At 34.3% G+C, this 57,671-nt stretch carries 51 protein-coding genes, 2 tRNA genes and 1 rRNA gene (1 of these 54 running past the window's edge); 16 read left to right on the forward strand and 38 right to left on the reverse strand.

All coding sequences use genetic code 11. From position 1 onward, the window contains the following. Positions 1-73 (forward strand): 5S ribosomal RNA (gene rrf / locus C1634_RS26600); the annotation flags it as partial. Between the two features lie 592 nt (positions 74-665). Here the strand turns inward: rrf and C1634_RS26145 are convergent. Continuing rightward, complete coding sequence (locus C1634_RS26145) at positions 666-827, reverse strand: bacteriocin-like protein (protein WP_165835376.1); 162 nt, start codon at positions 825-827, stop codon at positions 666-668. A gap of 228 nt (positions 828-1,055) precedes the next feature. On the opposite strand from C1634_RS26145, the gene C1634_RS21145 reads away from it, so the two are divergent. After that, positions 1,056-1,328 carry a bacteriocin-like protein gene (locus tag C1634_RS21145; protein WP_103235610.1) on the forward strand — a complete coding sequence of 91 codons (273 nt, stop codon included), beginning with the start codon at positions 1,056-1,058 and terminating at the stop codon, positions 1,326-1,328. 84 nt (positions 1,329-1,412) lie between these two features. Here C1634_RS21145 and C1634_RS21150 read toward each other — a convergent pair whose 3' ends face one another. After that, positions 1,413-2,363 (reverse strand): isopenicillin N synthase family dioxygenase, encoded by a 951-nt coding sequence (locus C1634_RS21150; protein WP_109739091.1) that lies wholly within the window; start codon positions 2,361-2,363, stop codon positions 1,413-1,415. An 84-nt stretch (positions 2,364-2,447) separates the two neighbouring features. Between C1634_RS21150 and menD the strand changes: the two genes are divergently transcribed. Beyond that, on the forward strand, positions 2,448-4,118 hold the full coding sequence (menD, locus tag C1634_RS21155; protein WP_109739092.1) for a 2-succinyl-5-enolpyruvyl-6-hydroxy-3-cyclohexene-1-carboxylic-acid synthase: 1,671 nt from the start codon (positions 2,448-2,450) through the stop codon (positions 4,116-4,118). Between the two features lie 2 nt (positions 4,119-4,120). On the opposite strand, the gene C1634_RS21160 is transcribed toward menD, so the two are convergent. Next, on the reverse strand, positions 4,121-4,747 hold the full coding sequence (locus C1634_RS21160) for an aminotransferase class IV (RefSeq protein ID WP_103235311.1): 627 nt from the start codon (positions 4,745-4,747) through the stop codon (positions 4,121-4,123). Then, positions 4,731-5,708: an aminodeoxychorismate synthase component I gene (locus C1634_RS21165; protein ID WP_103235310.1), complete on the reverse strand. Its 978-nt coding sequence runs from the start codon at positions 5,706-5,708 to the stop codon at positions 4,731-4,733. Before C1634_RS21165 ends, C1634_RS21160 begins: the two co-directional genes overlap by 17 nt. Before the next feature lie 47 nt (positions 5,709-5,755). Between C1634_RS21165 and C1634_RS21170 the strand changes: the two genes are divergently transcribed. From C1634_RS21170 to C1634_RS21185, 4 genes are all read left to right on the forward strand, one after another. Further along, entirely contained in the window at positions 5,756-6,478 is a 723-nt protein-coding gene (locus tag C1634_RS21170; protein ID WP_228410128.1) for a hypothetical protein, read from the forward strand. Between the two features lie 72 nt (positions 6,479-6,550). Continuing rightward, positions 6,551-7,279, forward strand: a complete 729-nt coding sequence (locus tag C1634_RS21175) for a beta-carotene 15,15'-monooxygenase (protein WP_103231326.1) — start codon at positions 6,551-6,553, stop codon at positions 7,277-7,279. 14 nt (positions 7,280-7,293) lie between these two features. Continuing rightward, positions 7,294-8,373 (forward strand): AI-2E family transporter, encoded by a 1,080-nt coding sequence (locus tag C1634_RS21180; RefSeq protein WP_103231327.1) that lies wholly within the window; start codon positions 7,294-7,296, stop codon positions 8,371-8,373. 21 nt (positions 8,374-8,394) lie between these two features. Continuing rightward, positions 8,395-8,622: a DUF3820 family protein gene (locus C1634_RS21185; RefSeq protein ID WP_103231362.1), complete on the forward strand. Its 228-nt coding sequence runs from the start codon at positions 8,395-8,397 to the stop codon at positions 8,620-8,622. Between the two features lie 321 nt (positions 8,623-8,943). Here C1634_RS21185 and C1634_RS21190 read toward each other — a convergent pair whose 3' ends face one another. The 6 genes from C1634_RS21190 to C1634_RS21220 all read right to left on the reverse strand — a co-directional run bounded on the left by C1634_RS21190 (position 8,944) and on the right by C1634_RS21220 (position 17,064). Continuing rightward, complete coding sequence (locus tag C1634_RS21190; protein WP_103231328.1) at positions 8,944-9,384, reverse strand: hypothetical protein; 441 nt, start codon at positions 9,382-9,384, stop codon at positions 8,944-8,946. Between the two features lie 187 nt (positions 9,385-9,571). Next, a complete protein-coding gene (locus C1634_RS21195) occupies positions 9,572-9,988 on the reverse strand; it encodes a hypothetical protein (RefSeq protein ID WP_123921542.1) in 417 nt (138 codons plus the stop codon). A 462-nt stretch (positions 9,989-10,450) separates the two neighbouring features. Next, positions 10,451-12,364 carry a hypothetical protein gene (locus C1634_RS21205; protein WP_103231331.1) on the reverse strand — a complete coding sequence of 638 codons (1,914 nt, stop codon included), beginning with the start codon at positions 12,362-12,364 and terminating at the stop codon, positions 10,451-10,453. Positions 12,365-12,783: 419 nt separating this feature from the next. After that, positions 12,784-14,775, reverse strand: coding sequence for an excinuclease ABC subunit UvrB (uvrB, locus tag C1634_RS21210; RefSeq protein WP_109739096.1), 1,992 nt, complete (start codon positions 14,773-14,775; stop codon positions 12,784-12,786). Between the two features lie 148 nt (positions 14,776-14,923). Further along, positions 14,924-16,690 carry a M56 family metallopeptidase gene (locus C1634_RS21215; RefSeq protein ID WP_109739097.1) on the reverse strand — a complete coding sequence of 589 codons (1,767 nt, stop codon included), beginning with the start codon at positions 16,688-16,690 and terminating at the stop codon, positions 14,924-14,926. Between the two features lie 2 nt (positions 16,691-16,692). Next, complete coding sequence (locus C1634_RS21220) at positions 16,693-17,064, reverse strand: BlaI/MecI/CopY family transcriptional regulator (protein WP_103231334.1); 372 nt, start codon at positions 17,062-17,064, stop codon at positions 16,693-16,695. Between the two features lie 106 nt (positions 17,065-17,170). Here C1634_RS21220 and C1634_RS21225 point away from each other — a divergent pair, with 106 nt between their 5' ends. Then, complete coding sequence (locus C1634_RS21225; protein ID WP_109739098.1) at positions 17,171-18,388, forward strand: PQQ-dependent sugar dehydrogenase; 1,218 nt, start codon at positions 17,171-17,173, stop codon at positions 18,386-18,388. Between the two features lie 110 nt (positions 18,389-18,498). Here the strand turns inward: C1634_RS21225 and C1634_RS21230 are convergent, their stop codons facing one another. From C1634_RS21230 to C1634_RS21265, 8 genes are all read right to left on the reverse strand, one after another. Continuing rightward, positions 18,499-20,925 carry a TonB-dependent receptor plug domain-containing protein gene (locus C1634_RS21230; protein ID WP_103231336.1) on the reverse strand — a complete coding sequence of 809 codons (2,427 nt, stop codon included), beginning with the start codon at positions 20,923-20,925 and terminating at the stop codon, positions 18,499-18,501. A 162-nt stretch (positions 20,926-21,087) separates the two neighbouring features. Further along, the gene (locus tag C1634_RS21235) at positions 21,088-22,245 is read right to left on the reverse strand and encodes a pyridoxal phosphate-dependent aminotransferase (RefSeq protein ID WP_109739099.1); all 1,158 of its coding nucleotides are present in this window, start codon (positions 22,243-22,245) and stop codon (positions 21,088-21,090) included. A gap of 2 nt (positions 22,246-22,247) precedes the next feature. After that, a complete protein-coding gene (locus C1634_RS21240) occupies positions 22,248-23,324 on the reverse strand; it encodes an FAD-dependent monooxygenase (protein ID WP_109739100.1) in 1,077 nt (358 codons plus the stop codon). A 330-nt stretch (positions 23,325-23,654) separates the two neighbouring features. Beyond that, positions 23,655-25,031: a tryptophanase gene (locus C1634_RS21245; RefSeq protein WP_103231338.1), complete on the reverse strand. Its 1,377-nt coding sequence runs from the start codon at positions 25,029-25,031 to the stop codon at positions 23,655-23,657. Between the two features lie 93 nt (positions 25,032-25,124). Further along, positions 25,125-25,742: a DUF502 domain-containing protein gene (locus tag C1634_RS21250; protein ID WP_103231339.1), complete on the reverse strand. Its 618-nt coding sequence runs from the start codon at positions 25,740-25,742 to the stop codon at positions 25,125-25,127. 24 nt (positions 25,743-25,766) lie between these two features. After that, the gene (gene miaE / locus C1634_RS21255) at positions 25,767-26,345 is read right to left on the reverse strand and encodes a tRNA-(ms[2]io[6]A)-hydroxylase (RefSeq protein ID WP_103231340.1); all 579 of its coding nucleotides are present in this window, start codon (positions 26,343-26,345) and stop codon (positions 25,767-25,769) included. Between the two features lie 75 nt (positions 26,346-26,420). Next, entirely contained in the window at positions 26,421-27,509 is a 1,089-nt protein-coding gene (locus C1634_RS21260; protein WP_103231341.1) for an acyltransferase family protein, read from the reverse strand. A gap of 149 nt (positions 27,510-27,658) precedes the next feature. Next, entirely contained in the window at positions 27,659-28,546 is an 888-nt protein-coding gene (locus C1634_RS21265) for a neutral zinc metallopeptidase (protein WP_103231342.1), read from the reverse strand. Between the two features lie 186 nt (positions 28,547-28,732). On the opposite strand from C1634_RS21265, the gene rplU reads away from it, so the two are divergent. The 4 genes from rplU to C1634_RS26155 all read left to right on the forward strand — a co-directional run bounded on the left by rplU (position 28,733) and on the right by C1634_RS26155 (position 30,302). Next, positions 28,733-29,308 carry a 50S ribosomal protein L21 gene (rplU, locus tag C1634_RS21270; RefSeq protein ID WP_103231343.1) on the forward strand — a complete coding sequence of 192 codons (576 nt, stop codon included), beginning with the start codon at positions 28,733-28,735 and terminating at the stop codon, positions 29,306-29,308. A gap of 12 nt (positions 29,309-29,320) precedes the next feature. Further along, entirely contained in the window at positions 29,321-29,578 is a 258-nt protein-coding gene (rpmA, locus tag C1634_RS21275) for a 50S ribosomal protein L27 (protein ID WP_027372929.1), read from the forward strand. 201 nt (positions 29,579-29,779) lie between these two features. Continuing rightward, positions 29,780-29,947: a hypothetical protein gene (locus tag C1634_RS26150; RefSeq protein WP_153816345.1), complete on the forward strand. Its 168-nt coding sequence runs from the start codon at positions 29,780-29,782 to the stop codon at positions 29,945-29,947. A 181-nt stretch (positions 29,948-30,128) separates the two neighbouring features. Next, positions 30,129-30,302, forward strand: coding sequence for a bacteriocin-like protein (locus tag C1634_RS26155; protein WP_153816346.1), 174 nt, complete (start codon positions 30,129-30,131; stop codon positions 30,300-30,302). Between the two features lie 87 nt (positions 30,303-30,389). Here C1634_RS26155 and C1634_RS21285 read toward each other — a convergent pair whose 3' ends face one another. The 3 genes from C1634_RS21285 to C1634_RS21295 form a co-directional block, all read right to left on the reverse strand. Then, complete coding sequence (locus C1634_RS21285; RefSeq protein ID WP_228410129.1) at positions 30,390-32,921, reverse strand: DUF5686 family protein; 2,532 nt, start codon at positions 32,919-32,921, stop codon at positions 30,390-30,392. 294 nt (positions 32,922-33,215) lie between these two features. After that, on the reverse strand, positions 33,216-33,998 hold the full coding sequence (locus C1634_RS21290) for a hypothetical protein (RefSeq protein ID WP_103231344.1): 783 nt from the start codon (positions 33,996-33,998) through the stop codon (positions 33,216-33,218). A 702-nt stretch (positions 33,999-34,700) separates the two neighbouring features. After that, positions 34,701-35,123 carry a hypothetical protein gene (locus C1634_RS21295; protein ID WP_103231345.1) on the reverse strand — a complete coding sequence of 141 codons (423 nt, stop codon included), beginning with the start codon at positions 35,121-35,123 and terminating at the stop codon, positions 34,701-34,703. 623 nt (positions 35,124-35,746) lie between these two features. On the opposite strand from C1634_RS21295, the gene C1634_RS21300 reads away from it, so the two are divergent. Continuing rightward, on the forward strand, positions 35,747-35,983 hold the full coding sequence (locus tag C1634_RS21300; protein WP_103231346.1) for a helix-turn-helix domain-containing protein: 237 nt from the start codon (positions 35,747-35,749) through the stop codon (positions 35,981-35,983). Positions 35,984-36,222: 239 nt separating this feature from the next. Here the strand turns inward: C1634_RS21300 and C1634_RS21305 are convergent, their stop codons facing one another. From C1634_RS21305 to C1634_RS21350, 10 genes are all read right to left on the reverse strand, one after another. Continuing rightward, positions 36,223-36,603 (reverse strand): hypothetical protein, encoded by a 381-nt coding sequence (locus C1634_RS21305; protein ID WP_103231347.1) that lies wholly within the window; start codon positions 36,601-36,603, stop codon positions 36,223-36,225. A gap of 264 nt (positions 36,604-36,867) precedes the next feature. Next, positions 36,868-37,104: a hypothetical protein gene (locus C1634_RS21310; protein ID WP_103231348.1), complete on the reverse strand. Its 237-nt coding sequence runs from the start codon at positions 37,102-37,104 to the stop codon at positions 36,868-36,870. Positions 37,105-37,149: 45 nt separating this feature from the next. Further along, a complete protein-coding gene (locus C1634_RS21315; RefSeq protein ID WP_103231349.1) occupies positions 37,150-38,001 on the reverse strand; it encodes a GLPGLI family protein in 852 nt (283 codons plus the stop codon). A 69-nt stretch (positions 38,002-38,070) separates the two neighbouring features. After that, the gene (locus C1634_RS21320) at positions 38,071-38,274 is read right to left on the reverse strand and encodes a bacteriocin-like protein (RefSeq protein WP_103231350.1); all 204 of its coding nucleotides are present in this window, start codon (positions 38,272-38,274) and stop codon (positions 38,071-38,073) included. A 128-nt stretch (positions 38,275-38,402) separates the two neighbouring features. Then, positions 38,403-39,680, reverse strand: a complete 1,278-nt coding sequence (locus C1634_RS21325; RefSeq protein ID WP_103231351.1) for a DUF3871 family protein — start codon at positions 39,678-39,680, stop codon at positions 38,403-38,405. Then, entirely contained in the window at positions 39,664-40,587 is a 924-nt protein-coding gene (locus C1634_RS21330; RefSeq protein WP_109739102.1) for an AAA family ATPase, read from the reverse strand. Before C1634_RS21330 ends, C1634_RS21325 begins: the two co-directional genes overlap by 17 nt. 95 nt (positions 40,588-40,682) lie before the next feature. Continuing rightward, entirely contained in the window at positions 40,683-42,995 is a 2,313-nt protein-coding gene (locus tag C1634_RS21335; RefSeq protein WP_103231353.1) for a DEAD/DEAH box helicase family protein, read from the reverse strand. Positions 42,996-43,058: 63 nt separating this feature from the next. Next, positions 43,059-44,261, reverse strand: coding sequence for a site-specific integrase (locus tag C1634_RS21340; RefSeq protein ID WP_228410131.1), 1,203 nt, complete (start codon positions 44,259-44,261; stop codon positions 43,059-43,061). A 232-nt stretch (positions 44,262-44,493) separates the two neighbouring features. Continuing rightward, positions 44,494-44,567 (reverse strand) — tRNA-Asn (locus C1634_RS21345). 157 nt (positions 44,568-44,724) lie between these two features. Continuing rightward, positions 44,725-45,567: an AraC family transcriptional regulator gene (locus C1634_RS21350; protein ID WP_103231355.1), complete on the reverse strand. Its 843-nt coding sequence runs from the start codon at positions 45,565-45,567 to the stop codon at positions 44,725-44,727. Between the two features lie 185 nt (positions 45,568-45,752). Between C1634_RS21350 and C1634_RS21355 the strand changes: the two genes are divergently transcribed. Continuing rightward, positions 45,753-47,159, forward strand: coding sequence for an L-dopachrome tautomerase-related protein (locus C1634_RS21355; RefSeq protein ID WP_109739103.1), 1,407 nt, complete (start codon positions 45,753-45,755; stop codon positions 47,157-47,159). Between the two features lie 37 nt (positions 47,160-47,196). Next, the gene (locus tag C1634_RS21360) at positions 47,197-47,499 is read left to right on the forward strand and encodes a putative quinol monooxygenase (protein WP_103231363.1); all 303 of its coding nucleotides are present in this window, start codon (positions 47,197-47,199) and stop codon (positions 47,497-47,499) included. Positions 47,500-47,598: 99 nt separating this feature from the next. Here C1634_RS21360 and C1634_RS21365 read toward each other — a convergent pair whose 3' ends face one another. The 7 genes from C1634_RS21365 to C1634_RS21395 all read right to left on the reverse strand — a co-directional run bounded on the left by C1634_RS21365 (position 47,599) and on the right by C1634_RS21395 (position 56,714). Then, entirely contained in the window at positions 47,599-50,802 is a 3,204-nt protein-coding gene (locus tag C1634_RS21365) for a S41 family peptidase (protein ID WP_109739104.1), read from the reverse strand. 501 nt (positions 50,803-51,303) lie between these two features. Then, positions 51,304-51,621 (reverse strand): hypothetical protein, encoded by a 318-nt coding sequence (locus C1634_RS21370; RefSeq protein WP_109739105.1) that lies wholly within the window; start codon positions 51,619-51,621, stop codon positions 51,304-51,306. Between the two features lie 2 nt (positions 51,622-51,623). Next, complete coding sequence (locus C1634_RS21375; protein ID WP_103231359.1) at positions 51,624-51,968, reverse strand: hypothetical protein; 345 nt, start codon at positions 51,966-51,968, stop codon at positions 51,624-51,626. 5 nt (positions 51,969-51,973) lie between these two features. Continuing rightward, on the reverse strand, positions 51,974-54,139 hold the full coding sequence (locus C1634_RS21380; protein WP_165835377.1) for a zincin-like metallopeptidase toxin domain-containing protein: 2,166 nt from the start codon (positions 54,137-54,139) through the stop codon (positions 51,974-51,976). A 384-nt stretch (positions 54,140-54,523) separates the two neighbouring features. Next, positions 54,524-54,597: transfer RNA gene (locus C1634_RS21385), tRNA-Asn, on the reverse strand. Between the two features lie 79 nt (positions 54,598-54,676). Next, positions 54,677-56,167, reverse strand: a complete 1,491-nt coding sequence (gene rseP, locus C1634_RS21390) for an RIP metalloprotease RseP (RefSeq protein ID WP_109739106.1) — start codon at positions 56,165-56,167, stop codon at positions 54,677-54,679. Between the two features lie 106 nt (positions 56,168-56,273). Next, positions 56,274-56,714: a DUF6646 family protein gene (locus tag C1634_RS21395; protein WP_109739107.1), complete on the reverse strand. Its 441-nt coding sequence runs from the start codon at positions 56,712-56,714 to the stop codon at positions 56,274-56,276. Between the two features lie 234 nt (positions 56,715-56,948). Between C1634_RS21395 and C1634_RS21400 the strand changes: the two genes are divergently transcribed. Further along, positions 56,949-57,671 carry the 5' portion of a nitrilase-related carbon-nitrogen hydrolase gene (locus tag C1634_RS21400; RefSeq protein WP_109739108.1) on the forward strand. It continues 30 nt past the right edge of the window, so only the first 723 of its 753 coding nucleotides appear in the window; its start codon is at positions 56,949-56,951; its stop codon lies beyond the right edge, outside the window.

Here is a 57,671-nt window from a genome sequence, read left to right on the forward strand (position 1 = left end):
ATTCCGAACACAGAAGTTAAGCCCACCAGCGCCGATGGTACTGCTAACGCGGGAGAGTAGGCCGCCGCCAGTTTTTATTTTATTTTTAAAAAGTCCTTTATCATACGATAAAGGACTTTTTTGTTGTTATATACCTACACCACCCAACCTCTATAATATACTTGAGATATCCATCTCTACATCCAATCCTCCTTATCTTCTATTTTCCAGCTCATTCCTCATTCCTGGTGACCTATCTTTCAATCTTTAATTGAGCATCATCATTATTATTTATTTATTTATTTATTTTCTTCAGTTAGGATTATCCCAATGATAAGTTTTGGCTAAAGCCAGATGGAAATGGAGTTTTTGACCAGAATGGGATCCCTTCGACTAAGCTCAGGATTATAGCCCGCTCCTATTGAATATCATAAATGGAGAATTATCAAAGCTGATCAATCGCATCCCGAAACCCCAACCTCGGATATCATAATTCATAACTTATCATTCAATAATCTATCATCGTCATTTTAAAGGCATAAACAGCTTATCATCGGTAAAAGCTATTGGTATGCAAAAAAGAAAGATAACCCTTCAGAATCCATCTTATTTTAATCCACAAGAAATAAAAAAACCGCTTCTATAAAGAAACGGTTCAAAATTTTATGACATCTTGATTTTAATGCTTACATATCATTGTTTGTATCCGGGCATTTGAAATCATCGCTGCAGGTAGCACAAACAATGACTCCACTGCAATAATACATGCAGAAATCTGGTTCAGGAATTTTAGCTCCTCCACTAATGTTTTTTAATTGGCCTTTTTGTAGTTTTTTTAGATTTTTCATATTGTTTTAATTAAAAATTTGTAGGTAAAGTAAAAATAGTTAAAATATTTTTAATTAAACAGAAATAATATGTTAAAAAACAAATATTAATATAAATAATTAGTCAATAGTCTTTAATGCTATTGAATTTAATTTAAATATTTGATTATTAGTGAAATAAATATTATTTTTAAACAAGCGTTATCCGAAAAGCTTATAGAGTAGGAAATACCAAAAAAATTAAAAACTATGAAAAATCTAAAAAAACTTTCAAGAGAAGACAAGAAAATTATTGTTGCAGGAGTTAATTTCCCGGCTTATTGTTTTGAAGGCGGAGGGCCTGGTGAAGGAGGATGTTCTGCAGGTGAGACCTGTTCAGGTGGAAAATGTGTGCCCGACAGTGGAAATCCGGGTGGAGGAGGAAATCCTGGTGGTGGTGGTGATACCTATACCTGTATCTGTCCGTGGGGAACTTTCACACAACCGACTCCGTGTCCGGAATTTTATTGTATAACAGGATAGAATAAAAAAATAGTCAATAATTAATCTGGCTAATACCATTCCTGATATTATTTACATGCAGATTAATTATTGACTATTATACTATTATTTTTTAATCAATCCCAGTTCGATCAATCTTTCATGCAGGAATTCTCCGGCAGTAGTATCTTCGTACAATTTTGGATTGTTTTCGTCTATACAATTTTCAAGTGCATTTAAAGACATTGCACTTACTGGATGCATGAAGAAAGGAATAGAGTATCTTGAAGTACTCCACGATTCTCTTGGCGGGTTTACCACTCTGTGGATGGTAGATTTCAATTTGTTGTTGGTATGTCTTGAAAGCATATCTCCAACATTGATCATCAACTCATCTGGCTCTGCAATAGCATCAATCCAGTCCCCATTGTGATTCTGAACCTGAAGACCTTTACCCTGAGCACCCATTAAAAGAGTAATAAGGTTGATGTCTCCATGGGCAGCAGCTCTTACAGCATCATCCGGTTCTTCTGTAATTGGTGGATAATGAATAGGTCTTAAAATAGAATTTCCTTCTGCAATTTTGTTATCAAAATAAAATTCATCTAAACCAAGGTGCAAAGCTAAAGCTCTTAGCACATTCTGTCCTGTTTTCTCAAGCATTTGGAATGCTTCTTTACCTACTTCGTTGAATTTCGGAAGTTCTTCAACGATTACATTGTCTGGATACTCCTTTTTGTATTCTGAATCATCAGACAGATATTGTCCGAAGTGCCAGAATTCTTTTAAGTCTCCTCTTTTGAAACCTTTTGCAGTTTCTTTACCAAATCCTACATACCCTCTTTGGCCGCCGATTCCTGGAATCTCATACTTCTTTTTCGTTTCAACGGGTTGTTCAAAAAAGTTTTTTACCTCTCCATACAATTCATCTACTAATTGATCATCAAGAAAATGGCCTTTTAAGGCTACAAAACCAATTTCTTCATAAGCTTTTCCGATTTCATTTACAAATTTCTGTTTGCGTTCCGGGTTGCCCGAAAGGAAATCACGCAGGTCTACACTAGGTATTTTATCCATTTTTAGAAATTTACGAATAGCAAAATTACATTTTTTTTAATTGAAATGATTTTAAAATCATTATTTATAAGTTAAATTTGCTGTATGAAAAAATATTCTTCTAAGAGAAGTATCCAAATACTCGCACATCTTCTTCAACAGTACGGAATTGCAGATATCGTAATTTCTCCGGGGTCAAGAAATGCTCCTTTGGCCATTCATTTTTCAGAGATAGATAGTTTTAATTGTTACAGCATTGTAGACGAAAGAAGTGCTGCTTTTGTGGCAATGGGAATGGCGAAAAGCGAAAAGAAGCCGGTAGCGATTACCTGTACCAGTGGATCAGCGGTGGTTAATTACTATCCTGCAGTTACTGAAGCTTTTTATCAGAATATTCCCCTTTTGGTACTGACTGCTGACCGGCCGACCGATTTTGTTGATTTATTCGACGGGCAGACGATTAGACAGAAAGATGTTTTTCATCAGCATTCTTATGGTGATTTCCAATTGTTGGAAGACAGCAAAGAAAATGCAGAAGATATTAATTTTGAAATCATTAAAAAGGCGATCGAGCTATGCTTTGAAAAGCAAGGCCCGGTGCATATTAATATCCCTTTAGAGGAACCTTTATACGAACTTGTATCAGAGCTTCCTACTTTTCCTACGGTAGAAAAAACAATCAAGCATAAAGAATATGAAATCCCTTCCAATCTGGTTGCAGAATGGCATACTTCCCAAAGAATTATGCTATTGGTAGGGACGAGAGATTATAGCCCGGAACTGGAAAACCAATTGACACAGCTGGTGAAAAATCATTCTGTTGTGGTATTGAGTGAAGCCAATTCTAATCTGTATCATGAGAAGTTTTTCAGACATATAGACCGTTATATTTTTAACTTTACAGAAGAAGACTATAAGACATATGCTCCGGATTTATTGATTACCGTTGGGCAGAATGTAGTTTCCAAAAAAGTAAAACAATTCCTGAGAAGTGCCCGTCCTAAACAGCATTGGCATTTGGATGAAGTATGGCAGCCGGATACTTATTTCTCATTAACAGAAAAAATAGAGGTTAAGCCTGAAGTTTTCTTCTCAAAATTGTTGAAATTTATTAATCTTGAGCCTAGACCTTATTTTAATCTTTGGGATGTTTTAAGGGATAAAAAAGATGCTAAACATGATCAGTTTTTAAATACTGTTGAGTTCTCAGATTTTTATTTCTTTAATAAGGCTTCACAGACAATTCCTGAAAATTATAATATCCATGTCAGTAATTCTTCAGGAATCAGATATGCACAGCTATTTGACTTTGGTAAAAGAAAAATATACTGTAACAGAGGAACGAGCGGTATTGACGGTTCTACTTCCACTGCGATGGGATTTGCCATTAAAAATGAAAAACCTACTTTATTGATAACAGGAGATTTAAGCTTCTTCTACGACATCAATGGACTTTGGAACCAATATATTCCACCATTTGTAAGAATTATGATCTTCAATAATGGGGAAGGAAATATCTTTAAAATCATTCCGGGACCTGGAAATGCCAACCCGAATACATTAGACGAATTTATTGCTACGAAACACCGTAAAAATGCAGAATCTTTGGCTAAACATTTTGGGTTCTCTTATATAAGAGTAGAGGATGAGCCTACCTTGGACAGAGTTCTTGAGAATTTCTTTAAACCTGATGCACAGCCAAAAATCCTGGAAGTAAATACTCACGGGAAAAATAGCGCAGATGTACTGAAGTCGTACTTTGAATTTATGAAATAAATTTAAAGATCAAGATATTCTTCACTCCCTGGCAGATTGGTAATTCTGTCGATAGGATAGATAAACATATCATCGAAATCATTCAACGCATTAATGATCTGGAAATGGGTGAATTGCTTTATATTCTGTAAAGTGATCTCCGTTTCTTTGATCTTTTTATGCTTTAAAAGATGCTGTCGTTGTACTCCGTTCAAAAGATAGGTAGAAGGCGTAAACCAGTCTTTTCCTTTTAAAAATAAAATGTTGGAAAAAGAGGTATCGGTGATGTGATTGTTTTTGACAATGATAATTTCCTCAGCCTTGGCTTTCATCTTCATTTTTTCCAGCTCCTTTCGATCCTCGAACTTGAATGAATAATCGAAGCTGTTGTTTTCTACCAATTTGAAATCCTGTATCTCAGGAATAGCATAAGGAATCATTTGTGTCCTGATTCTCTTGTCAAGATCATAGGCAATTCTTAATTTAAAAAGACCATCCTCATCATGCTGCAGGTTTTTATAGATCTTGGCCAGATCGATAGAGTCTTCCTTCCCGAAATGGGAAAATGTTTGATTGACACGTTTCTGGTGTAGATCCAATAGAAAAATCTCCTGATCTTCTACTTTAATGCTTTCAATGAATTGGGACATAGATTTTATTTTTCATTTCCTGATATTCGTCTTCTAATTTACTCATGTGCGTTATACCGCCTCCGCTTTTGAAATAAAGTTGATCTCCATCTTTTTCAATAAAGCGTATCATTACACAGCTGTCAACATTCTGGCCGTCAAACCAACCGCAGACTCCTGTGTAATATCCTCTGTCATATCCCTCCGCATCCAGAATTATTTCCAGTGTTTTAGGTTTTGGAGCTCCTAAAATAGAGCCCGCAGGAAGCAGTTTCTGCATAATACTTCCTATTTTTCCGTCAAATTCAGGTTTTATCATTCCTGAAATCTCGGAACTCATCGCATACAGATCCTTCTGTTGGGTTTTGATGAAATCTATATGCTGAAACTGGTCTACTTTTACATCATCAGCTACCATGCTCAGATCATTGCGAAGCAGGTCTACAACAGTATAATGTTCTGCTTTTTCCTTTTTATCATTCTTCAGTATTTCTGCTGCATTTTCAATGGAAGCATCAATGGTTCCCTTCATGGGATAAGTCAGAATTTTGCCGTCAATGATCTTTACAAAAGTTTCAGGAGAAAAAAATACAAAAAAATCTTTATAAAAAACTTTATACTTTGCATTTGAATGATAAAAAATTTCTTCTAACGTTAAATTCGTCTCTATCTTCGTTTTTCTGGTGTAGTTTGTCAAATAAGAGTTTCCTAAGCGAATATTTTTCTGAACTTTGTCGAAACCTATTTTAAAATTTTCCTGTGTTTCTGGAAATGATTTCCATACGATATTTTTGCTTAGCGCTTGTTGTTGTTTTGTGTTTGCAAAATTTTGAAAATCAATAATTAAGCCTGATTTTTCAATTTTATTTTCCGGGTATATTTCGACATTCTCCGAAAGAAAGTCGATCATGAAGAAATAGGGAACCTTCTGCAGAGAAAGCGCATCCATTTCCATAAATTTTTGATTATTCACTGAAAACATTCTGCAAAAATAATTATTGATGTTTACTTTTGCATAAATTTTTTATGATGCAGAACAAATATCCCCAAAAACCGGGAATAGATTTTATATTGAAGCAGGCTTTTTTCTATTGGAATAAAACACTGGTTTTTCAGTTGATGTTTTCAATTATCTTTTTTGGAATCTTCCTTACCGCTATTATGCTTTTTGGGGGGAAGTATGAAATATTTTCTTACACTCAGCAGCTAACAGAAGCTTTTAAGCAGGGTACAGAAGCTTATATGGAGAAAATGGCAGCGCTAAGTGCTACAGAAAATTTTCAGATGTTTAACCTGGCCATCTGGGCAACTACAGCATTTCTATATCCTTTGAACCTTGGTATGTTCCAGATTTTCAGAAAGATTGATCTTAAAGAAAAAATTGTAATTGGCGATTTATTTGCAGGATACAATGGGCTGAACTTTTTTAAGTATGTGGGGTATTTTCTTTTTTGGTTCTTTGTTTACAGATTTACGGCTCCTACCATTATATTGGCGGTAATTTGGGTTGCTGTGACAATATTTGTAGCGCCACTCATGTTTTTCACCAATAAAAGGATTTTTGAAGCCATTTCTCTTAATTTTAAAGCACTTAAAGTGTATTTTGTAGAAATAATGGTGTGTGTGGTCGTTGCTTCTCTATTTAAGTACTTAGGTTTTGCCTTGTTTTTGATAGGAGGTCTTTTCACATTTCCTTTTTGGAATGCTATGATTTACTCCCTTTACAAAACAGTTTTTACAGAGAAAAGTTAAATATTCTAGCATGTTTAACATATTTTTTACTAAAAAAAACTAAATTTGGTAAAATCATTAAATATTTAAACTATGTCAGAATTTAACGAATTTGATCAACAGGGCTCTGTCCCTAACAGAGATACGGGATCAATTATTTCTCATGCTTTTGAAATGTACAAAGGTGTTTTCGGATACGGAATCGTCGCTATGATCATTTATTTAGCCGGAGGATTTGTGATTCAAATGCTTACAGGATTTGACTCTGCTTCAATGATGGAGGAAATGAAATCTTCGGGGGGTGACTTTAATTATTGGAGTGCTCCGGGGCTTCCATTGTACATGGGTGCTTCCGGCCTTTTTGGAATTTTATTGTCTCCTTTGTATGTAGGATTGATATACATGGTGAATAAGTATAATACCAAAGCTCCGATTGAGTTTTCTGATCTTTTCATCGGATACCGTCAGAATTTTGTAAACATATTGATTTACAGTCTTCTTTCATGGATTATTTGTTCTGTTGCACTTGCTTTGTGTGTTTTACCTATCATTTTTGTGTATCCTTTTCTTTTAATAGGATATCCTATTCTGTTATTTGAAAATGCTTCAGCTACAGATGCTTTAGGGAAATCTTTCAATATTGCTAAAGAAAATTATGGAACGTTCTTGCTGACAGGATTTTTAGGATTCCTGATCTCTATGGCAGGAGTTATTCTTTGTGGAATAGGAATTATCTTAACCGCTCCGTTTATAATGATCGTAATGTACTCTGCGTATTGCGCTTTCTTAGGAAAACCAAGACAAATTACGTACAGTAAATAAAAATATCAAAATACATGATGAATAAGGACAAACAAATAAGCAGTGTTGCGATAAAGCAGATGTCGTTGCTGGCCATTATTGTTATATTGGCAGGACTTATATGCTTTAATCTGGCATTGTTTATTCCCTCGGTTCTGGGGGCGATTACCATTTATGTAGTATGCAGGAAGTATAACTTTTATCTGCAGGAAGAAAAAAAATGGAAACCGTCGCTGGCTGCCCTTGCATTAATGTTTGCAAGTCTTATTGTCCTCATTCTTCCGATCTATTTTATTGCTGATCTGATTATCGATAAGCTGGGTAATGCACAGGCTTATATGGCTAAGTTTAATGTTTTCCTCGACAAGATCCATTCTTATATTTTCTCTAAAACAGGATTTGATATTCTGAGCAAAGAAAATATGAACAAACTGAAGGATTCTGCAGGAAAAGTCTCTACATCAGCAGTCAGTGGAACATTCAATACCCTTACAGTAGTGATGTCCATGTATTTTATTCTCTATTTTATGCTGGAAAGACCAAGGCTTTTCGAAAAAATCCTTACTAGTTCTGCACCTTTGAAGAGATCCAATATCTCTTTGATTGGCGATAAAATGAGAAAACTGATCATGGCCAATGCTATCGGAATTCCGGTTGTTGCAATAGGACAAGGGATAGTAGCTCTTATTGGTTACCTTATTTTTGGGGCACCGGGAGCTGTACTTCTTTTTGCATTGACGGCTGCCGCTTCAGTGATTCCTGTTGTAGGAACAGCTATTGTGTATGTTCCGGTATGTATCTTTATGATTGCAGAAGGAAATACCGGGCAAGGACTGGGGCTGGCTATATATTGCCTTGTAGTGGTAGGTCTTACCGATAATCTTCTCCGTTTTACGCTTTTAAAGAAGCTGGAAAATATCCATCCTTTAAATACTGTATTTGGGATTATTATGGGAATGAACCTGTTTGGCTTTATGGGCCTTATTTTTGGGCCTATTCTTATCTCATTGACACTTCTCCTGGTTCAGGTATACAGAAATGAATTTTCGGATGAAAATACCCCTCCGGAGCTTGAATTGCCCGGACAAGATGATATTAAAGAAAAATTAATTTAATTATATAAAAACATGGAGGGAATCAATCCGGAAATATTAAAAGAAATCTGTGTATTTAAAATGCCGTTCGGTAAGTATGAAGGGACGGTTTTGGTAGACCTTCCGATAAGTTATCTGGAGTGGTTCAACAGAACCGGAATGCCCAAAGGAAAACTGGGAATGCAGCTTTCAACAGTTTATGAGATCAAACTCAATGGTTTGATGGATCTTTTGACTCCCATCAGAGCTTCAGTGAGAAATGGATTGTAATACTTAAAATATACCGATCTTAGTATAAAGTTTCGGCGGCATCGAAGATAGAACAGCATATATTTACTTGAATTTGATATAAAATAAAAATGATTGGCTTTACCTGTCTGTGGTAGAACCAATCATTTTTTAATGTTTTAAAAACCTTTAATCTATTGTTTTATTATAGATATTGATTTTTTTATAAGTTATAGTAGATTGATAATTAGATGGCCCCATGGATTGTTAGTATCCTTAACACCTAATTTATCAAACACCACTAGTTTAATTCTTAAATAAACAACACCTCCCACTATACAGGCCAACCTATCTTAAAATAAATTAAAAAGATGGATTTTTTGAAAGAATTAACGAGTCTAAATCTTTGACCTTTTTATATTTATTAATATGTTTCGTAGCAAAGTTATCCAGTTCTTTACTTTTATAAACATACAAGCAATTTCCAAATACAATTTTCCCAGCTTTTGCTTCAGAAATCTTACCGATTGATTCCATTGAGTCTTTTTTCATCTTATTTATTTTAGAGACCAAAAAAGCATCTATCTCATCATCAAATAAAGCTATTGCAACAGGGTCATAGAGTGTCTTATCTATATCATATATTCTATTTACAAGGTCTTTATTCTCATAACCTTTCAATAGACATTTTTGTAAAGTTCTATCTTTAAAATTTTGTACTGTTAACTCTTCTTTAAAACTACTTTTACTAACGGTACATGAAACTAGAAAACATCCTGTAATTATTATTGCTATTTTTTTCATATAATTTTAATTTATTCAAAAGGATAAACAGAATAGCATAATAAAGGTATTTAAAAACTTCCAGTTACTATCTTAAAAATATATCAAGAAATGACTTTTTTGTTTTTGGTAATTGAAATAATGTCTTCTGAGAAAGATATATTTACATTTTATTATTTCATAGAAATATTCATAACTCGAATTTATCTTATTTTTTAATTTCATCTATCGATGTTGCCTCACTTATAATTAAAGGAAAATTAGGATGTTGAATATAAATCTTACCTTTCCTGTCAGAAAAATTGAATTCTATTTCGGATATTCTTTGTTCGTAAGAATTAGTTTCTTCATCGTATGTTAAAACTTTGTATTTGAGGTTACAATGATTAACATCTTTAAAATCACAAATTAAATTTTCAATTATTTTGAATCGAATAAATAACTCGTCTTTATTTGTATGTCTAATTTTTAAATCAATTAAATTATCTCGAATCTCATATTTAATGGGTACATACCATTTCTCTCCATCAATTGGAAGTGAATATGCAAAATATGTTAGATTATTCGGGCAATTATTTTCCGAAGCTTGACAAAATAATGATTGCCAAGCCAAGGATAGAAGCATAATTATAAATATTTTTTTACACATTAGTTTACATTATTCTAATCCATTTTTTAAATGAATACCAATTCAACAAACCTATTAAAGTTGTTATAAGAATAAATAAATAACTAACATTATTTTTATCAAAAAGATATATTGCTAGCAAATATATTGTTACTGTATAAAGTACTTGTAGCCAGATTTTATTACCAAATTTTGTAATTATTAGATATAATATTAAATATAATGGTAAATACAATATAACTCCTAAAAATAAGAAATCATAAATGAAAATTAATTGGAATAAAAAATTGTAAGAATAGCTACTTTCGTGTAAGTTGTATAATTTATATAATTTAATATCATTTTCAGAATTAAATAAATACCCAAAAATCAATTGTAGTATATTTTTAGTCGCAATACTTAAATACATAATAGCTATAAGCTTAGGAATATTATTCAATAATTTCATACATTTTTATTTTAATTACAACCTAATGAACTTAAAGGAGCTTTGCCTTTTAAATAATCTTTAACTTTTGTATAATTTGGTCTATAAGTTTTTTCTGGGAGTTTATTAGCACTTCCTCCTCTAGCATTTATATATTTTGACAATTTATCCTGCATGCCTTTCCATAATTGGTCGGCTCCAAAGAATGCTGAATTTTCAATTATATAATTAGCAAGATTAGGACTATCAGTTGCTATTTTAGATACCCGATCAACACCTCTAGTATATATGTACATAGTATTGTCATTTGGGCTTATATAATAACCAAACAATCTATTTCCTGCAACAGGATGTATTCCATCATAAGCCATGCTCATTGGGGCTTTTATTGTCGAAAAAACCCATGCTTTTGGTCCAAAACCACTACAAATTACAGTTCCATCATCTATTGGAATTTCAATATGAATAAGTGTACCTAAAGGATTTGATGAGTTCCATAAAGCTATATCATTAATTCCATAATAACCATCAACAATTGGTGTAAACTTTTCTGCAAATAAATTTAAATTAAGTCTGAAAAAATTAAAAAATTCTTCAGGAGTATATTTTTGAGTGCTGTTAGGTTTATTAGGCATTGAATTAATTTGTATTGGAAATAAATCCATATTTATATTAGCACCTGCAGCATCATCTAAATCTGTAATCTGCCAATTACTCCACCAACTTGTTTGGTTTTTTATATTTTGTAATTTATCCTTTACAGATTGTGGAATATTATGTTGTGCTACAGTTTTCCAATTATCCAATTCCCCACAAGGAATATCTAATAATAAGTTAGAATTTTGGAGTAATGCATCATTTAAATCTTTTTGTCTCGAAAATATTTGCTCAGGATTTACAGTATCTGGATTCTGATCCAAAAAATTATATGCATAAGTTAGCATTGGCTGAAAGTCTCCCCAAGTAATAGCATTATTTTGTTTAAATTGTAAAGCCCATTTGATTAAATCTTGAGATAACTGACTACTATTAAAATCATAAAACTTTTTTAAGCCGTCATAAAACTCGGTATTGGCTGTATCATAAATAACAGTTTTCAAATCTGCTGGAAGTCTTTTAACATAAAAAAAGAATGTACTAAGAGTTGGAATTGTCGGAGTATCTGTGTCACCTCCTAAGCCTGTAGTGGGTCCGATTTCGCCACCTCCTGGTGAACCATCATCTCCCAAGGCTGTGCTTGCTGTGCAGACTAATGCTACAACAGTAATATGTTGAGCTGCATAACCTCCTTCACTTTTCCAGTTGCACTCTCCCCACTTAGTTTCATTACCTGAATGATGGTCTCCTGTATAACAAGAGAAGTACATATCTACACTTTTATAAGAACAAGATTCAGCCCCTCCCATACTTCTATTAGAAACTATCCCACCATATGTTCCTTTTGCAAGTTCAATAGCAGTGGCTTTTCCTGCCGTTTTCACTCCTTTTCCTGAAAGCAGATCTTGTTTTTCCTGCGGTGTAAAATTATACGTTACCAAAAGTTCTTTATAACTGCCATCTGGTAAGTAAGATAACACCAGATTTTCTAAAGGAGCATTTTCAGGAGCATTCCCTCTAATCAGATTAAATGTGTAAGTATGAAAATTAGTCCCATATTCAATATACGTCACATTGTCCGTATCAATGGAGACCCCATTTGCATAATCAATTGCCTTGCCTGATGCATTAGTTTTGATGTTTGTTAAATTGTTTTGTGCTTTTTGTAATTCGGTTTTAAGAACTAATTTGTGTTTACTTTGTTCTAGACGAATTGTTTTAGATGTTGGTCTGAATTGACTACTGTTGCTGTGTGTCTCTTGTTCTGTCGACAGTTCATTCCTACAAGAATATAACAAGACCATAATGGTTACTAAGGAAAGTAACCTCGAAATAAATTTGTTTTTCATTATTTGTATAAAATTTAAAAATTATTTAGTTTTCATCACGATAAAGATATAAAAACCATCAAATAAATTAATAAGGGAAACTATATTTTGTTTGATAATACAAATATAAATTGCTAAAGCGACTAAACCCGTCGTATTATTTTTAGGGTTTAACTTTCCTTTGTTAAAATATTCTGTCAGTCGTTTGAATGTCAGTTTCAAACCTCGCAAGAGATAATAAGTACAACCGATATACAGAATAAGGAATGTAATCACTTTAAAAATATGAGATACTTCATCCCAAGTGCTGTGTACTGCCTATATTCAATAGGCAGTATGTAATCTGTCTGAAACTACAATATTATCATTCTGCAACATCAAAGGGATTTTCATCTGCTTTCATAAAGATGCCGCCGAAACTTTTTTTATTATAAGCCCTGTTAAGCTTTCAAAGCTTCAATTTCATCTCGTAGCTTAGCTGCTTTTATAAAGTCAAGGCTTTTAGCTGCAGCCTCCATTTCTTTCTGTTTCTGAGTAATCATTTTCTCAATATCCTCACTGGCATAGGTCGCCTTTGTTTCCGCAACTTTTTGCATGATTTCCTTTTGGGTATATTTCTGATCAGGAAAGTCTTTGCTTCTTCCGACAAGGTTTTCAGAAATCTTTTTATTTAAAGCTGTCGGCTTAAGGCCGTGATCTTCATTGTATTTCATTTGCTTAGCACGGCGGTATTCGGTTTCATCCAGAGTAGCCTGCATAGATTTGGTAATCTTGTCAGCATACATGATCGCTTTTCCGTTGATATTCCTTGCGGCACGTCCCACAGTTTGAATCATCGATCTTCTGCTTCTCAACATTCCTTCTTTATCTGCATCCAGAATCGCAACCAATGATACTTCCGGTAAATCCAATCCTTCTCTTAATAGGTTTACTCCAATAAGAACATCAAAAAGTCCTAAACGAAGATCCTGCATAATCTGAATACGCTCCAGAGTTTCAACATCAGAATGAATATACCTCGTTCTGATTCCAAACTTGATAAAATATTTGGTAAGTTCTTCCGCCATTTTCTTCGTTAAAGTAGTTACCAGAACTCTTTCATCAGCATCAGATCTTTTGTGAATTTCTTCCATTAAATCATCAATCTGGTTGAGACTAGGTCTTACTTCAATAATTGGATCAAGAAGCCCTGTAGGACGGATAATCTGTTCTATATAAGATCCTCCCGTTCTTTCAAGCTCATAATCTGCCGGTGTTGCAGAAACATAGATGACCTGGTTTTGTATCGCTTCAAATTCTTCAAACTTCAAAGGCCTGTTGTCCATAGCTGCAGGAAGTCTGAATCCATATTCCACTAATGCTTCTTTTCGGCTTCGGTCACCACCGTACATGGCGTGAACCTGCGGAATCGTTACGTGGCTTTCATCAATAACCATCAAAAAATCCTTTGGAAAATAATCAATCAGGCAGAAAGGTCTTGTCCCCGGAAGTCGGCCATCCAGGTATCTGGAATAGTTCTCAATTCCTGAACAATAGCCCAATTCCTTGATCATTTCAAGATCCAGTTCAGTTCTTTCCTGAAGTCTTTTTGCTTCCAGGGGCTTTCCGATAGAGCTAAAGAAGTCGACCTGTTTTACCATATCATCCTGAATCTCTTTGATCGCCCCGTTTAAAGTATCCTTTGAGGTTACGAAAAGATTGGCAGGGTAAATTTGAATTTGTTCAAAATTAGCCTCTACATTCCCTGTAATAGGATCAAAACTTTGGATCTTTTCAATTTCATCCCCAAAAAATTGTATTCTGATGGCATTGTCAGCATACGCCGGGAAAACATCTATCACATCACCTTTTACACGGAATGTTCCCCTTTGGAATTCACTTAGCGTTCGGGCATATAATGCATTAACTAATGAGTGGAGAAGGGCGGTTCTCGTCACTTTTTCACCAATAGCTATGGAAATTAAGGACTTATGAAATTCAGTAGGATTTCCGATACCATAAATACACGAAACGGATGCTACAATTAAAACATCCCTTCTTCCTGAAAGAAGACTGGCAGTCGCAGAAAGACGTAATTTTTCGACTTCTTCATTGATGCTCAGATCTTTTTCAATATAAGTTCCAGTTGTAGCGATATAAGCCTCAGGCTGGTAGTAATCATAGTAGCTGACAAAATATTCCACGGCACTTTCCGGGAAAAATTCTTTAAACTCCATAAACAGCTGTGCTGCCAGAGTTTTATTGTGTGCCAATACCAGAGTGGGACGTTGTACATTTTGCACAACATTCGCCACGGTAAAGGTTTTTCCAGATCCGGTTACCCCTAGAAGTGTCTGATATTTCTCACCGATCTCAATTCCTTCGGTAAGTTTTTCAATGGCTTGAGGTTGGTCCCCTGTCGGTTTATATTCTGATTGAAGCTTAAAATTCATAGAAAAGAATGTATAGAACAAAAATACGAAAGAAATTTTTAGACAGGATAATCTTTTGAAGATGAATATTTTGATAATATAATTTTAACAGTCTAAACAAGAATAATTAAAAAAATAAAAAGCGCTAATTTTTTTAGCGCTTTTATTATTATGGACGTGTAAAAGTCATGGTTGCGGGGACTTTTAGGACCGAAGCAATGGCCTTGCCGTCTTTCGTAGCGGGTATCCAGACTGTGTTATTACTTATTGCAGTAACGGTCTTAAGAAGCTCCCGGTTCAGGATTTCATTGTCTCCCGAAGTCGTTACCTGAGTTGTTTTTCCTGTTTCGTCGATTTGAATGTAAGCCGTTGACGTTATAGAACCATTTTTAGATTCAAGATTACTGGTATCAATGCCCTTATTTATCTGCATCCTTAAGTTCTTATCCCCATCAGCATATTGTGCCGGAAGCTCATTAGTATTCTGTTGAGTATTGATCGTTGTGTTTTTGCTTATGCTATTTTCTCTTGGAATTATAGTATCTGAAACAGCTTTTAACCCTGCTCTTTTGAAGCCCATGATGACAGAAGATTTTCCTTCTTCTCTGGTCTTCTCAAAATAAGAATGAGTCATTAAGGTCACCTGGTAAGGCTGAGGATTTTTTGCTGTTCTTGCATTTTGAGAAACTTTGCTGATAAAAACATTTGAAAAATCATTTTTTGTATAGTTTTTCAAAATATCGTTTTCTATTTTTTTTGAATCAATCCAGACTGCGTAACTTTTCTTGTTTAAAAATGATTTCAATTCATTCTCTGTAGGAATTCTCTTTTTCAGTTCAGGCATCGTAAAGAAAGTAATCTTCTGCTCATTTCTCTGATTTTCATTGAGTAAAGGGTAGAGCTCTTTCAATCTTTTTTTATCACTTTCTGAGACTTTTTTTGCGAAGTCAGCATATTTTCCATGGCTCAGAAGATCAGTATATTTAGCTAATATGTCTTTGAATTCCTGATAAGGATCCTGTCCATTGGCTGGAACACTGGCTTCTGTTGTTTTTTCAGAAATCTGAGCATTTGCAGGATTACCGGCATAAGTTCTCTCAGAGAATAAAGCAACTGCTGCAATCAGAACGGTGATTCCTGTGGCTTTTCTTAGAAGGCTGAATTTTGTTTTTTTCGTTTTCATCATAATAAATCTTTTTTTGGTATTATTAAAATTGAATGAATGGGTCAAAGGTGGGTTTTGATGACTGAGAATTTCTTCGAGAATCAGACTCTGGTATTCTTTAATATTATAATTACTTTTCATAACGGCCTCATCCGCTAAAAACTCATGATTCGTGATCACTGCTTTTTTATATAGGAAAAGAACGGGATTGAACCAGGTGAAAATCTTTAGAATATCCAGAAACAATACATCTATACTATGCTTTTGTTCAATATGAGTTTTTTCGTGAAGGAAGATTCTTGGATCAATGGTGTCATTTTTCATATAGCTTTCGCCCATATAGATTGTATTCCAAAAACTGAAAGGGGAAAGTTTTTCTTTTGTTAATATGACATTGTGATGATGGTAAATATGTTTTTCTCCCTGTATTTTTCTGACAGTCATAAGGGCAAAAAGGCTTCTCAGCAGTAGAAAAAGAGTGATGATGATGTAAATACCCCACAGAATATTCATCCAGTTAAAACTTTCCTGTGCCGGCTGCTCGATAAAAACCATTTGCTGGGCCGTTTCTTCAATAATCAGTTGAGGGTTATTCTTAGTTTCCGGTCTTTGTGTAGTGATCGTAACAAATGGGATCGCATAAGAAAGCAATAGCGAGCTTAATAAATACAGCCGGTTGAATCTGTACATTTTTTCTTTTTCCAGAAACAAATAATAGACAGCTATGAAAATAGAAGAGCACAGAACTATTTTAAAAATAATGGCAGACATAGCTATTCTTTTATCTGTTCATCTATAATATCACGAAGTTCTTTCAGTTGCTTTTGGCTGAGTTTTGCATTTGAAGTAAAAAATGATGCAAACTGCGTTACCGAGCTATTGAAAAAACGGTCAATCATGGAAGTCATCTCTTCCTTGAAATATTCCCCTTTTTCTACCTTTGGATAGTATTCACGGGAATTTCCATATAGTTTATAGCCTACTAACTCCTTATTTTGCATTCTTTTAAGCAAGGTAGCAATAGTTGTAGGGGCAGGTTTGGGTTCCGGATAAGCATCCAGAATATCCTTCATGAAAATTGTTTTCTTTTCCCAAAGAATTTCCATGAGTCCTTTTTCGGAATCTGTTAATTTAATCTCTTTCATTCTACAAGATTGTAATTTGTTCTACAAATGTAGAATAAAAATTAATATAGACAAACTTTATGGCATTATTTTTCCATTCGATGTAGAATCACCTAATCATAATATTATGAAAATCAATCAATTTTATGTTCCGACACTCAGCCTTTTTCTTATTTTGTCCTCATGCAAAGAAAATCATGCGAATGCTCAGAAGACCGGAAATGACGGAAGTGTAGAGACAGAAAGTCCCAATTCAGACTATAAACCGGCATTTAAAGGGCAGACAAGAATTGCCGCAGTAAAGACAAAAACGGCTTACCATGTAGAGGTATTAAATAAAGATTTGGGAAGACCTTGGGGGATTATCAATTTGCCTGACGGAAGATTTCTCATTACTGATAAGAATGGCCATATGAATGTTGTTTCAACAGATGGAAAACAAGTGTCAAAAATAGAAGGCTTTCCAAAAGTGGATTCAAAAGGGCAGGGAGGAATGCTGGATGTAGCCCTTGATCCTGATTTTAAAACCAATACTATAATTTACTTCAGTTTCTCGGAACCCTTTGGAAAAGGAAACTTGACTTCTGTGGCGAAAGGTAAATTGTCTGGCGATTTTAAAAATATATCAGACGTAAAAGTGATTTTCCGTGCAGAACCTTCTTATGATGGAGATAAGCATTATGGAAGTCGTCTGGCTTTTGATAAAGACGGAAATTTATTTGTCAGTACCGGGGAAAGATCAGATAAGGTGACGAGGGTTTATGCTCAGCAAACAGATAATTATCTTGGAAAAATTCTAAAGATCACAAAAGACGGCAAACCCGCTCCCGGTAATCCATTTATTGGAAAGCAGGGCTATAAACCGGAAATCTATGCCTACGGCGTTCGAAATCCACAAGGTATGGCTATTGATCCACAAGGAAACCTTTGGGATGTGGAAATGGGACCAAGAGGGGGAGACGAAATCAACCTGATCCAGCCCGGAAAAAATTACGGATGGGGAGATGTTACCTATGGAATTGAGTATTCCGGGGATAAAGTAGGACAAGGAATCACTCAAAAAGAAGGAACAGAACAGCCCGTTTACTATTGGGATCCTGTGATCTCACCAAGCGGAATTACTTTTTATACCGGAAATATCGAGGAGTGGAAAGGAAACCTGTTTATCGGATGTCTAAGTGGTGAGCACATCGACAGAATTATCATGAAAGACAATAAAGTAGTAGGAGAAGAACGTCTTCTTGCAGATCAGAAGGAGCGTTTCCGGGATGTACTGAACGGAATTGATGGTAATCTGTATGCCGTAACAGACAGCGGTAAGCTTTATAAAATTTCAAAAAAATAGAAAAAGCCTACTGATTTTTCAGTAGGCTTTTGTAATGAAGTTGGAGGGTGGAAGTTATTGGAGTTTAATATAAATTTCTATCTATTGTCACTTCCGTCTTCCATCATTTTTTAAAACTTAAAGTTAAGTCTGGCGAAAACCTGCCTTCCGGCAAATCCCATCTGCACAGGATCAAAAATACCTCCTGATTCTGTGTTTCCACTGCTCACCTGGGTGGTCTGTAAGGTAGGATATCTGTTGAATAGATTTTTACTTCCCAGCGTCAGATTCAGATTTTTGCAGAATTCATAGCCAAAGGAAAGATCGGTAGTTACTTTTGGGTTATAAACCTGTTCTACCTCATCATATCCGATTAAGGTTGCTTTATCAAATCTTACCATTTGCAGATTCACATTGAATTTGTTGACCTTATAATTAAGGTTTAAATTAACCTTAGTTTTCGGAGCAGAAGCCAGAATGAATCCTCTTTCTCTTTTGCTCAGATAAATGTCTTCTTTTCCTGCCAGCTGCTCAGAAGTATTTACTTTCGTAATTTCCATATCATTATAGTTTCCGGCTAAAGTTGCTGTTAGCTTTCCGGATCCAATATTTTCAGTATAGCTTAAAATAAGATCTATCCCTTTTGTACGCGTATTGATCGCATTAGAAAAGAACTGTGCTTGGTCAATATAAGGATAATCTGTCTGAACATCTCCAGGGAGGTCATCTCTTGAAAAGTTTCCTGTAAGAACAATTCTGTTTTTTACGTTGATATAATACCCATCTATTGTTGCCGTGAATTTTCCTGTATTATAAGTGAAACCAGCACTTCCGTTTACGGATGTTTCCTGTTTTAGCTGTGCAATTCCCACTCTCTTGGCCAGATCGCTGTCATTAGAAGCCAGTTGGATGGTAACCAGCTGACCACCCTGGAAGTTGGTAAACTGCTGGCTGTAATATTTCTGCGCCAGAGAAGGAGCTCTGAATCCGGTAGAAACTGATCCACGGAAGGCAAATTGTGGAGTAATGGCATATCTTGTAGCGAATTTTCCGTTCAGAGTGCTTCCGAAATCGTTATAATTTTCAAACCTTCCGGCAACACTTACCATCCAGTTTTTAGTAATGTCAAGTTCAGTGTCTACATAGGCTGCGAAGTTATTTCTGCTTTTCCCAATATCTGTAGAATAGCCCGGGAACCCCTGAGAACCACCCGGTCTTACTTCTCCGCTTAAAGGATTGGTTACCAATTGATTTTGAGGAGTATTAGGAGTCACAATATTTCCATTCACATCATACATTGCATAAGATGCTTCCTGACCTTTAATAATATTGAATTTTTCATACCTGAACTCTGATCCGAAAGCAACATTAAGCCCTTCCAGTACTTTGAATTGTTTCACAGCATTAAAACCCGTTGTATTTTGGAGTAATGAATGCCCTCCGGCATTAAAGCTTGTCGGTGATTTAACTCCTAAAGTGGCATTGATCGTATTGTCAATCTGATAAGTAAATCTATTGTTACCAAAAGCATTATAAAAATCTACATCCCAGTCAGCAACTTTGAATTTCAAGCCATTGTCAAACGTGAAATCTGTAATACTGGTATTTTCAATTGGATTGAATCCTGTAGGGTAAACCTCAGGAATATTTCCATCTGCATCCGGTGTTCTGGTCCAGGCATATGCCTTAGTATTTCTATGTGAAAATCCTTGACGGGAATAGAACTTCAGCCCATTAGATAAAGGAACTTCAATATTTCCGAAAAAGTAAATATTCTGAGCCTTGGCATCTCCAAAACGTTGTCTTGGTGCGGTATACACATCCGGATTTGCATTTCGTATTGCATAATCTTTGTTGATAAATTCTACCGTGAAGTTTCCAAAACCACCTTTTGACCCTATTTTTGTTCCTAGATTTCCACTAAAATCAAAGGTCGTTCCATCAATTTTATGATCAGAAACGATATCATTATTTCCGGGACTTTTGAAAAGGTTCATCCCTGTGAATACATTTCCCTCAAAACCTTTATCACGGTCATTAAGAATAACATTGATTACCCCTGCGATAGCATCCGAACCGTATTGAGCTGAAGCTCCGTCACGAAGAACTTCCACTCTCTTGATGGCACCAATGGGAATAGTGTTCATGTCATATCCGGTATTTCCTCTTCCTTTGGTTCCAAAAAGGTTGATCAGTGACGACTGGTGATATCTTTTTCCATTCAAAAGCAGTAAAGTCTGGTCAGGACCGAGGCCTCTTAAAGTAGCAGGATCTACTGCATCAGCACCGTCAGATCCTGATTGTTTATTGGAGTTGAAAGAAGGAGCAGAAAACTGCAGTAATTGGTTGATTTCCACCTGTCCTGTTGACTGGCTTACCTGTTTGATATCAATGATATCAATAGGAACGGGAGTATTAACGACTGTTCTTTTCTTATTCCGGCTTCCGGTAATGGCAACTTCGTCTATCTTTGACTCCTTCAGAGTATCCTTTATTTGCTGGGCATAGGCAAAGGTAGTTGCTCCAAGTAAGAAGAGGCTGATGTATTTTATTCTCATATTAATAATTTTGCGTAGTGATTCCATCAAAATTATTAATATTTATTTTTAAATCGGCACTAAAATAAAATAATCGATATGAATATATTAATTTGGTATTGATTTGTATGGGGTTTAGAAAAATAATAACATAATATTGAAATTTAATGAAAAATTTTAACGTTAGAAACTGGTAATGATTCTATTAATTCCTTCTTCTAAAATTTCCTGTGATGTAGAAAAGCAAATTCTGATATGACCTTCTGCCCCTTTTCCAAACCATCTTTCTGATCCGGGAACAATGGCCACTTTTCCTTGTGTTAAGACATGTTGGGCGAACTCATCGCTGGACATTCCGTTTTCAATCTTTGGAAATAATACAAACGTAGCTTCGGGTAGGTTAGGCGTTACAATTTCTGAACGGCTCAATAATCTAAAAGCAAGATCTCTGTTGTTCTGTAAATGATTTAAAAATTCTTTATACCATGGTTTTGCTTTCTCCAATGCCACAGTTCCGGCAATCTGTGATAAGGTAGAGACTCCCTCTATCGTAGAATTGAAATTGGACTTTTCTGTAAAATCTTCAAGAATATCCTGATCGTTACACAATACCGCTCCGATTCTCAGCCCGGCGATCCCAAACGATTTTGAAAAACCATAAACGGTAAAGCTCTTTTTCTTTGCCTTTTCAGAAACAGAAGAGTAGGTGTGGAAATCTTTGTTGTCATAGATAATATCACTCCAGATCTCATCACTCATTACCCACAGATCATGCGCTGAAGCGATCTCAGCGATTTTTATTAATATTTCTTTAGAATAAACCTTTCCCAATGGATTGTGCGGATTGCATATGCTGATAAGCTTGGTCTTTGAACTGATTAAAGAAACCATTTTTCCGAAATCAATGTCTCCGGTAGTGGTATCAACAGGGCAGAGCACTACCTTTCCACCAGCGGTCTCTACCGATTTTTTGAATAGAAAATCTACAGGATCCAGAATAATGGCTTCATCTCCCGGATTCAGAACATAGGAGGCGATGAGGTACATTCCCTGGGCGGCGCTATTGACTGCTAGTATGTTTTCAGGAGAAAAGGTGCCCTGTTTTTCTTTGTTAAAGTGATCTGCAACGCTTTTTTTGAATTCAGGAAGTCCGGAGAAGGGTCCGTAGCTCAGATAGCCGTCTTTAAGGTATTCTATAATTCCATGTTCTATTTCTGGAGCGGTCCTAAAATCAGGGTCAGCTGCTGTTAAAGGGATGATTCCTTCTTCCAGGGTTGCCCATCTTCCGTTGTAGGCTTTTCTTTTTAGTGCTTCAAAGTTGATATCGTTATTGGTAAACATTTTTATTTGTATGATATGGGTAAAATATTTTCTGTTTGCTGGTCAAGCGGAAGTAAAAACTGATTCAGTAATGTCCTTCCATTGTTGATGTGGACTTCAATTTCCGGTTTCCTTTCGGCTTCATATTTACTGAAGGCTTCTGTTCTATTATTCTTTTCAACTAAATATTTAGTTAATGTAAATGAATCTTTCAGTGCTGAAGTAACTCCCTGACTTGTAAATGGAATCAGTGGATGTGCTGCATCACCGATGAATACAATGTTGTCTTTATAAAATGGATTCAATTTTTCCAGTTCATAAACGCGCCATAAATGTACGTTTTTGTAGTCTGATTTTTTTATAATTGACGGGACCAAAGGATGCCATTTTTCAAAAACTTCCAGCATATATTTCTTTAGATTGTCTGCAGAACACTCATTGATACGGTATTTCTCGTTGTCAAACTGGGAATACCAAAGAATTGTATCTTCAGAAAGTTTGAGAATTCCAAAAGTCAGTCCGCCTTCTTCATGATGAAATTTCATAAAATCATTTTCAAGAGATTCTGCAATCTCTTTATTTTCAATGATATTTACCACTTCACTTTCCCTTACGATTCTTATTTTTTCATCTTTAAAAAGTTCCTTTCTGATGTGGCTTCTGGAGCCGTCAGAAATAATAATGATGTCTCCATCAATATTGGTTCCATCAGAAAGTTTTACTTTTCTACCCTGCTTATCATCGGAAATGATGGTTTCCTCGTAAGTTATTTTTTCAGAGGAAATGTTTTGGGATAGGAGATCAATTAATTGATGTCTCGAAATAGCAAAAACGCTGTCTAACTCCTTTTCTGCAAGTATTTTTCCTGTATGGGAATATTGTATGTATTTTTTCAGGAAATTTCCATGCTTATGAAGAAGGCCGGGATCAATAATCTGATAAAGATAGTTCATCCCCTCCTGCGGAATGAGAAAGCCGTGGCCTGCTAAATCTTCTTTTTTTCTTCGTTCGTAAATGTGATAATCTATCTTATATTTTTCTAAGTAATTCGCCATGCTTAAGCCGGAAATACCAGCGCCCACGACAGCAATTTTGTTCATTTCGGAATAACGGATTTTCAGGTTGGTTTTTTAAGTATTTTTAAATCTATTTCATTAGATCAGTACAAAATTAAAATTAAAAACATTTACTATTGATAAAAATGAAATTATTTGATTTTGATTTTGAGAAAAATACAATGAAAAATAAGGTATATGCTTGTTGGTGAAAATATGTGGTTGATTTATATGTACTTATGAAATATATATATGTTGTTATAGATGAGTGATTTTTATTAAGTAAAATAACTTGTAAGGGAATAGAAATTTGTTTCTGCAATATGCTTTTACATGTAATACATAAAAAAACCGGAAAAAATTCCGGTTTTATCATTAAGCTTTTTCAAGCTGAACTGTAAAGTGTCTTAAGATTTCCGGTTCCCAGACGATTTTATATCCTTTTGCTATTTCTTCACGTCTTTCGTATACGTTCTTTATAGCTGCAGCAATATAATCCATATGGTTATTCGTATAGGTTCTTCTAGGAATTGCCAGACGTACCAATTCTAATTTTGGATAACGGTTTTCTCTGGTTGCAGGATCTCTGTCAGCCAGTAACGTTCCGATTTCTACGGTTCTGATCCCTGCTTCTTTATAAATTTCAAGACCTAATGTTTGTGCCGGATATTCTTCACGGGAAACATTCGGAAGGAAGTTCAAAGAATCGATGAATACAGCGTGTCCTCCAATTGGTTTCTGAACAGGAATTCCATATTCAATCAGTTTATTTCCAAGATATTCAACCTGAGAGATTCTGCTTTCAAGGTAAGCAAATTCAGTTGCTTCATCCAGACCTACTGCCAATGCAGCCATATCTCTTCCAGCCATTCCTCCATAGGTAATAAATCCTTCGTAGATGATGGTGAAGTTGGATGCTTTTCTGAAAACATCTTCATTATTCAACGCGATGAATCCACCGATATTGACAAGACCATCCTTTTTGGAGCTCATGGTCATTCCGTCTCCGTAAGAGAAAACTTCTTTGCAGATTTCCTTGATGCTTCTGTTTTCCTGTCCTGCTTCTCTTTTTTTGATGAAGTAAGCGTTCTCAGCAAATCTCGCCGAATCGAAGAATACAGGAATCCCATACTGATCTGAAAGAGCTTTTACAGCTTTCATATTTTCCAAAGATACCGGCTGGCCTCCTGAAGAATTACAAGTGATCGTAATTAAACAGAAAGGAATGTTTTCCTTAGGGTGGCTTTTGTAAACTTCTTCCAGTTTTTCAAGGTTGATGTTTCCTTTGAATGGGTGAAGATCATTAATGTCAAAAGCTTCGTCTATCGTACAGTCGATGGCATGTGCCTTTCTGATCTCGATATGTCCTTTTGTGGTGTCAAAATGCGAGTTCCCGGGAACTACGTCACCTTCTTTTACCAATACTGAGAAAAGAACGTTTTCAGCAGCTCTTCCCTGGTGAGTTGGCAATAAATATTTGAATCCGGTGATGCTTTCTACTGTTTTTTGTAATTGTTCAAAAGAACGTGATCCTGCATAACTTTCATCTCCTGTCATTAGAGCGCCCCATTGTCTATCGGACATTGCTCCGGTTCCGGAATCGGTAAGAAGGTCAATATAAACGTGTGAAGATTTTAAGTTGAAAAGGTTATAATTAGCTTCTTTAAGCCATTGCTCTCTTTCTTCTCTGGTAGATTGGTAGATTTCCTCCACCATTTTAATGCGGAAAGGCTCCGCGTACGGTAATTTCATGAGTTAAAATATGTTTTAAATTGTTTGTAAAGAAAATGTGTTTGAAAATAATTTTCAAAATTCATCAATGTATACATAAGACGCAGGAAAGAATTATTCCGGTGCCTTAAATATGTTTTCATCAGAATGGAATCCGGCTACACCGCCACTCACTGCAAACTTCATTGCAGAAGCTGCTGTCATTCCCACTACAGGTTTGATGTTTTTTTCTTCAGTAACAATTACCCAGCCCGAGATGGCGTACGAGTGGGGAAGATATACCGCAACGTAATTATGCTTGTCAACGTCCGACATTTCTTTTTGAGTTAAAAAACCGATTCTCCAGATTTCCGGATTTTCATTGGTTTTTACCCATACAGGATCGTTGAATTTTTTCTTGTCGCCTACGAATGAAGACATGACATCTTTCGTAGGAGTGTAAATGTGTTTTACTCCCGGAGTTTTCTCCAGTAAGCTGTCCATCGTATCGAAAAAGAACCTTCCGACTACGAATTTATTTCCTAAAAACCCTAAAATTGCTGTAAACAGTATAATTGATACGAAAACAAGCCCCGGTACCTGCTTGGCAAGAGAAGGGATAAGATTGTCAATAGCACTTACCACATACCAGATGACAAAAATGGTAAGCCCGATAGGACCAATGATCACTAATCCCTGAAAAAAGTTTTTCAGAAAAAAATTGGCGATATTTTCAAAGCTTGGCTTCTTCAACGTTTACTCTTTACTATTTATATTTTAACCGTGAATGGTTTCTTTATTCCCGTAGGATTTGATAATACTGGCTTCATATTCCAGCCATTCTTCCCAACGTTGGTTTACCTTTTCGATATCGCCCAACTGTCTTGCGAAACCAATGAAAGTCGTATAGTGATTAGCTTCTGAGATCATCAATTCTTTATAGAAAGTTTTAAGCTCTTCATCCTTAATGTTTTCAGTAAGAACTTTGAACCTCTCACAACTTCTTGCTTCAATCATTGCTGCGAAAAGAAGTTTGTCAACAATCAAATCTTCTCTGCTTCCCTGAACTACAAACTTAGCCAGTTCATTGACGTAATCATCTTTTCTGGCTTTTCCGAAAACAAACCCCCTCTTTTTGATAATTTTGTGAACCTTGCTGAAATGGTCAAGCTCTTCCTGCGCAATGGCAATAAGTTCTGTGACGATTTCCGGATGTTCGGGGAGCATATTGATTAAACTGATGGCATTTGTTGTGGCTTTCTGTTCGCACCACGCATGATCCGTTAAAATTTCTCCTATGTTTCCTTCTGCAATATTTGCCCACCTTGGATCGGTAGGAAGTTTCAACTTAAACATGTTTTGAATTTTTTGTAAAATTAAAATAAATTGCGGTAATAAAGATTATTTTATTTCAAATTGACTGTTAATCTGTTAAGAAGCTGTTTTTTTTCTTAAAAACCCTAAGATTTGCCATCCCTGATCGTCTACTTTTTTTAATCCAGCAGCGAGAATGAAAGCAAGAATAATATTAAGGATATAAATGAAGATCATCAGAATCCACCAAGGCATATTCTCTTTCAAAGGAACTACCAGGAAATAAACCAGTGATGAGCTGATCCCTTGTGCAAAGTAGAAGAAAATAGCATTCTTTCCGATATGGGTGATAAGACTTTCTTTTGTAATTTTTAAACGATTATAGAGAACAAATAATGTTACCAGAGAGAACGATGCCCAGATGATATAAGGAATCTTAGGTGGAAATTTATTTTTATTGATCTTATAAAAAATTTCCCCTCCATAATACCAGAACATCCATACAAGAGCTGCTCCAACAAGTGCATATAATACAGGAATTGCTTTGGTCGGTATTTTTTTTCCACGCATTTTGTTTCCTATTAAAAAGACTGCAAGATAAAAGGCAACATATCCCACCTGTCCTGTCGGATAATATTCCGGGAAAATGTTGAATAATAAGGTTAATGCAATGCTAAGTCCAATGAACCAGTTAATATGCTTCGGAAAAAACCTCAGAATGAGTACTCCGAAAACAGTAAGGATAAAATAAACTTTCAGATACCAGAAGCTTCCCATAACCACCGGAAATGTATCTGCATTGGTATACTGATGAAGATACCAATTACCCAGGTTTTCCCATTGAGGATAGGTTGAAATACTGGTCGTGGAGTATTTGGAACCAAATGTTGAATAAAAACTCTGAAGCCATTCCATAGAAAAGAAACTGAGCCCGAAAACTTTAAAAAAGTAATCTAAAAAGAATAGGAAAGTCACAAAAATCATATAAGTGATCTGCAGCTTTAGAAGACGGTAGAATGTTTTTTCAATATTGGCTCCTGAAGTAATACCACTGAGTGCATAAAATAGAGCCACATCAAAAACAAGAGAGAAGACTCTTACTTCTGCGGGAATATAAAACTGTCCAGACCAGAAAGCTGTATGGATAAAGATGATGGAGAGTGTTGCCAGTCCTTTGGCGAAATCAATATAGAGATCTCTGTTCATTTTAGATTGATTGGAAGTTCTTTTGTTATTTTTTCAAAAATACAAACAAATTGATTTTATAAAACATAAAAAGGCTTTTAAAACAAAAAAAGGGGCGGAACATACTGCCCGCCTCCTTTCTTAAATATGCTAAAAATGAATGTTCTCGTTTATTTAAGATGTTTAAATTCTTCTGCAGAAATTTCTCCTGACTGAATTTTTCTCAGCTCATCGATATACTGACTCATGTATGCGTCAATTTCAGGATTTACTGTGTTTTTAGCCATCTTATAAGTACCATTTAATACTCCTTGATAGTAATAGAAGAAGTTATAATCAAAATTTGAAGCATTAAGATCATACTGTCCTAAAAGAAATCCTAAACGGACTGCAGATCTTCTTTGTGCAGGGGTTCCGTGGTGGCCAGGACTGTTTGTCTGATAATCTCCAATACTTTGTGCAAATTCGTAAGCAGCGGCAATTTCAGAGAAATTGGTTTTGTTATAACCATTTGGTCTTCTCAAGTAGTACCCTGCAAAACCGTCAGCTTCAAGCTCATTAGGTCTTGCTGTATTTTCATTTACAGAAGGAAGCCCAAAGATGTATTGCAGCTGATGTCCATACTCATGAGCAAGGATCATCGCATTGACAATATCACCTCCTTTTGCTTTTGCATCATAATAGATGGCATATCCATAATAGATTTTCCCTGTAGAATAGGAAATCGCATTATACGTTGAGTTGAAATTGGATGGATCATTCACAAATCTCAACGTAGGATTGCTTCTTCCCCATAAGCTTGCAATTTTAGTCATCTGTGAATTCATAAAATTGGTGTCTGTGGAGTTTTGAAGTCCTGTCACTAAAACTGAATTGGAACTCCAGTTGTTGTCTACATAGTAACAGATTTTTTCAAGATCTCCAGGTTGATCAATTTTTGCACTAAGTGCTTCTGGCTGAGGTTGAACATTGTTGTCCATTTGGTCATCACTACATGCTGTTAATGATGTAACAGCAATGGCGCCTGCTAATAAGCAGAGATTAAAGTTTCTTTTCATATATATAAATTCAATTTGGTAAAACGAATGTATGAAATTATCTCTTAAGTGTGAGTACTTTATTGTAAAAAATTATTCAAAGCATAGTGAATAGGATTTATATTAAAAAAACATTGCTTTGATTGTAAGCTATTTAGAAATTTATATGTATATTTGCACCTCGAAATAACTAAAAATTTATAAACAATGTTTGCAATTGTAGAAATAGCAGGGCTTCAATACAAAGTTGAGCAAGACCAGAAGTTGTTTGTAAACCGTTTAAAAGGAGATAAAGGAGGAAAAGTTTCTTTCGATAAAGTTCTTCTTACTGTAAACGGAGCAATCACTGTAGGCGCCCCAGCTGTAAACGGAATCACTGTAGAAGCAGAGATCCTTGACCACGTAAAAGCTGATAAAGTAATCATCTTCAAAAAGAAAAGAAGAAAAGGTTACAAAGTGAAAAACGGTCACAGACAATCTTTAACTCAAATCGTAATCACTGGTATTACTGGTTTTGAAGCAGGAGCTAAGAAAGCTGCTAAAAAAGAAACTGTGAAAGGTGAAGTTCTTTCAGACAACGCAACTGTTAACTTTAGTGAAGATCACGAGCTGAACTATCACTTAAAGAAAAACAACTTGTCTCAGTCTAAAGAGAACAGAGAAACTTTAATTACTTTAGGTAAAGCAGTTAAAGTTGAATTAGAAAAGAATATTCTTACACATGAAGAAGTAGATGCTGCTATCATTAAGAATATCGATCAATTTAAAGCACTTAATAAATAATCCAGTAATAAAATGGCACACAAGAAAGGAGTCGGTAGTTCCAAGAACGGTAGAGAGTCTCACTCTAAAAGATTAGGTGTGAAGATTTTCGGAGGACAAGCAGCTATTGCCGGAAATATTATTGTTAGACAAAGAGGTACTCAGCACCACCCAGGTGATAACGTGGGAATCGGTAAAGATCACACTTTGTTTGCATTAGTAGATGGTAAAGTAGTTTTCAGAAAGAAAGCAAACAACAGATCTTTCGTATCTGTAGAACCAAACGCATAATTAATTAAGCGTTTTATAAAAATTAAAGCCTCAGTATTTATTTACTGAGGCTTTTTTTTGTTTATTCAATTTCACCAAAACATTTTCATATATATTCATTTCTTTGTGAAATATTTTTATATTTGTTAACTGTCCAATTATGAATCAGTTGCGAAGGCCGAAAAGCATAAAGAGTAGGCGGCAAATTAAAACAAAATATCTATGAAAAATCTAAGAAAATTAACTAAGAAGAATTTGAAAAGTATGACAGGTGGAGTAGCGGCAACCTGCCCATCCATGTTTCAGTCTTGTGATGAATGGTGCAGATGGTCTCCATGGCAAAAATCACACTGCATGCTTTCTCAGCCCTGTACAGAGTGTTTTGAATAAACTTATTTGAAATATAGATCAAAGCTGAATATGTTAAAATGTTCGGCTTTTTTTAGTTAAAAATTCTTAATAATATCCTGTGATGGTGAAATATTTATATATTTGTCCGTAATCAAATAAAAAATCATTGCGGAAGCCGAAAAGCAGAGAGAGTAGGCAACAAATAAAACTAAATATAATCATGAAAAATTTAAGAAAATTAACAAAGAAGAATCTCAAAGAAATCAGTGGAGGAGCCGCTTTAGGATTATGTCCATCAAAACCAATCAGATCATGTGATATCTGGTGTGGTATGACACCAGAACAAAAGATGCGTTGCCTTCTTGATGTAGAAGAGCCTTGTGAGTGCTTTTAATCATCATCTCTGACTTTTTATAAAGCTGAAAATAAAAGATCGGCGGCTTCTTTGAAGCCGCCGATCTTGTTTTATATTATTTACGGTTTAGAATCCTACCTGGAATCCTGCTTTAACACCGAATTTTGAAATATCCGGTCTGTCAAGATAATTTCCTCTCCAGTTGAAATCAACTCTGAAAATTCTTAGGTTTCCGATTCCTATATTTTCAATCCCGAAACCATACTCGTAATAAATGTGCTCGCTTGGTGCAGAGTATTTAAAGCCTTCTACATTGATTGCTTTGGAAGCATCGCTTAATGTTCCGTAAGCAGCTCTGATAAAAGCAACCTCTCTTAGCTTCAGCTTTTTAATCAAAGGAATATAAGAAAGTATTTTGCCATTAAAATGATGTTCTAAATGAAGGGTTGTATACGCATCAGCAACAAATTCATAATAGTTTAGCTGAGAAAATGTATTAGGTGCCAGCCCATAGGAAAGATTGGCAGGAATGATATTCTGCAATGCCAAAGGAACGGTATTGAAGTTTTTCCCGGCTTCAAAATTAACAATCAATTTTCCCATACTTCCAATCAAAAATGGCTTATAAAGCATGAATTGCAGCTTGTCATAATTGAAGTCCGCATTGAAAAGGCCTTCTATACCTCTGGTATATCTTAAAACAATTGTAGGAGCTAGGTTTCTCGCCTGATATCGGTCAATACCGGTTTGTGAGAATTTTGCTCCGGGCTTTGCTATTAAGCTGATTGTTACATGAGAATCATTCGTTGTTTGTCTCAGCTGCCCATCCTTAAAATACATAAGGTTGAACTTTTCAGGAATAGCCGATTTCACGCTCTGCATCACTCCGTCTACTCTTATCTGGAAATTCTTCCATGGTTCAATAGCGGCGAAAACATTGGTCTGGTTTACAGAACTTAAAGAAATATTTTCTCCTCTCGCAAAGAAAGTACTGGAAGATAAAGAACGGGAGGCAACTCCATCTCCGGCAGTAAGCTGTCCGCCAAGCTGAACAATGTCTCTGCTGGTTCCTGCCCCAATCATGAAGCGGTTGAGCCTATTGAACATATATCTTGCTTCCACTCCGTATTTGAACTGGTGATCTTTGAAACCGTAAGCAGTATAAAACTGAACTCTCCATGGATCATTCAATCCAAAATAGGATCTTGCTCCTAGTCTTATTCTATCTCCTTCTACTTCATTTCTTCCATAAATTGAAAAAATAGGACCGATATCTATCCCTTTAAAGGCGTTGTAATAACGGGAACCAAGGGTTTCAAACAGCTTTACCATCCTATTGAATTTCGGAGTCTGCTGAAGCTGATCAAGCATGTTGTACACACCCTGCTCTGCTTTAGATAAAGTATCAGGTCTGGCTTTGGTCCAATAAGCGTCGTCTTTATTCGTAAACTTGTCCTCGTATTCTTCCTCCGTGCGTTTGAAGACTTTTGGATCAAGAGGTTTGTTGAATTCATAATCGGAATAATCTACCGATCTTTTGGCTATAATACTTTTAGATCCTTTCTTTTTTGAAAAAGGACTCATTTCAAATTCTGTAACCAACTTTTTAGGAAGAAATGTTGATTCATCCGGATTATCATACTCTACCTGCGTATACACACTGTTGATGAAATTCACACCAATTTTCTGGGTTGATTTTAAAGTCGCTCCCAATACAGCATAGGTATCCGTATCAATATATAGATTTCCCTGGAATGCAAGAACATCTTTTCTTTTAGGCTGATATCGTATTTGAAAAGCTTTCTCCCCACGGATAGTAATAGTATCCATCAGGTTGTAATCATAGGTTCCAAATCCGTCACTTCCTACCGGGCTCTGGAATCCGATATCAAAATAATTCAGCGTATTATCGTAGATATTAATGTCACGATATAGGTTTTTAGCGGAAACGGTAATCACCTGATTGTCCTGAAATCCTGAAGTCTTTTGGGCTACCAGTGTTCTTTTACTGTTCTTGTCAGGTCTGTTTTTACCATAATTTTCATAGACGGCTTCATTCAGGAAGATAGGAAGGCCAAGTCTTCCGCTCGCGGTAGAATCTGCATAATTGAAAATGAAATCCAGTTTATTGAAAATCTTTTTCTTCATGAATGCACTGTCCAGATTGTTAAGGTCAAACTGGGTTTTTTCGTATTCTTTGTACGAATAGGTATCAAACTTTTCTAACCCGTTATTTCTTTTCTGTGCCCATACTTTCTGCATAATGGCATAAGCAGGGTTTTCTTTTTTGTTCTTGTATTTGGTTTTTCCACCTTGTAATACGACTTCCTGGATGTCACTTACTTTAGCCTGGGAAAGCTGTACGAAAACATTTTCAGCATTTTCTGGAGTGATATCGAGCGTTTCTGCAGTATAATTTTTTCTGGAAAATTTTAACTTATGGATAATGCTATCTGATTGTACAGTGAAGCTTCCTGATATTGTCGTCAGGGAAGGCGTTTTATTGTCGTTGATAAAGATATCAACTTTAGTGAGCTCTTTGTTATTTTTTTCGTCAACCACCTTACCGCTGGCTTTGTTTTGGGCAGATACCGAACTGGCGAGGATTAGGAAAAAAAATAAGAGATAGTGTTTTTGGGAGTTATTGTTTAACATCATTCGTTTCTTCAGGCAATTAGCATAAACAAAAAGCATGCAGTTTATTTAAAAAATAAGGTAAAAAAATAAAATATTTTTATTCTACTATATAAAACGACAAATGTAGCAAAAATTATATATGTGTTTGGTAAAATTAATAGGGAAATTTTAATGCTTATAAGGATAAGAATCAGTGAATTAATGACAATTAAAACATCATTCTGTTTATGAGTTATTCAGACGTACTTTCGAAGGAGTTTATTCATAAAAAAAGACCTACGTTTCGGTAAGTCTTTTTTTCTCTGTATTGCTGGGTTAGGAAGAGTAATTTGTTAACTGGATCATCATGCTCACATTTTGTACTGTAGGTGAGTTTTCTTCGATAAAAACTCTGAAAGAATTAGGAGTAATATCATGAATAACAGGCTGATACCAGTCGTTGTCGTTGTTGTATTGCGAATAGTTATTTCCTGACACATTGGAGAGTATAGTAAGCGCTATATTCTGAGGTCCGGATAAATTCAAATTATGGGTTACCAATAGATCATTATTACCCGATGTAACATTCATTTTAGAAGACGAAACAATAAATCCCGAGGTAGGTAAGTTAACAGTCCCTGAAAAACCTTTAATATCTCCATAATTGACTGAACCATAATATGAAGTATAGTTTTGTACAGAAGTAGAGATCCTTTCCCATTTTGTTCCATCATTGATGTATAATCCTGGTGAGACGTTATTGGGTTGTGTTCCGGATGTTGCTGTATTGTAAACGACCATGCCCTGAACATGAGAAGCTAACGGTAAAGCGAGATCGGTTGCTAAAAGCTCTAATCTGGGAGGTAATAATCCTTTATCTGCAGCAGAAATATCTAATATACATGAGCTGTTAGGAATCGTAGTTCCTATTCCTACACTTCCGGTATCAGTTACAACAAAATCATTAGCTTGTTGTGCAGCTGTTGGCAAACCTGTTGTCGCATTATCTTTGGCTCCATCCACGTTAAAAATGCCCTGTGGATTGGTTGTATTGATTCCTACCTGAGAATAAAAATTTTTCGAAAGGATCATAAATACAATGTAAAAGCTCTTTTTCATGTTGTATATTTTTTTGAATTAAAGGAAATATTGTTCGGTTATAAAGCTTTTTATATGAGCAACCGGAAAAATTTCGGATTGCTAATGAAACATGTGTTTATATGTTTTTCATCAATTTGTTTTTAAAATGATTATCGGTGGGAATATGGAATACAGGAACAGAGAAAATTGTGAAATTTTATCATCATAGAGTGCACTATGGAACCTGAGGAAATTTTTTTCTCATATGTGAAGGAAAATTACATGTGATTGTTTCGTGATTTTATGTTTGCAAATATAGAAACAGTAAAGATGACAGAACAAGGAAATGGCTGTTACTATTCGGAAAGTGACAAGTGTTGAGTGAGCTTAAAATACTGACTGTTAGATTTTTATTTGTTCTTTTGCTTAGCTGCGAAATGAACTCAAATGAAGGCGCTTTTATCTCTTTTTTAAGCATTTGAGCAAAAAGAGGCATGTGATAAATAACCGGAGACCTCTTCAAGGTAGCTTATTTTGTAGTTAAGGTATTCCAGATAATTAATCTTTTTTGGATGTCAGTTTTGAATAAATAAAATCGAAGTAAGCAGAAAATAAAAAGACTTACAGAAATGTAAGTCTTTTTTGCTCCTCCTCTTGGGCTCAATACTTAAGATTTTTCATGTTGATATTTAGTTATTTAGATGTTGGTTTTTAATAGGGTATGCCTAAAAGTATACCTTTTCATTCTAAAAGCACATTGATATAGGTAAAAGAATTTGAAAAGTAAATCAGTCTTATTTCTTTACTAGCAGGAAAATAGATATTCCAATAATGAACTTTACTAGTTATAAACTTGTGTATAATCATACCATCAGGAAGAATTTCTAATTTTACTCTTGTAACCCTATCAGATAAGGCTTTATTTATCCTGTTGTAGTAATGTTCAGATTTCTTGTCAAATTCAAGTATTACAACTTCCAGTATATCCCAGTAAAATATAAGTTCTGTCCTGTGTGGAGTAAAGTTTAAAAACTTCTTTATTTCACTTCCTACCCACAAATAGCTACAATAAGAATTGTCATGAATACTGTCTGTTATGCTCATTAGATTTAGTTCCCAATTATCATATTGGTAGCCTATTCTAAAAGGTATTTTTGGTTTCATAAAGATTGCTGTATTAAAAAACCACTCTACATTGAGTGGTCTTTGTTTTTATTATTTCTTAGTTGCCTATTAATATTTATGTACTGTTTGATGATAAATATTATGAATGTGATTAAAAAAATATAAGCTGAGAATTTGAATGAAGTGTAGTATGTTACAAAATCTGTTGTTTCTGTGTTGTAGCTTCCTTCTTTAAAAATCTTGTTTATATCCCCTATAAATAGGTAGTATAAAGGAATTATTGAATTAATTAACATGTATAAAAATGTACCTACAAGCCAATGGTATTTTTTATTCATACTTAATATGCTGTCAATAATATCTTTTGTAATACATGAGAATATTTTTACAACAGAATTAATAAATACATAAAACTCAAATGTTAGTCTAGATTTAAATGACTCTTTCACTTGTTTTTTCTTCTTGGTTTGAATATCCAGTAAATAAAGGCTACAAATGCAGAGAGTACAGCAAGTAATATAAGAAGTATTAAAATGTGTTGATAATGGAGGGATAAGATTGTTTTCATAATAAAAGATTAAATTTAAAAATTAAACATTGCCATATATGACATTACAAACAGTAAAAATAGAAATTAACTTTGACTTATCATATATGGCAAGTTGGAGAAATCAGAAATTTTAAAATCAATAGGAAATAAGATCAAGGAGATAAGACAAAGTAAAGGTTTTTCTCAGGTTGATCTTGTAGGTAAAATGGAAGGTAATATTGATGTAACTAATATTTCAAGAATTGAACAAGGAAGGACTAATCCTACTGTTTATACTCTTTTCAGAATTGCAGATGCTCTAGATGTCCACCCAAAGGAATTCTTTGAGATAAAAATTATAGAGGCTTAAAAAAGCTATCTATATAATATCATTTATATTTTGATATAAAGGATTTTTCACCCAATTCTCTCTGTTTCTTTAAATCTGCATGTGAGCCTTTAGGGTAAAATATACTATTACATTCATTACATTGCCATGATAATATGTACCAGATTTTGTGATCTTGCTTATATAGATGATTACAAAACTTGGTACAGGGATAAGATTTAATAAGAAATACCACCCTAAATTAATAAGGTGGTATATTGTTAAGCATTTTCTAGCTGTAAAGACTCTGGTATAAATTCTTCAAAATCCTCTGGAGAATCTACCTTTACTATCCTCAGCTTACCTACAAAATCACTTGCTTGCAATGTCTCTATAGCTGATAATTCTTTAGATATTGCCATGAAGTTAAATTGCCTTCCATACAAAGGATCTGATTCTATTTCATTAGCCTGAAACAGATATATACTTCCTTCATATATTCCCATTCTTTGGGCTACAGTACCACTAATAACAGTTTTACTAGGGATTTCACCAGCAATACCTATTAGAATTACAGGCATAAGCCCATTCTTATCTTCACTAGCTCTTTCAGATTTTAGAAGCTCAACCTTTGCCACAAATGATTTAAATTGTTTTTTCATAATTGATATATTTTTGAGTTAATACTCAAAATATGTCAGAGATGATATAAAGTTGTGGGTGGCAGTGAGCTAGAGTAAAAAGATATGAGGTGATTCTAAAGATGTAAAATAAATCAGAACATCTTTATTCCTGCCCAGAAAATTTATCTGAATAGGCTAGAGGGGGTGGAGGAGTCTGGAAAATTTAAAACAGGCCACCCTTTTTTGAGGGGAACCTATGTATAAGTAACTCCTCAGAAAAAATTAAAATTAAAAAAATTGGGGCTAAGATTCCTTCTTGTAGTACTCTAGATAATAATATTTAGCTTTCCTTACTAATATATCTAGTTTATCCAGTGTAGAGTAATAATCTTCTTCATCTTCAAGAATAGAATGTTCAAATGCTAAAAATTCAGCCATATCATCAAATATATCTGTTGTTGGATGAAAACTTTCAGAGACATTAAATTTAAGCTGTATTCCATTGAGAATATATTCCAGTGTTATTTTCTTTTCATCCATGTGTGCAATTGGAAATATTTACTTATACTCTAGAGACTACATTATTTAATTGCTTAGTTCTAAAGGATTTTCATATTTTTTATTTTCTTCCTTATCTTTTTCTCTTTGTCTTATTATTTCCTGTCCTTTTATGATTGTTGTTCCATAACTTGCAAGTACAGCAGCAGTATTGGCATCAGCATTTTTTAATGCTTGTTTCAATTTAGGTTGTGTAGTTTCTATAGCTTCATTATATCTGCTTTTCCTAATGGAAATCAACTTTCCTTTCAATTTAGAATCTGATACAGATTTTACCAATTCAAAATCATAATCCCCTTTATCATCAGTTATTTTTATAATTAACCCAGGCAATCCACTAAATTTATAAGGTCCATAGGGTAAAGGAATATCAGTTGAGTACCATGCAATCCAGTTTCTTCCTTTAAAAGTCACTTCTGCTTTTTTACAATTGATTGTATTGATGACTTTTGTTTCATCTATAAGTTTCCAATCCTTTATTACTGGTTCTTTATAGGTGAGTAATGCCATGGCAACTGGTGCAAAATATTGTATATTTTCATTGGATTGTATTATGGTAAAGTGAAAATTAGTTTCAGGAGTTGATGTTCCATTTTTAATACCAAGGGTAATACTTCCATCTGAATTATGTGTTGTTACTCTTGAATTATCTAATACAGAATCTCTTTTAAGGGAGTTACTACTTGCAAAAAATGCTCTTTTATCCCCTATCAATAATGTAAAAAATTCTTTGTGTCTATAATCAGTATTTGTATTAAATTTAGCTTTTAACTGATATGTAAAATCACCATGCAAAGTATCCTGTTTGTATGATTGGGCATGAGATAAAACACTATAAAATAAGATGAATAGTTGAAGTAGCTTTTTATGGTAATGCATAGGGATTTTTATTAAAAGATTGCACTCATAGTGGAGGTTATCTACTATAAGTGCATAAATTTAGATTAATTAAGCTAAATTTTGGCTAGGACCACTATGAGTAGGTGTTGGACAATTAATTGCTTCAACCCTGTCTCTCCATTCACTTGCTTGTTGTGGTGTCCAATCTTGAGTTGTTGTTGCAGTTATGCCACATCTAGTCTCTGCAATCCAAACTTGACCTGCTTTAACTGTTTTAAGTTCCTCTTTAGAGAGTTTTTTAAACTTTTTCATATTATATGTTTTAAAAATGAGTTGTAAATATATGTAATAATTCATTTCACAGATGAATTATATTATTATGTTAAGTATTAGTATATATATAGAAAAATTCACCATACAGTAAAGTATGGTGAAAATAACTAACTCAAAAACCAATGATAATCTGAATTACCATTAAGTGCTTTCTGAATACCTTTAGTAAACTCAAAGGCATTCAAATTCCTGTCAAGGAAAGTATCTATATAACTACTCTTATTAGCTTGTGTAAAAAGATTATAAATATCCCAGAGGTTTATCCTTCCATCATCTTCTCTACAGAAATTCTTATCCTCATAATAATCCTTTGCCATAGTATTAATATGGCTGTCATTGAAATTAAGTAGAGGTATATTCTGTTTCTCTGCTTTGGGTAAGTGTTGATACAGCCTACTTTTACCTATAAGCTGGGCAAATTGATGTTCTGAAAGGTAATCCTGTGTAAGTTCCTTCATCCCTATGAGATGTAGCTCTGCATTATAGTTCTGCATAGTTTCTACTGCTTTATTATACAGATCATCAGCATTAGAAGTTCTTATATCTTCAAGGAACCCATCTGTAGATATACAAAGGTTACAGCAAACTTTATTCTGAAACCCAATAAAGAACTTGAACTTTTCTAAGGATTTCTTACTGTAGAGATTCTCTTGATTATATGCTCTTACTCCACCAATAGAGAGTGAAAGTTCATTACCATTCACTATATCAGTAATGGAAGGAACTTTAATAATAAATGCCATTCTTTCATAATAAATAGTCTTTTCATGCTCCAAAAGCTCTTTTACAGGCTTATGAATAGCTGAAGGAGTTCTACCCTTGATTTGATGAGATACTCTAATTTCAGGGGCTGTAATGCTGTGATAAGGGAAGGTTTTATTTACAGCACTGATAATACATTCTATAAATTCCTGATGTGCAATAGTTTTTTCATTGTCTCTAGAGAATACAGGAATGATACAATCATTCTGTAAGTGATGTAATGTAGCTTCTAGTGTATTAGCCATAATAAATGGGCTGGGCTGATTATTTCCAACAGTCATATCACTAGAGTAAATTTCTACTTTGGGATTGGGCATAAAAGAAGCCTGAACTACATTTAAAGATTCAGGCTTACTATTTATTGTACTGGATTCACTTTTGGGCTGGTCAGGAATATTCACCCTGCTTGGATAGAGTATTTCTGCATCTTCAATCTCTTCATTATCAAGGAAAATATTACCTAGAGGTTTATTATCTGATAAATCATTTACTCTCTTAAGCTGTAAATCAGGTGGGATAGAAGTATTCCTGTGACTTATCTCTATTATGTTAGTAGTTTTTGAAATTTCTACATCAAATGCTTCCTCTAGAGAAGCAGGTGTAATTTTATTTTTCATATCCATTTCTACTGAATTGATTATTAGGGTTAGTGGTGTGAATTAATAATGTTTTCCTAGCTTCAAAGTCTGGCTTTAAAGTCTTATGATATTGGGGAAACTGTTTATATAAGTTCAGAAGTTCAGCTATAGAGTTGCATCCCTGAATAGCCTTATATACTTCTTCTTCTGTAGAGACTCTCTGCTGAATTTGGGAAGGAATTTCCATAGGAATAGACTTGCTTTCAGATTCTATGCCTGAATTACACCAATCTAAAATCATCTTTCCTGTTTCAGAAGTAATTATAAATTCAGGCTTATTCATAAAGAGCCCTGTCCTGTCTTTACTAGCCTTAGCTAAATGGTTTTCATTCACTAGCTCAAAATTAATAGTTAGTTCATACTCAAAGCCATCTCTGGTAATTTCCTTAGTGCCATGCTTTACTACTTGGGTTTTTCCATTACTAGCTACATCTAGAGAATAGTCTATCTTTCTTCTTGTAGTGGTTATGACATGGCATGTTGACTGTAATATCTTATTAATAAAAGCCTGATGTCTTGGAGTAACATTAGCCCAATCTTGGAATCTTCCTCCTAGTTTCTCATGAATATCAAGACATCCACCTGTACCATTCCACTCATGGGTAATAGAATCTATAATAATTACTTCTATTCCAGAGTTTTCACATAGTTCAATAGCCTGAATATATCTTTCAGGGCTGTAAGGAGCTTGTAAATCCAATACATTGTAATTTCCTAAGTCTGAATATAAAGAAGCAGAGGAATTTTCTGTATCTATAACAGCTATTTTACTCCAATCCTGTGTCATTCCATAGGCTAATTGCAAGGCAGAATAGGTTTTTCCAAATCCACTTGCACCAGATAATCCTAATCTGAGCCTTACTTGTTGTCTTTGTGATTGTTTTAATTGCATATGTTTAAAATTTAATTGTTAGAATTTGGGCATAAAAAAGCACTCAATAAGTTTGAGTGCTGTACCAAAATTTGTGATTTGCTATATATAAATGATCACAGATTTTGGTAGTTTATTGTTTCTATAATCTTTTTAAAATCTTTTTTGATATTATTTATTATTGGTCTTGTTCTAAGGGATATATATAGGTTCTCAGATAGATATTTATACATTTTTTCTCCTGCATTAGTCTCATTAATACCTCTAAAAAACTTTACTTTTGATAATGCTATGGCAGGATTTTTTTCTTTAATTCTTTTAATAATCCTTAGGATATCTGGTTTATCTCTCTCAAATATTTGATTGTCAGTATATTTTTTGATGTATCTTGTTCCTTCATGAAGTAAGAGAGAACTATTAAATCTGTCAATATATCCTTTCAATTTATTTATTAATTCCTCTGATTCCTCATCAATATAATTTTGGAATCCATTATACTCAGAAACTAAGTATTTGAAGGATTCAGATTTCAGATGCTCTAATTCTGTTTTAGATATAAGTTTAGTAAAAATCTTTTCTTTTATATCTCTTTTTTGATTGGAATCAAATACATTATTTGTTCTGTTTAATAATAGATTCCTTATTTCAGAATACTTCTGAGAAATATATTTTTCAGAGTTTTGTGTATTAGACATATACTCATCATAAACCCTTGTAAGTACTGGATCAATTTCATCAATATTAAATCCTTCTGTAGAATATATTCTTGCTAATCTAGCATTATAGAATTGATTTGTAAATGCAGCATAAGTTACATAACAAGCTAAGTCTCTGCCCAAAAACCCATTTTGTGTTAAAATCTTCTCTGCTTTTTCTAATGTATACTCTACTTTATCAGGAAAATCTAAATTGAATCTATTTGCATCCAATATTGGGATTAGTAGTCTTTGAGCAAGTTTCTCATAACTATCATTTATTAATTGTTTATGTTCTGAAAAGCTAATAATTGTGTTTAAAGGAGTACTAACATTATTTCTATTTCTTATTGCTGTGACAGGTATAGCAATTCTATTATAGGCTTCTTCAAATCTCTCTCTTTGAATTTCAGACATACCTCTTAGGCTGCTATAATCCATCTCTATTGGATTGGGTAATATTATGTGTATTTTTCCAACTGTTCTTTGTCTTGCTAAAGCTTGAATTACAGAATTTATCCCTTCTGTAAAGATTCCATTGTTAGATTTATAAGTTCTTCTACTGCTTTTGGGAGGTAAAATAATAATTAAGGTATGATTGGGTTTATCAATACTTACTCCTGATTTAAAATTAGTTCCTACATTACAGAAAGAATTGTCATATCTATTGGTGGGCTCTTCATCATCTGAATCAATATCTTCTATTTTTACAGAAACACAGAGTTTTACTTCACCATATTTTTCATAGAGTAAGCTGCCAATTGTAGATTCTCTTGAAACTATTTTGTCAGATAAGGTTCTGGAATAACAGATGATATCTAGTGTTCTATTACTGTTAATAGTATCTTCAACAACTTCTCTTAAAGTTGATAGGTTATTAAAATAGTCTGAATTATCATAATGTAAAAATAGTTTGCTTTGTGCTCTTTTTACTATTCTTTCAGAGTCTAAAATTTTGATTTTATTATCAGTTAGTAGAGAGAAATACTTAATTACAGAAATAGATGCAACATTATAGGTAGCACTTAAAACAATAATTTTCTTTACAATATCTTGCCAGAAAAATAAATGGAGAATACCAACTTTAGAAAAATTGGAGATAGCTTCATGTATTTCATCAAAAGTTATATATACATCTTTATTAGGCTGTTTTAAATTGTTAGTTAAAGTTTGAATATATTCAAATTTAGCATCAGATTGCATTATTGCATCCTTTCCAGCATTACCTAGTAATGTATTGACAGTGACAAGATGCACTCTTTTTAAAATTTTACTGTATGGATATGAGTCAGATTTGTATATATTTCTTTCTAAAAACTGTCTTCCAATGACAGAATAATTAAAAATATCATCAGGATTTATACCTAAATCTAAAAGGTCTTTTTCATATTGATTTATTAGGCTAACTAGTGGTACAGCTATAATAAAATATGAATTGGAATTGTTGTCATATTCTTCTTTGAGTTGTCTTAATATAGCAGTAGTTTTTCCTTGCCCAACTGCACAATTTATTACAGTTGTATCTTTTGAGTTAAAATTAAATTTTTCATTCAAAGATTCTCCAATAAAGCCATTGTCATCTAGTTCCAAAGTCTCAAGAGTATAATTTTGTAAGGATCTTTCTAAGTGAGTGTTTATATTCTCTGCCTTGAGTCCTATAGTGTCTATGAAATCTTCTGGTTGTATTTTAAAATAGTCTATGGGAAAACCATTAAAGTGGTCATTAACATTCATAAATATTAGAATTAACAGTGTTATAAATAATTAATAAATATAACACTGTTATTTCATTCTTTTTTAATGATTCAACTTTTTTTCCAATTCTCTTAAATGCAAGCTTAATTTTTCAGGCATTATCTCTGCATAATATTCCTGTGTAGTGTTAATCTTAGAGTGACCTAAAAGTTTAGATATAACTTCCATAGGGATATCATTACTCAATAATACTGTGGAAGCAAAGGTTTTCCTTGCTGTGTGATGAGTTAGATTTTTAGATATTTCTAGTGTAGAGGCTATTTCCTTAAGTAGTCTGTTAAAATATTGATTGCTTACTCTGGGTAATAGATATTCACTTTCAGAAGAATATTTAGCTATAACAGCAAGAGCTTTTGGAAGTATTAGGGGAACTGAGAAATTTCTTCCTGTCTTTCCCCTCTCTTTATAAATCCATGTAATTCCATCAGGCTTAGTAATTAAATCTCTTTTCCTAAGTTCAAACATTTCCTTATATGCCAGTCCTGTATAACAACAAAATAGATAGCAGTCTTTGATTTTATTTAATATTTCAGACTGAAATGTGTGATTTTCTAACTGATTGAGTTCTTTTTGAGTGAGGAATATTATTTTAGGATGCACTTTTTTAGGTGTATGCTCCTCAAAAGGATTAGATTCTATATGCTTCTGTGATACAGCTTTCTTAACTACTTTCTTAATTCTCTGAATAGCTTTGTTAATAGTAATCTGACTATGCTTCAGCTCAGTTTTAGAATAATATTCAAACTCTGAAATGAAGTCAAAATCTAAATCCTTTAGCTTTATATCTGATTTCTTGAATTTGAATCTTATAAACTCTTCCAGGTCATCTTTGATATATTCAAACTTATTATAGGTGGGTTGTTTAATATCAATTCCTATCAACTTTTTAAGTCTTTCAAGGTAGAGTTTATAGTACTCTAGTAAAGAATAATCTTTCACTAGAGTCTCACCCCTGTATTGTCTGTAAATATCATCTACATTAAAGTTTTCATCTTGGAGTTGGAGTAATAAAAAAGCCTGATTAATCTTATTCTTAATCAGGCTCAATTGGTTGTTGATATAATTGTGTTCTTCATTGGGTGGTTTAGTTTTCTGCTGTTTACTATCCCAATATTTAGGGTTAATGAATAATCCTGTAGCAAATGGTTTTCTTTCCTTATCTAATGTTATTCTGCACTCAATAGGGCATGAACCTTTTGCATTAATCTTGTTCTTTCTAAGTAAGAATAATATTGATAACTTCATAGTATTAATGGGGGATTGGATGGGTAACCTGAAATTATTTTTGGGTAACCTAAAGGTTAATTAATGGGTAACTTTAAAAAAATATTAGGTAACCTAATAGTAAGCCTGATTTGTAAAATAAATGATATAAATTTAAGAATATAGGTGTACTGTGAAATCCCCTAAATATAAGAGGAACTCACAGAAAATGAGTAGAAAATAAAAAGACTTACAGAAATGTAAGTCTTTTTTGCTCCTCCTCTTGGGCTCGAACCAAGGACCCTCTGATTAACAGTCAGATGCTCTAACCAACTGAGCTAAGGAGGAATGTTCTTTGTTTTAAGTGGTGCAAATATAATAGGAATATCCGTACCAAGCAAGTTTTTATTCTCGAATATTCCGTGAAAAAAGCTATCTTTTTATTTTTCAATAAATTAAATTTTAAATATTTTTTGTAAAAGGTAGGAGCGCATCAATTTGTCATTCATTCCTTCATAAGTTCCAGCCTATAGGCTTTGGGGCTTTTTCCATGCAGAGTTTTAAAAAATTTATTAAGATGGCTTTCATCCGTGAATCCCAGTTCATCTGCAATTTCTGAAATTCGGTTGCTGCTGTGTTTTAAACGGTGCTCTATTAAAGTCATTTTATAATTATTCACATAAGACTGCAGTGTTTCACCACTATGCTTCTTAAAATATTTTCCTAAGTAATTTTCAGAAAAACCGAACATTTTACCCATATTTTCGGTTCGTATTTTTTCAGGTTCATAAATATTAGCCTGAATGTAATTGAGAATGTTAATAATTCTTGATTCAGAGGTTTCGTCTATTTTCTGAGGGAGATACTTGGCAATATTACGGGCAACGATAACAATAAGTGTATTAATGAGTTGTGCGGTCAGATCGCTGTGATACACATCCTTATTTACAGCCTCTCTTATAAGAGCTTCTACAATAGGACGAACAAGCGTTTTGTCTGTCTGATTTTTTAGGATGCATCCAGGTTTATGATTGGCATTTTCCAGAATAAACTCCAGTCTTTTGATATTCTCTTTTGAAATCTTATCATTTTTTAAATAAATATTGCTGAATCTCAGGAAGAAAAACCGTGTTTTAGTATCAATCCAAAACTGGCTGCAATCCTGTGGGGTCAGAAGAAACATATGATTGTCCGAATACGAAAAGCTGTGCTTATTAATACAATGCTGTCCTGTTCCTGATAAAATGAAGACAAGTTCAAAAAAATTCTTCCTGCTTTCCTTATCCGGGAATGTTTCTAATGTTTCAAAATGAATGCTGTAAGGTTCATATAATACCTCTCTGTTCATGAGTGTTATTTTTATACTTGGCAAAATTATACAAAAATAAAGAAGTTTTGTACCGGTAATTTGCTAATTATCAGTATAATTTTGCCTTATCTAATATTGATTTTTCCTACTGAAATAAAAAAAGTGGTTCCATACAGGACTAAACTTCAGTATTAAAAATTAAAATATAATAATTCCACATACAAATGAAAACCAATAGATTATTTTTTATGTCTTCAATGGCATCTCTGTTTTTCTTCAATGCAGCTTCGGCTCAGCAGAAAGTACTTCAAACCGATTTTAATAAAGGAACTTGGGAGCAGGTTGGGAAAGGGTTACAGCGTAAATGGGTATCCGGCTCGGAAAGTACGTTTGCCTTTTGGAAAATGGATAAGGGGGCACACGTGTCTCCCCATAATCATCCGAATGAGCAGGTGACCTATATTAATAAAGGAAGTGTAAAAGTACTTATGAATGATAAAGAATATATTGTAAAAGCTGGTGGCGTGCTGGTAATTCCGGCTGGCGTTACCCATGAGTTTTTCTGTCTTGAAGAGGGAACTGAAGATCTGGATTTCTTTACTCCCGTGCGTAAAGACTGGATAGATGGGTCGGCTTCTTATCTTTCAGAGCAGGGGAAAAGTCTTGAAGTTGTTGCACAGTTTAATGACGTACGACCGGGAAATGTAGCTGTAAGTCATACTGGTAGGGTGTTTGCGACAATGCATCCTTTATCCGGTCCCAAACAACAGTTGGTTGAAATTGTCAATGGTAAAGCAAAACTTTTTCCTTCTGCTGATTTGCAGAAAAATGGCCAGCCGGCTGACAATAGCAAATTTGATACTCCGCTTGGGGTTACTATAGATAAGGAAAATCGTCTTTGGATGATTGATATGGGTTTGGAGCTTGGAAAGACGCGTCTGTGGTGTTTTGATCTGAAAAAGAATAAAATAGCAGAAAAAATAGAGCTGCCCGATGATATTGCTCCTAAAGGCAGTTTTGTACAGGATGTTGCGATTGATGAAAAGAATGGATGGGCTTACCTTGCAGATATAGCTAATCCGGGGATTATCGCTTTAAATCTAAAAACAAAAAAAGCCAGAAGATTTAGTGGTCATCAAGCTTTACAGACGGAAGAGGTAGATATGATCATTGATGGGAAAGTTATTGATTTTGGAGGTAAGCCATCCCGAGTAGGAATTAATCCTATTACGCTGTCAGATGACAAGGAAACACTGTTCTTTGGTTCTATGAACGGAACATCATGGTACGAAGTTCCTGCCAGACTTTTTAGGGAAAATAAAGATGATGGTATGATAGGAAATGCTATTAAGAGATTTGGGGAAAAACCTGTGAGTGACGGTGTTGCCACAGACAAACAGGGGAATCATTATATAACAAATCTTGGAGATCATGGGATCAGTAAGCTGGATAAAAATGGAAAACTGACAGAGTTTATTAAAGATCCAAAACTACAATGGCCTGATAATATTGCCGTTTCCGATGATGGTTACCTGTATATTTCGGTCAATCAGCTTCATACAACAACTGCGTTTTCAGGACAGGCGGATGCCGGAAAGCCTCCTTATTTTATATATAAGGTTAAATTATAAGTATTTAAAAAATAATTACATAAAAACATTTACTATAATGAATAAGGAATTTAAGTCGGTGGTGGTACTGAAATCTAAACCGGAGAAAAGAGAAGAACTAAAAAATGCGTTACAACAACTCATAGATCCTACCCGCAATGAAGCCGGCTGTATCTATTACATTCTTTTTGAAGATAAAAAATCTCTGGGTACTTTCTACATGTGGGAAGCATTTAAAGATGATAAAGCTTTTGAGTTCCATACCCAAACTGAACATTTTAAAAACTTCGCAGGTCGGATGGATGAATTGATGAGCGATCCCATACAAGTAATTGAGCTGGAAAGAATTTCACAAGAATAAATAGGTGTTTACAATAGAAAGTCTATACTTAATATTTAAAATGGAACAAAAAAGACTTACAGAAATGTAAGTCTTTTTATTTTTATGTTTTTTGAAATTTTATTTCTTCAAATCTTTAAGTATTTCCTGAACAGCTCGTTCCAATTGAGGATCATTGTTCTGAAGTCGGTTCATAAAGGTGTTTTTAACATAGATATCAGGTTTTACTCCTGTTTTTTCCAGATTTTGTCCGTCCAAAGTATAGGTTCCCCATGAAGGAAGTCTGTAAGAAGAACCGTCCACCAGGCCTTTAGCCGAAGTGAAAATAATCCATCGGTAAGTATCCTGGCCAATAATTTTACCCAATTTCAGAGCTTTGAAACCAGCGGCAGTCATTTCTGCGTCACTTAAAGAAGCTTCATTGATCAATAGGACAATAGGCTTTCCGGAAGGAGCAAAGTTCGGTTGTGTTGTTATTTTTCCTTCACGGTATTTCCATTGTAAATAAGGTTTTTGAGAAAGGAAATTCAATACTTTATCATGAACATTTCCACCTGTATTATAACGTAAGTCAAGAATAACAGCGTCTTTTCTGTTTTCCTGCTCTACCATATCCAGCAGGAAGTGGTCAAGCTCATCAGTAGACATGTTTTTCATGCAAGAATACGCAATACGGTTGTTGCTTAGCTTGTCAACACGCTGGTGATTGTTGAATATCCAGTCGTCGTAAAGCAATCCTTTCAATTCTACATTGGAAATGGGGTGTACCTTGGTTGTTATCTCTTTCCCATCACGGCTGAAAGTAAGAAGGAGCTCATCCTGCTTCTTTGGAGTAGCGAAATAAGATTCACGGTTTTCATTAGGATCAATCTTTTTCCCATTTACAGCAGTCAGCTGATCACCTGGCTTAATATCAACACCAGAACGGTAAGCCGGAGATTTTTTTACAATACTTTCTACAATATAAGGCTGATCTTTTTTAAATATCACTCCTGTTTCGTTGGTGAAATAGTTCAGGTACCTTGTTTCTTCTTTACCGGTTGATGAAAATCCGGTATGGGAAGAATTAAGTTCACCCAAAAGATCATTTAATAAAATTCGCAGATCATTTCTGTTGTGTACATAAGGAACATATTTAGCATATTGCTCCTTTTTAGCTTTCCAGTCTATACCATGGAATTTTTCATCGTAGAAATTCTCTTCCACACCCGTCCAGGCTTCAGCATACATTTGGGTGAATTCGGAAGCCAGATCCTTATCAAAAGTATATTGAATATTTATTTTCTCAGGCTTTAAGGCTGCCAGAGTTGTTTTATAGACATTACCCTCTATCAGAGCAAATAGGTTTTTCTCATTTTTAGTGATATAATAGGCTGCTTTATCAAAAACTTTTTCGGATTTGGCAGGTTCAAAATCTGTGAAAACCTTCTTGAACAGCTGTCTCTTTCCATTATCCTGATTAGAATTGAATAATAGAATCTCCTTCTTGTCTTCCATAAAAACGGCAGGGTCATCCTGATACCCATATCGGTCGGTAACCAGTTCGATTCTTTCCAGAGTATCTTCAGGATTAACTTTCAGTTCTTTGATTACCGGTTCTTTTTCCTTCTCTTCCTTTTTCTCTTTATCCTTGTCCTCCTCTTTTTTGTCTTTCTTGTCCTTGCTGTCTTTGTCTTTGTCTTTGTCTTTGTCAGCAGATTTTGTTTCCTTTTTCTCTTCAGTGAAAAGATTGTCGAATTTTTCAGATTTAAAAGGTTCGTCAAACCAGTCTAATGCCATGCGGTAGATATTAGACTTTTGCATGCCCAAAGGATAAGACGGGTTGGTTCTGTCGCTGGCAAAATAAATGTATTTTCCGTTTGGCGACCAAACAGGATCTTCTTCTGAAACTCCCGTGTTGGTAAGGTTTAATGTCTGTCCTTTTTTGATGTTATAGATAAAAATATCCAGTTCAAAGTTTCTCTTGGCAGAAAATAAAACATATTCATTGTTAGGTGAAAATGAAGGTCTTGAGTTTTGGAATGCCCAGATTTCGTCCTTTACAATAGTTGTAGAGTTGAGGGTTTTCAAATCCAAAAGTCTTACTTCATCACGGCCGCTTAAGTAAACTGCTTTTGAAAGATCGCTATTAAGAGTGATGCTTCGGTTATTGCGTAAATCCTGAGTTAATTGTTTGGGCTGCCCTTTTCCGTCTGCAGAAATGGTAAACCAGTTTTGATATCCATTGTACGTCTGGCTGTAAAGCAGTGTTCGGTTGTCTTTCAGCCATTTTACTTCCATTGCACGCTCTTTTCCATCAGAAACCTGTTGTGCGAATTTTCCTTCAATATCTGAGACAAATACAATACCTCGGCTTATAAAAGTCATTTTTTTACCATCCGGAGAAATATCATAATAGGAAATATTATTTTCCACATTGAAGTTTTGTTCTTTTTCCAGTGTTTTGTTGGTATTCAGGCTGATATTAAGAGGCTTTGTGCTTTTGGAGGCTATATCATAAGTATAAAGCTGATAATCCTTTTCAAAAATTACTTTGGATCCGTCCGCCGAAACAAAAGGCTTTTTAATAGAAGTATCAAATTGAGTTAAAGCCGTTTTCTTACCATTTTCGATTTTATAAAGATTGTATTCACCATTATTCTCGTCTGAAATAAAGTAAATAACCCCATTTTTATCTACACTTGGATTGAAATCTTTCCCTTCATAGTTGGTGTACTGTTTGAAAGAATTGCTCTTTGGGTTATACCCTAGAATATCAGGATTGTTTTCTCCTTTATAACGCTTACGCTGTACCTGATGAGCACTTTCTGAAGAACTTGTAAAAAGATATTCTCCAGCCGGAGTTTCTACAAGGCCATTGGTATTATTAAAGTAATTGTTGAAAAGCTTTTGAGGCGTTTTTCCTTCAATCGTTGTTTTAAAACTGCCAAAATTATTATTTCTGCTGGAAGTAAAATAAATTGTTTTGCTATCCCATCCCCAGTTTTCCATTTCATCTCTTCCGGTATGGAAGGTCAGCTGCTTGATCGTTCCCCCTTCTGCAGGCATTACATAAACATCATAATTTCCGTATTGATTGGAACTGAATGCAAGCCATTTTCCATCCGGGGAAAGACGAGGATTGATTTCCTCGCCATCCAGAGCGGTAATTCTTGATGCATTTCCTCCATTGGAATCTGCTTTCCAAATATCACCGTCATAAGCAAAATAAGCTGTTTTCCCGTCTGGGCTCAAAGATGGACTGGATAAAAAATAAGACTTTTCCTGTGCCGAAATTCCAATAATAGAAAATGCCGTTAATAGCGAAATAATAGTTTTCTTCATGGTATAACTGGTTATTTATACAATACTATAATTGATTTTATGGTTTTTTGGTTGTAGAGTATTATAAAACGTAATTATACTGCGAATATTTCTCAATATAACACGCTTTAAAAAAGAATAGTCGGTTTATTGGGCAAATCGTTACACATATCCAGACTAATGATAGGGATGATGCTATATCTGATGCTAAAACAAAGAAGGGTTGTAGGTGGGAGGGGTGATAAATGGTTTAAAGAGATTTAAGCTATTGGAAAATACAAAATCACTTTTACTGAAAGAAATTCTTTATAAATTTAAATATAAGCATAGACCTTTAACGGGGTTTTAAGAAAGAATAATTCCCTCCAGTTTCAGAGGGAATTATTCTTTCTCTATATATGTAGCAACATAAATGCTTCATTTTATATGTTAAAATACTAACTACTAATTGGTTGTCAAAAATAAGTGGCAGATTTGTTTTTGCCTATTTTTTAACAGTTTTAATACATAAAAATTTATTTGTTACCTGCTACCTTGTCTGACTTCCGTTGAGATTTCTCCATTATTATGAACCTTATAATAAATGAAACTATTAAAACTATGCTGTAAGTAAATTGGATGACCAGTATCATCACTAATTATAAGTCCTGCTAATTGGTTTTTACCCCAATCTTCTTCTCCAAAAAATACTGATACATTCCAAGAGTTGATTTTTTCTCCATCCAAGTAGAAATCTTCATTTTCACGAACAATCATTTTTTCTTTGGTATCATATGTAAAATTTGTTTTATCTAAAACTTCTTTAGCAATTTCCTCAATTTGTTCTTTTGTATGTTTCATTTTTACTCTTCAATAGTAAACTTTACATTAGTACTACTAACAATTGTTTTTCCATCATTTGACAAAGAATATCTAATTTTTGATTGACCAAGTGAATGAACCAATAAAAGTGGTAATTTTTTATCATCATCAATATATAGGAAAGCACCTCTGCTTTTACCAAATTCTTCTTCTCCCCATAAAAAAGAAATCTGCCAAATATTTTGATTTTCTTTTTTGTTGTAACCAAAGAAAGAGTCTTCATTTAATTGTGTACACTTTATTTGATTCTCGTCATCATAACCGAACCCAGAATTATTTAGAATTTTTTTAGATAGTTCAAGTATTTGTTTATCAGTATTTTTCATAAATATTATTTTAATATTCCTAATTTTCTTAATTTTACTAACTCTTCCATTTCATCAATGAAAATTTTGCTTATTCCAGATTCCTCCCTGAACTTATTCATATATTCATAAGAATCTACAAGTTCAATTTTTGTCCATTTTTCTTTTGTTTTCCAGATAGCATCCCAAACCATTGTTTCATCTTCCCAAAGGGGTAATTTTGCATACCCTTCAGGTGACAATCTTTTCCAGGTTTTCATATGAACCATTTCATGGAAAACCGTTAATTCTGAGACTTCCGAACGTAAAAACATGGTTTTTAATCTTGGATTGAAAGAGCCCACTACACCTCTTGCATTCCAGTCTTTAAGCTTTTGCTTCATTCCAAAGTCCTTATCTACGATTTTCAAATCTACATCATAAAGTTCCTTTAGTAATTTTCGAAGTTTTTTAAGCTCTTTTATGGTTAGCAATCTCCCCCCATCGAATCCAAAACCATCATTAATTTTTCTGAAAAGCTCCTCAATATCCTCAACTACTTCATCTTGGATTCTATTTCCACTTCCAAATATAGCATCAATTTTCTTTTTAATCCAGTCTGCCACTTTCCCATTCTTTATAGCTTCAATCATTTCAAGAAACTCTTTTTCAAGCCATTTATAGAGGTCTTGTGCTGTGTTTACAATTTTCTTCCCTAAATTTTTAGAAAAATTCAGTGCTTTTGCTCCTGTCTGTTCTGCTTTGGCTGTTAATCTACTGATTTTTGCAGATGCTTCAGCAACTAATGAGCTTCCACCTGTGAAGTAGGCAATAACAGCATCTAAAATCAATTCAAATGCAACTCCCCCTATGAAGTAAGCCCAGAAATACTCATTGTAATTGGAAATCTTTTTACTTAGGCTAGAAATAAAAGCAGAAATGTCTTTCCATATTTTATCATCAGTAAAGAGTTTTTTAATTCCGTTAAGGAACTCTTTTGCATTTTTATCAAATAAATCTACAAAATCTTCTATAAATTCGAGTTTCTCTTGATGTTTTGCCAGTTCCAATGCACTCATTTTCTCCAATTCAAAAATGGGAAGATGGTCCATAACCATTGCTAACAGCATGATAATCATTTGCACCAAAGAGATCAGTCCATTGAGTATCCCACAGAGAAAAGCATTGATTTTTGCAATTTCTCGGTTTAATTTTTCACTAATTACACTTCTAATGTTTGAAACAATGCCCAGAACTTCCTTAAATAAAACTTTTAGTTTATTGTAAATACTTTTTATACTATCAGGCATATTGTCCTCAATGAAGTTCTTCACGAGGAATGTAACAGCAAATAAAATATCATCCGTAATAGTAGGAGTTGCCTTCACGATGTTGAAAACAGTAGCAGTAGAGATTTCATCAAAAGAGGCTATAAATTCAGAGAGCTTTTTTAATCCAGATTCTGCAATCCCTTGTTGATTACTAGACATATTCTTATACTCATTGCAAGGAAATGGGACAGGAATAATAGGTTTATATTTTACTTCTTGTTTAGGAAGGCCAATTGCACCAATTTTGTTTTGATAGTTGTTATATATGGGTTCAACATAAAACTTGATGTAATCATAGTTTTCCTCTGTAAATTTCCATTTTTCAGTGGCTTCAATACCTCCTTTTAACCAATCTGCTAATTGGTTATTTAATGATGATACATTTTTAAAAGCTTCGTTAATTTTACTTTTTTCAAGTATTTCCAAATAGATAGCACCTTTCAATAATGTGTCATCAATTCCATAATCTTTGGCTATTAGCTTTATGAGGCTATTGAAATCTGATACACTCCCATCTACCGTATTACCATCATAATTAATAGTTTTCCCATTACTATTGTAGTCTTTAATTAGTCTTTGCCTTGCATAATCTCCCATTTTCACCCTACAAGCTGTTCCAAAAAAATTACTCGTGTTTTTGGAAGTCTCCTCATAGTAAATAGTAAAGTAGTCAGATTCTATTTTGTCCTTTTTGTACCTGTCAAAAACTTCTATTCCACTTTTACAGAAAATGGCCTGATGATGAACCACACTATATTTTTCTGACTTTGGATAACTGTCTTTCAACTCTGGGGGAACAACAAAGGTTTCATGAAATACACTGTTTTCCCCTAAAGGGCTGTGGATGTCTCTACTTAAAACATAATTTAATCTCTGTATCATAATCATTTGAGTTTATTGTGAGCCAAATGTAGATACGGGTAACGACAAAACTTGTCGTGTTACTAAATCAATTAAGTTATTATTAAAATGATATTATTAGAATTTTGGTTTATCCAAAATGTGAAAACCTCTTTTTATGTATGGTAACAGCACCTATATAGAAAACTACCCCCTCCTCAATGTTTTGATTTTGGTGTACTCCCCTTAAATCCCCAGATTTTAGTCCTGTAACATAATTTTTGAAAGGTTTATGAAAAAGCAATCCTAAAATTTTATTTTAAGATTTTTAACAGAGTGATAATTTTTGTTAGAAATGAGTAGGAATTTTTGTCCACCTTGACCTTGATAAACTAAAAAAGACTTACATTTCTGTAAGTCTTTTTGCTCCTCCTCTTGGGCTCGAACCAAGGACCCTCTGATTAACAGTCAGATGCTCTAACCAACTGAGCTAAGGAGGAATGTCCCTTGTTTTAGGTGGTGCAAATATAGGACGAATATTTATACCCTACAAATATTTTTAAGAAAAATTTTTAAAAATTATAATTTCCCTGTAAATACCTTGAAAATATCACTTCCGAAGATCAATAGCATCAAGCCTAAAAGGAAGATAACTCCAATCATCTGTGCATTTTCCAAAACCTTCTGAGGAACTGGTTTTCCTACAATGATTTCATATAATGTAAACAAAACGTGTCCACCATCAAGTCCCGGAATAGGAATAAGATTCAGGAATGCCAACCATATAGAGAACATCGCTGTAAAGCTCCAGAAAGCCACCCAGTTGATCTTAAAGCTTCCGTCAGCATCTTTATCCACAGGCATATTTTTTACAATAGCAATAGGACCTCCTACATTTTTATACCCCTGAACTTTAGAGTTGAACATGATTTTGAACTGTTTCACCTGAGTAGTTAACGCTTCAATCGTTCTTGTAAACCCTCTTGGAATAGCTTCTCCAAAAGAATATTTTTTATTGGTTACAATAGCTTTTGCAATGCTTTTTGTTTCAATAGCGATTCCTAGTTTTCCATTTTTATCAACAGAAACTGCTGGTAAGGTTTGCAAAGCTCCGTTTCTTTCAACGTCTACAGAAACTGTTTTTCCTTTATTTTCACTTAAAAGAGTGCTTACTTCATCAAAGAATGCTGCTTTCTTACCGTTGATTCCTACAATTTTATCCCCTTTTGCAAGGCCAGACGCCTGAGAAGAAGGAGTTGCCAATGAATCAATCACCATAGAAACTCTTGGAGTGATGTAAAGTTTTGCTTCTCTCTGTTTAAGAACATCTGCAACACCGTCAGCATTCACCGGGAAGGTAACTTCCTGCCCGTTTCTGTTTACTGTAACATGATCTCCTAAAAGAATATTGATAGAAGTGTTTTCAAGTCTTTCTGCTGGTTTTCCGTCTACGCTGATGATTTTGTCACCATTCTGGAAGCCCATTTTCTTTCCTGCTGAAGTTGCCTCAATACCATTGTCGAATTTCGAGATATCTGTATATGTTTCTCCGTTGAAGAAAGATAGACAGCTGTAGATTAACCATGCCAGGAAAAAGTTTACGGTAACCCCACCCAACATAATGATCAATCTCTGCCAAGCCGGTTTAGATCTGAATTCCCATGGTTCTGCCGGTTTTTTCATTTGAGCAGTATCCATACTTTCATCCACCATTCCTGCAATTTTAACATATCCTCCAAAAGGAAGCCATCCGATACCGTATTTGGTTTGTTCAGGATGTTTTCTCCAGTCGTTGTCTGGCAGTTTTGATATATCGATAGGAACTTCTTCCTTCTTTCCGTTTACCTCTATTACTTCAGAATCAGGCAGGTTCTTTGATAAAAACTTATACTGCCATTTTCCGTTGATTTTCTTCATGGAGAATATGGAGAAGTAAGGATCAAAAAACAGGAAAAATTTCTCTGCTCTGGTCTTGAACCATATTGCGGGTAAAAAATGCCCAAGCTCATGAAGAAGCACAAGTATAGAGATGCTCAGAATGAACTGAAAAAGTTTGATTGCTATTTCCATTAATAAATTTTAGATTTTAATTTGCAAAGGTAACAATTATCAAAACTATGCCAAATAAAAAAGCTCCTCGAAACGAGAAGCTTTGTCATATTTAGAGACGTTTTGATTATAAATTGAAAGAAACCCCAAGGCTGCCGTTATTACCTACCTCTGCAAACACCCCAATTTTCTCTGTGAAGAAATAGCGGGCTCCAATGTGAGCGCCAATTCCGAAGTCTTTTCCAAGAACTCCAAGATCCACTCCAGGGTAAATGTCCCATTTTGAAGGTAAGTTCAGTGCCTCCTGTAAATGAAAATTTAGCCTTCCAAAAACAAACACACGATTGTCTTTATCATTGTTTTTATAATTGCTAAAATAACCATTAATTCCAGCTCCTACTGAAATAAGTTTGTTGAGTCCATAATCGTAAGTTCCCGTTACTCCGGTTCCATATCCCCAGGCACTCAGCCCCAGTTGTACTTTCTGATCTCCCTTTCCTGTCCAGGCCTGAGCATTGGCCATTGCTCCAAAAAAGAAAATCATCACCATAAAAAACAATTTCTTCATAAATTTTTAATTTTTAAGGATATTAATAAAAAAATAACTCTATCAAAAATGAAACCGAAAGAGAATCTGTATTATAAAAATGGAAGACTTTAGTAAATTATTAAGAAATACAGCGTAGTATTTGAGGGGAAGACTCTATTTTTCTGCTGTTTAATTATTCTGAAAGTTTTCTTTTGTAATGATAAAAGCTGTAATTTTAACCATCAGATTTGAAATAATTTAAAAAAATAAAAGATGAAAGTTGTAGGGCTAAATTTAGATATCATCTGGAAAAATAAAGCTGAAAATTTTAAACTCATAGAAAATGAACTTCAGAATGTGGAAGCAGATCTGTTTCTTCTTCCCGAAATGTTTTCAACAGGTTTTTGTATGGATGCTTCCGAAGTGTCAGACAGAAATGATGAATCCTTGGAGTTTTTAAAGAAAATCTCAAAAGAAAAAAATGCTGCATTCTGTGGAAGTGCTCCGGTAGAACAAAACGGAAACTTTTACAATAGAATGTATTTTATAAAACCCGGCGGCGAAACGGTCTTTTACGATAAAAGACATTTGTTTTCCTTTTCAGGAGAAGATAAAGTCTACACTCCCGGAAAAGACAGAGTGATTGTTGAGTACCAAGGAATACGTTTTCTGCTTCAGGTCTGTTATGATCTCCGTTTTCCGGTTTTTGTCAGAAATAATGATGATTATGATGCTGTTTTATATGTGGCCAACTGGCCTGAGAAAAGGGTAGGAGCATGGGAGCATTTATTAAAAGCCCGGGCTATTGAAAATCTGTCTTTTGTGTTTGGCCTAAACAGGATTGGAACCGATGGAAATAACCTTTTTTATCAGGAAAGCTCTCACTGCTTCTTCGCGGATGGAAAAGAAATTTCCGAAAAGAAAGGTAATCTTGTATCTGCAGAACTAAATATGGAGGAATTGAAGGATTTTAGAACGCACTTTCAGTTTTTGAAT

Source organism: Chryseobacterium viscerum (genome assembly GCF_002899945.2).
GTDB lineage: Bacteria > Bacteroidota > Bacteroidia > Flavobacteriales > Weeksellaceae > Chryseobacterium > Chryseobacterium viscerum.

What these genes read in the sequence shown, in the direction of transcription:
- C1634_RS21265 (WP_103231342.1), bottom strand. Translation starts at nt 28,546, where the DNA reads ATGAAAAGAAACTTTAATCTCTGCTTATTAGCAGGCGCCATTGCTGTT.
- C1634_RS21310 (WP_103231348.1), bottom strand. Translation starts at nt 37,104, where the DNA reads ATGGATGAAAAGAAAATAACACTGGAATATATTCTCAATGGAATACAG.
- C1634_RS21240 (WP_109739100.1), bottom strand. Translation starts at nt 23,324, where the DNA reads ATGAACAAAATTGCTGTCGTGGGCGCTGGTATTTCCGGCTTAAGCATG.
- C1634_RS21160 (WP_103235311.1), bottom strand. Translation starts at nt 4,747, where the DNA reads ATGTCCCAATTCATTGAAAGCATTAAAGTAGAAGATCAGGAGATTTTT.
- C1634_RS26150 (WP_153816345.1), top strand. Translation starts at nt 29,780, where the DNA reads ATGAAAAATCTAAGAAAATTAACTAAGAAGAATTTGAAAAGTATGACA.
- menD (WP_109739092.1), top strand. Translation starts at nt 2,448, where the DNA reads ATGAAAAAATATTCTTCTAAGAGAAGTATCCAAATACTCGCACATCTT.
- C1634_RS21320 (WP_103231350.1), bottom strand. Translation starts at nt 38,274, where the DNA reads ATGAAAAAGTTTAAAAAACTCTCTAAAGAGGAACTTAAAACAGTTAAA.
- miaE (WP_103231340.1), bottom strand. Translation starts at nt 26,345, where the DNA reads ATGTTTAAGTTGAAACTTCCTACCGATCCAAGGTGGGCAAATATTGCA.
- C1634_RS21325 (WP_103231351.1), bottom strand. Translation starts at nt 39,680, where the DNA reads ATGGATATGAAAAATAAAATTACACCTGCTTCTCTAGAGGAAGCATTT.
- C1634_RS21380 (WP_165835377.1), bottom strand. Translation starts at nt 54,139, where the DNA reads ATGATACAGAGATTAAATTATGTTTTAAGTAGAGACATCCACAGCCCT.
- C1634_RS21205 (WP_103231331.1), bottom strand. Translation starts at nt 12,364, where the DNA reads ATGAAAAACAAATTTATTTCGAGGTTACTTTCCTTAGTAACCATTATG.
- uvrB (WP_109739096.1), bottom strand. Translation starts at nt 14,775, where the DNA reads ATGAATTTTAAGCTTCAATCAGAATATAAACCGACAGGGGACCAACCT.
- C1634_RS21245 (WP_103231338.1), bottom strand. Translation starts at nt 25,031, where the DNA reads ATGAAATTACCGTACGCGGAGCCTTTCCGCATTAAAATGGTGGAGGAA.
- C1634_RS21365 (WP_109739104.1), bottom strand. Translation starts at nt 50,802, where the DNA reads ATGAAGAAAACTATTATTTCGCTATTAACGGCATTTTCTATTATTGGA.
- C1634_RS21290 (WP_103231344.1), bottom strand. Translation starts at nt 33,998, where the DNA reads ATGAAAAAGAGCTTTTACATTGTATTTATGATCCTTTCGAAAAATTTT.
- C1634_RS26155 (WP_153816346.1), top strand. Translation starts at nt 30,129, where the DNA reads ATGAAAAATTTAAGAAAATTAACAAAGAAGAATCTCAAAGAAATCAGT.
- rseP (WP_109739106.1), bottom strand. Translation starts at nt 56,167, where the DNA reads ATGGAAATAGCAATCAAACTTTTTCAGTTCATTCTGAGCATCTCTATA.
- C1634_RS21395 (WP_109739107.1), bottom strand. Translation starts at nt 56,714, where the DNA reads ATGAAGAAATTGTTTTTTATGGTGATGATTTTCTTTTTTGGAGCAATG.
- C1634_RS21335 (WP_103231353.1), bottom strand. Translation starts at nt 42,995, where the DNA reads ATGAATGTTAATGACCACTTTAATGGTTTTCCCATAGACTATTTTAAA.
- C1634_RS21260 (WP_103231341.1), bottom strand. Translation starts at nt 27,509, where the DNA reads ATGAACAGAGATCTCTATATTGATTTCGCCAAAGGACTGGCAACACTC.
- C1634_RS21180 (WP_103231327.1), top strand. Translation starts at nt 7,294, where the DNA reads ATGATGAATAAGGACAAACAAATAAGCAGTGTTGCGATAAAGCAGATG.
- C1634_RS21150 (WP_109739091.1), bottom strand. Translation starts at nt 2,363, where the DNA reads ATGGATAAAATACCTAGTGTAGACCTGCGTGATTTCCTTTCGGGCAAC.
- C1634_RS21340 (WP_228410131.1), bottom strand. Translation starts at nt 44,261, where the DNA reads ATGAAGTTATCAATATTATTCTTACTTAGAAAGAACAAGATTAATGCA.
- C1634_RS21330 (WP_109739102.1), bottom strand. Translation starts at nt 40,587, where the DNA reads ATGCAATTAAAACAATCACAAAGACAACAAGTAAGGCTCAGATTAGGA.
- C1634_RS21190 (WP_103231328.1), bottom strand. Translation starts at nt 9,384, where the DNA reads ATGAAAAAAATAGCAATAATAATTACAGGATGTTTTCTAGTTTCATGT.
- rpmA (WP_027372929.1), top strand. Translation starts at nt 29,321, where the DNA reads ATGGCACACAAGAAAGGAGTCGGTAGTTCCAAGAACGGTAGAGAGTCT.
- C1634_RS21165 (WP_103235310.1), bottom strand. Translation starts at nt 5,708, where the DNA reads ATGTTTTCAGTGAATAATCAAAAATTTATGGAAATGGATGCGCTTTCT.
- C1634_RS21295 (WP_103231345.1), bottom strand. Translation starts at nt 35,123, where the DNA reads ATGAAACCAAAAATACCTTTTAGAATAGGCTACCAATATGATAATTGG.
- C1634_RS21230 (WP_103231336.1), bottom strand. Translation starts at nt 20,925, where the DNA reads ATGAGAATAAAATACATCAGCCTCTTCTTACTTGGAGCAACTACCTTT.
- C1634_RS21145 (WP_103235610.1), top strand. Translation starts at nt 1,056, where the DNA reads ATGAAAAATCTAAAAAAACTTTCAAGAGAAGACAAGAAAATTATTGTT.
- C1634_RS21170 (WP_228410128.1), top strand. Translation starts at nt 5,756, where the DNA reads ATGCAGAACAAATATCCCCAAAAACCGGGAATAGATTTTATATTGAAG.
- C1634_RS21350 (WP_103231355.1), bottom strand. Translation starts at nt 45,567, where the DNA reads ATGAACAGAGAGGTATTATATGAACCTTACAGCATTCATTTTGAAACA.
- C1634_RS21305 (WP_103231347.1), bottom strand. Translation starts at nt 36,603, where the DNA reads ATGAAAAAACAATTTAAATCATTTGTGGCAAAGGTTGAGCTTCTAAAA.
- C1634_RS21195 (WP_123921542.1), bottom strand. Translation starts at nt 9,988, where the DNA reads ATGCTTCTATCCTTGGCTTGGCAATCATTATTTTGTCAAGCTTCGGAA.
- C1634_RS21175 (WP_103231326.1), top strand. Translation starts at nt 6,551, where the DNA reads ATGTCAGAATTTAACGAATTTGATCAACAGGGCTCTGTCCCTAACAGA.
- C1634_RS26145 (WP_165835376.1), bottom strand. Translation starts at nt 827, where the DNA reads ATGAAAAATCTAAAAAAACTACAAAAAGGCCAATTAAAAAACATTAGT.
- rplU (WP_103231343.1), top strand. Translation starts at nt 28,733, where the DNA reads ATGTTTGCAATTGTAGAAATAGCAGGGCTTCAATACAAAGTTGAGCAA.
- C1634_RS21225 (WP_109739098.1), top strand. Translation starts at nt 17,171, where the DNA reads ATGAAAATCAATCAATTTTATGTTCCGACACTCAGCCTTTTTCTTATT.
- C1634_RS21375 (WP_103231359.1), bottom strand. Translation starts at nt 51,968, where the DNA reads ATGAAAAATACTGATAAACAAATACTTGAACTATCTAAAAAAATTCTA.
- C1634_RS21220 (WP_103231334.1), bottom strand. Translation starts at nt 17,064, where the DNA reads ATGAAAGAGATTAAATTAACAGATTCCGAAAAAGGACTCATGGAAATT.
- C1634_RS21215 (WP_109739097.1), bottom strand. Translation starts at nt 16,690, where the DNA reads ATGTCTGCCATTATTTTTAAAATAGTTCTGTGCTCTTCTATTTTCATA.
- C1634_RS21370 (WP_109739105.1), bottom strand. Translation starts at nt 51,621, where the DNA reads ATGAAACATACAAAAGAACAAATTGAGGAAATTGCTAAAGAAGTTTTA.
- C1634_RS21285 (WP_228410129.1), bottom strand. Translation starts at nt 32,921, where the DNA reads ATGATGTTAAACAATAACTCCCAAAAACACTATCTCTTATTTTTTTTC.
- C1634_RS21360 (WP_103231363.1), top strand. Translation starts at nt 47,197, where the DNA reads ATGAATAAGGAATTTAAGTCGGTGGTGGTACTGAAATCTAAACCGGAG.
- C1634_RS21355 (WP_109739103.1), top strand. Translation starts at nt 45,753, where the DNA reads ATGAAAACCAATAGATTATTTTTTATGTCTTCAATGGCATCTCTGTTT.
- C1634_RS21315 (WP_103231349.1), bottom strand. Translation starts at nt 38,001, where the DNA reads ATGCATTACCATAAAAAGCTACTTCAACTATTCATCTTATTTTATAGT.
- C1634_RS21235 (WP_109739099.1), bottom strand. Translation starts at nt 22,245, where the DNA reads ATGTTTACCAATAACGATATCAACTTTGAAGCACTAAAAAGAAAAGCC.